We start from the raw sequence: 57458 nt of genomic DNA on the forward strand, positions 1-57458 counted from the left end.
GGATCATGGTGAGCCTCCGGAACCACGACCAGGTCGTCTTCCTCGACCGCGAGGAGGGGCTGCTCGGGAACCGGACGCTCGGGTCCGACGACGACCACGACGTCGTCTACGAACAGCACAACCCGGACTACATCCCGGCCGAGCGCGGGGGCCCGTCGGTGCTGGTCGCCGACTCGGAGAACAACCGCGTCGTGGAGTACCGCAACGAGAACGAGGCGGGGGACGGCGCGTGGGAGCGGACGTGGACGTGGAGCGACGGGGAGCTCCAGTGGCCCCGCGACGCCGACCGCCTCCCGAACGGGCACACCCTGATCACCGACTCGAACGGCAACCGGGTGATCGAGGTCGACGGGAACGGCGAGGTCGTCTGGACGCTCCCGGTCGCCTTCCCGTACGAGTCCGAGCGGCTGGGGACCGGTGACGAGAGCGCGGGCGGGCCCGCCCGCGAGGCGGACGGGAACGGGACCGCGTCCGGGGCGTCCGGAGGCGCCGGCGAGTCCGGCGGGGAGAGTGAGTCCGGCGCCGAGGCGGGCGAGTCGTCCGGCGGCGCCGACAACACCGACGACGCCGGCTTCCTCGCGGGGCTCCTCTCCGGCCCGACGGTCAACGCCGTAATGTACGTCACCCCGGTCTGGATGGGCCTGGGTGAGCTCCTCGCGCTCGTGGTACTGGTCGTGGCGGGTCTCGGCTGGCTCGTCGCGGAACTCCGCTGGTCGCCGCTCGGCGCGACCGTTCGGTCCCCCGTGGACCTGGAGTGGCGACGATGACGGGGGGATCGCCCGCGATCGGTCTCGCCGGCGACCCCCTCCCGCCGTCCCTGTCCGGGGTGGTACTCCGTGCGTAGCATCGAGGACACCGGGTCGAGGGGGCTACAGAACCTCAGCGACCGGCCGTCGCTTTCCCTCGAGGAACTGCCGTGGCTGGGGGTCGCGCTCTCCGTCGGGACGCTCGTCGGGGCCGTCTACCTCATCACCCACCCGTACCCCGCCTACGGCGCCGGGCTGTTCCTGGAGATAGCCGAGCGCATCGCGACGAACGGCTACCGCCTCCCGTCCCACGTGTCCCACTACACGGCGGACGGCGTCCCCCTCGCGTACCCGCCGCTGATGTTCTACGTCAGCGCGCTGCTGATGAACGGTGCGGGGGTCGACCCGGTCGCGCTCACGCGCTACCTCCCGGTCGTCTGCACCACGCTCTACCTGGTGCCGTACTACTTCATCTCGCGGGAGCTCCTGAGCTCGAAACTCGAGGCGACGGTCGCCACGACGCTGCTGGCGGTTACGCCGCCGGCCCTCCAGTGGCACCTCTCGGCCGGCGGGCTGGTCCGGGCGCCGGCGTTCCTGTTCTCGCTCACCGGCATCTACGTCGGTATCCGCCTGTTCAGGTCGGGGTCGGCGAGGCTGACCGTGCCGGGGGCGGTCCTGTTCGGCCTCACGGTGCTCACGCACCCGGTGTACACGGTGTTCTTTGGGCTGAGCTACCTGCTCCTCTACGCCGCGTTCGACCGGACGCTCAGGGGGCTCGTCCTCGGCGCCGTCGTCGCGGGCGGGGGGGTCGCGCTCGCCGCGCCGTGGTGGACGCAGGTGATCGCCATGCACGGGACGGACGTGTTCGCGTCGGCTGCGGGGACCCACTCTGGGCTGCTCGGCGGCGCACAGCGGTTCGCCGCCGCGTTCGTGTATACGCTGGTCTCGAGCCCGCCGATCCCGGTGTTCTTCGTCAGCGCGTACGCCGGGATGTTCTACTTCCTCGGGACGCGCCGGCTCCTGCTCCCGACGTGGCTGGTCACGTCGGCGATGGTGATCGGGAAGGAGCGCTTCCAGTTCGTCGCCGGGTCGATGATGGCCGCGGTGCTGCTGTGTGCCGTGGTTCGCGGGGTGGTACACCGGCGACTCCCGGCCGAGAGCTGGCGCTGGGGCTCGCGCGTCGTGCTCGCTGCCGTCGTCGTCAGCGGGGTCGCCATCGGCGCGCTGTACGGCGCGGGCGCGCTGTCGATGGCCCACGCCGGGAGTCCGGGCCAGCCCCAGTTCATCGACCAGTCCGACCGGACCGCGATGACGTGGGTCGACCAGCACACGAACGCGAACGCCGAGTTCGTCGTCCTCGGCGACGCGGCCGAGTGGTTCCCCGCGTTCACCGACCGGACGATCCTCGTCGGCCCGTGGGGCGTCGAGTGGACGAGTCCCGCCCGCTACGCCGCACAGCTGTCGCTGTACCAGCAGCTCTCGACCTGTGAGAGCGAGCAGTGCGTGACGACGGCGCTGGCGTCGGCGAGCCTCGAACCCGAGTACATCTACGTGCCGAAGGGCCACTACACCGTCCGGGGGAACGCCCACGACGGGACCGATCGGCTCCGCCAGTCGCTGGCCTTCTCCGACCGGTACCGGCTGGTGTACGAGAACGAGGGCGTGGCCGTCTTCCGCGTCGAGGACGACCCCGAATCGGCCGACTCCCGACTCGACGACGGGAGCGCGACCGGGGGCGACGGGGGCAGCAGCGGCGGGGAACGCTCCGCCACCGCGGTCTGAGGGATTCGCGGCTCGGGGGTCAGTTCCACGCCACGTCGAGCGACGCGAGCAGGGCGAACAGGCAGACCACCGCGCCCGAGACGACGGTCGCGGGGAGCCCGGCGAACGGTCCGAGCGCGGCGACCTCCGCCCCGAGCAGCAGCATCGAGAGGACCGCTACCCCGAAGTAGTACGCCGCCCACTGATTCTGGTCGGCCCCGACGCTGGGGGGGCCGCCGTCCCCCGTCGTGCGGGGCGGGGCGGGGTCCCGGCGGGCGAACTGCCGCGCGCCCCCCTCACCCCGGCGCGTGACGAGGCCGCGCTCGGCGTCGAAGACGAGCAGGCCCGCGCTGTCCAGCACCGGGAGGTCCTCGTCGTGGAGGGCCTCGTGGAGGTCCTCCCACGACCGGGGGTACGCGGGGGTCCCGGGGCCGGCCCGGCGGTCGGCCTCGAGTTCGTCGACGATGCGGTCGACGGTCACCGGCGTCTCCATCGTCTCGAGGAGCCTGACGACCCGGGTGCGTCGGTCCGCGATCTCCCCCTCGGCGCTGGCCAGTTCGCTCATCCGTCGGCACCACCGGCCGGCGGCGCTGTACCCGGTCCGCCCGGCGGCATCCGGCCCCGGTGCGCGACCCCGTTATCAGCCATTGGAACCGTATATGTTCAGCTGAAATATATAAGTTCGGTGGAACCGGCGAGCAGACGAACACCGCCGTCTCACGCCTGGAGTCCTCGAAATATCGCGCATCGGGGGTCGACGACGGTCGCGGTCGACGGTCGCGGCGGTGCCGCGTGGGCTTCAGCCCAGCCTGCGCTGGACGCCCGAGAACAGGGTGGCAGCGAGTCCGGGGTACTGCCGCGGCCGGGGGCGCCGCCCACGGACGAGGTATCGAGCCCCGCGGACGAGGTTCCCTTCGCCGATGAAGGCCTTCCCCAGCATGTACCGGTGGGCGCCGATGACGTCGTAGCCCTGCGCCTCGAGGTCGGACACCGTCTCGGAGAACGTCTGGAGGTAGTGCTGGTCGGCCACTTCGAGGTCCGATGCCGAGGGGTTCCCGGACTCGTGGCGCCGAACGAGCGGCGCGTTGACGTAGGCGAGTTTGCCCTGCTGGAGGACGCGGATGAGGAACTCCGAGTCCTGGAAGCGGGCGAACGACTCGTCGAAGCCGTCGATGGCCTCCACCACGTCGGAGCGGACGATGAGCGTCGACCCGGCGCTGGTGTGCAGGTCGTCCGAGAGCACCTCGCGGACGAGTTCCTCGCCGCCCTCCTTCCCCTCGGTCACCGCGCGCCGGGAGAACAGGTGGGTCGCGAGCTTTCGGATCGCCCCCGGCTCCGACTCGGAGACCATCTCGACGCCGCAGTAGGCGGCGACCCACTCGTCGGAGCGGCGTTCGAGCAGGTCGACCTGCCGTTCGAGCTTGCGGGGGAGCCACTCGTCGTCGGAGTCGAGGAACGCCATGTACTCCCCGGTCGCGTGCTCGATCCCGGTGTTCCGCGCCGCGCTCCCGCCCTTGTTCGTCTCGTGTTCGATGAACGTGACCCGCGGGTCGTCGTAGGACTCCATGACGGAGGCGGTCTCGTCGCTGGACGCGTCGTCGACGACGATCGCCTCCAGGTCCTCGTGTGTCTGTGCGAGCACGCTATCGAGCGTCCGCTGGAGCGGCTTCGCCCGGTTGTACGTCGGAATGATGACGCTGACGGTGGGCATCTTTCTAGACCGGACGCGACCGGGCCACGTTATTATCGGCCCGCTAAGGGGGCGACCCCCCGGGCGGAAGGGTCGCCGAACAGGGACGGGGATAATACTCGATTCCTGATTAGAACGCGTTATTGTAACTGGATTTTCTCTTCTTTCTGAGGGATAGTCGGACACCCTTCGGTCGCTCGGCCATCGCCGTTTCCGGGAAAGCTGCCGGTTTAACACCTTTTCAAGACGTGGACCACGTCGTCCTCGGTGAGAGTGTTGTCGTGGCCGTAGTGTATCTATCATAATATCTGATTGTATGAAAGGTCGCGATAGCGGTGCACTGGCTCGACGGTGGAACTGGACCACCAGTGACGACGGGCAGCCCCCCTCGACCCTCAACACATTAGTCGGCTGGAGGGCATCCGGTTGACATGAAGCGCGTTGCGGTCGAGGACGTGGAACCGGAGCACCCCGGGAGCGGTATCGATCGTCACGGCCTGTCGGACCCGCTGGGAACGACCGACCTCGCCGTCAACCGCTACCGGCTCGCCCCCGGCGAGGGGTTCCCCGGCGGGCTCCACGCCCACCCAGATCAGGAGGAGGTGTTCGTCGTGGTCGAGGGGGAAGCGACGTTCGAGGCGTACGTTCCGCGAGGCGACGGCAATCGACCGGTTCGGGGCCGCGAGGTCACCGTCGCAGCTGGCGAGGCGATCAGGTTCGCGCCGGGCGAGTTCCAGTCGGGCAGGAACGACGCCGACGGCGACCTCGTGGCGTTCGCGATGGGCGCACCCCGGGACGCCGGGGACGTGCGGCTCCCCCTGGAGTGCCCCGACTGTGGCCGCGCCGACGTACGCCTGGCGACGGACGAAGGGGGACCGTCCTTCGTCTGTCCGGACTGCGACGCCGAACGCGTTCCGCGAGCGTGTCCCGCCTGCGGCCACGACGAGATGCGCGTCGCGCTCGGCGAGGAGGCCCGGCCGGTCGTCGCCTGCCGGGGCTGCGACGACGAGTTCGAGGACCCCCCGGTCCGGGGCGACGGTGAGAGGGATGGGACGACGCCGACCGAGGGCTAACGACGGCTTACCCGCCAGCTGGTTCCATTATCAGTGCCATAATAAACTGCAAGCAGGGGCAGTGGTCGGTATGGACGCCTCTGTCGCCCACCAGCATGGGGAAGCGGTTCTCGACGAGCTCTCGCGCGCCGTCATCGTCGAGCGGGACGTGCTCCGCACGATCCTGACCGGCGTGATGGCGAACGGCCACGTCCTGCTCGAGGACGTTCCCGGCACCGGGAAGACGCTCACCGCCCGGAGCTTCGCGACGGTGCTCGGGCTGTCGTTCAACCGCATCCAGTTCACCCCGGACCTCCTGCCGGCCGACGTCACCGGGACGTTCGTGTTCAACGAGCGCTCCCGCGAGTTCGACTTCAGCGAGGGTCCCCTCTTCGCCAACGTCGTCCTCGCCGACGAGATCAACCGCGCCTCGCCGAAGACCCAGGCCGCCCTGCTCGAGGCGATGGAGGAGGGGCAGGTCACCGTCGACGGCGAGACGTTCCCGCTGCCGGACCCGTTCTTCGTCATCGCCACCCAGAACCCGGTCGAACGCGGGGAGGGGACCTTCCCGCTCCCGGAGGCCCAGAAGGACCGCTTCCTCGTCAAGAGCAGCATCGGCTACCCCGACGAGGCGGGCGAACTCGAACTCATCAACCGGCGCGCAGCGCGCGAGACATCCGCGCCCACCGTGTCCCAGCAACTGGGCCCGGAGGACGTCCGGGGGATCCGCCAGGCGCCCGAACACGTGCGCGTCCACGACGACGTCAAGCAGTACGTCGTGGACCTCGTCCGCGCGACGCGCGAGGACGGCCGGGTCGACGTGGGCGTCTCCCCGCGCGGGTGCCAGCGCCTCTTCGAGGTCGCCCGGGCCTGGGCCGCGGTCGGCGGCCGGGCGTACGTGACGCCGGACGACGTGGCCGACATCGCCCACCCCGTGCTCGACCACCGGCTGGTGCTGACCGCGGACGCGACGGTGAACGACGTCGACCGCTCGACGGTGATCGACGACCTCCTCGACCAGGTCCACGTGCCGACGCTCAAGCGCGAAGCCCCCCGGTGATCGGCTAGGAAGCGTAGAGGATCGCTCTCGAGGCGATTCGGCGGTCGGAATCGAACGCGATGTTCTGCTACGAACGCGTGCGTCCCGGATGGCAGAAAGTACATGCTCTCCCGAATAGCTGTTACAGCAGTGAACGTCGCCGGCATCTCGCTCTGTCTCGTCGGCCTCGCGGGGGTCCTCTGGCCGGAACCGACGCTTCGGTTCTGGTTTCTCGGGATGCTCGAGGAGGGCTCGTTGAGCGATAACGGGCGGGCGTTCTTTCGAGGGCTGGGAGTGCTCTGTGTGCTCGTCGGGTTGCTGGTGGCGACGAGTACGTAGGCGATGCCGGATGACGGCCGGCGTGACCCCCGGGCTACCCGTGGAGCGCGCCGGCCAGCAGGAGGACCGACGCGAGGAGCAGCGCCAGCGCCGGCAGCGGGAGGCCGGACGACCCGACGCCGGAGATGACGGTGCCCGCGCCGACCGCGACGCCGCCCACGAGCACGCTCCCGGCGCCGTGGGCCGCCTCGAGCCGTCGGGTCTCGACGTGCCGGCCGAGCTGCTCGCCGACGTTGACAGCGTGTTCGCCCAGGTCCCACGCGACGATGGTCGCCGCGCCGCAGATCAGGAGCGTCCGGAGCGACACCGACATGAACAGCCCGGCGGCGAGGACGCTCAGCGTGACGCCCGCCGTGCCGAGCTTGAGGAGCCCCCGCGAGCCGGAGCCGCGGAGCGGCGCCAGCCCGAGCGCGAGCGCGAGGAGGCCCGCCATCCCCGGCAGGGTGACGAGCATCTGGCCGAGGTCGGCAGTCGTCGTCGCGGCGAACGCGAGCGCGACGACCCACGCCCCGACTCCGACGACCGAGACCGCGACGCCGAGCAGGCGGCGGTCACGGTGGAACAGGACGAGCCCGCCGACGAGGACACCGAGCGTGACGAGTTGGCCGAGCAGCGCCAGCTCCGCCGTCTCGTTCGGCGCGAGCAGCCACACGGCGACGGCCGCGATCAGCACCGACGCCGTCGCGCTCAGCGCGGTCGGTCGCTTGACCGGGTCGGCGACGGTCACGCTCGACCCACCTCGGCGTTCGCGAGCGCCGCGGCGAGCGGCGACGACGGCTCCCACTCGGTGACCGGGATGTCGGACTGGCGGAGCCGTCGGATCCGGTTCTCCCGTTCGACGGCCGCCAGCCGTCGCCCGGTGGTCCCCCCCTCGGTCACCTCGGGCGAGACGACGCTGACGGAGTGGCCCTCCGCCTCGAACTCCCGGGCCACCGCCACGGCGTCGTCGTCACACAGCGGCGAGACGAAGACGATCTGGGCGTTGGAGGGGAGGCGCTCCCGGAGCCGCGTCGTCTGCGCGTCCACCGGCGGCTCCTCGTCGGCCGCGGGCGGCTGTGAGGAGAACGCGGGGTGGGTCGCGAGCATCGTCTGGGCCCGGACGCGGTGGTCCCGGCCGGCCGCCGGCGCCAGCCAGCACTCCGTCCGGCCGAGCGCGGCGATGCCGACCTGGTTGCGCTCGTCGAGGGAGGCGACGAGCAACTGTTCGGCCGCCGCGACGCCGTAGGAGACGGCGTGCGGCTCGTCGGTCCCGCCCCGGTAGGCGGACGCCCTGGCGTCCACGAGCACCACGACCGAGGCCGCCCGCTCCTCGCGGAACTCGACCGTGGTGAGTTCGCCCCGCTTCGCGTAGCGGTTCCAGTCGATGCGGCGCATCGAGTCCCCGCGCTGGTACTCCCGCGTGCTGTAGAACTCGATGCCGGTCCCGCCGTGGCTCGCCGGGATCTGTCCGAACGCGTCGACCGTCTGCGAGCGCAGCGGCGGCGACGTCGCCTCCGCGCTGCACTCGATCTCCGTCTCGTCCGTGACCGTCGTCTCGCCCTCGCGCGCGCCGCTGACGTCCCGCACCACGACGGTCGTCGGCTCGAACAGGTGTCGCCCCTCCGCGGCCTCCATCTCGTAGGAGAACGTCGCGGCCTCGCCCGCGCGGAGCGCCGTCCCGTGACGCGGCGTGCCGTCGGTGACGGCCAGCGCCGGCGGGACGCCGTCGACGATGCGGACGTCCGCCAGGGGCCGGTCGCCGACGTTCCGGACCGTGACCGTCACCTCGACGGGCTGACCCTGGCGCGGCGCGCTGTCGCTCACCCGCCGCTCCAGGTCGAGCTCGACACGCGGCGTCGGCGTCACTCGCGGGTACGCCGCGTAGACGACGCCGACCCCCGCGAGGACGAGCAGGCTCGCACGGTTCGCGATCAGCCCGAGCGCCCCGGCGGCCAGCGTGAACGCGAGGACGCCCCGCCAGCGGTTCGTCCGGGTGAACTTGGTCATCCGTCCCCCCTCGCGCCGGGCGCGCGAGCCACGATCTCCTCCGCGGTCCGTCGCGCCCGTCGCTGGGACGGGGTCTCGCCGCGGAGGCCCGCCCCGAGGAGCTCCGGGAACGACGCCGGGTTCGACCCCGACAGGAACGCCGCCGCGTCGGGGTCGTCGGTCCAGCGTCCGTCGGCGACCATGCGCTCGGCCTCCTCCCTGCTACAGCCCTCCGAGCGCATCGTCACGTCGACGGCGGACGTGCGGAGCCGCTCGCGGACGGACTCGCGCGTCGAATCCCCGACGACGGGGAGCCCGAACCGGACGCTCCCGATCCGGTCGTCGAACCCCGCCCCGGGCGTGGGCACGGCGACCGGCCGCTCGGGGTCCGGCATCCGCGCCTGTCGGAGGTTCCCCGACCGGCCGGAGACGACCATCGCGGACGCCACGACCAGCCCGCCGGCGGCGATGGCCACCAGGAACAGGTAGTCGTTGCCGAGCGCGGTCACGGCGGCGTCGACGAGGTCGGCGAGCGGCCCGTCGCCCGAACCGAGCAGGGCGAGCCCCAGCAGGACCACGCCGGCGGCCCCCAGCACGACGCGTCGTCGCTTCATCGGTTCCCCCCGTCGCGGATCTGGGCGCGGAACCGCTCGAGCGCCTCCTGGGCGCGGGCGCGCCGTTCCTCGGTCACCGGCGCGCCGCCGTAGCGGACCTCCTCGAACGGCCGGGTGATCCCCTCGACCACCTCGCGGTCGACGCCGGCGTCGACCGCCGCGCCGGCGACCTCTCCCGGCGTCGCCGCCAGCTCGTCGTCCAGGTCGAGTCGTTGCACCATCTCGTACCACGCGCGCTCGACGTCGTTCGTCGGCGACGGGACGAGCAGGGTCCCCGCGTCGCCGCCGTCACCGTTTCGGGCCAGCCCGAACCGCTCCAGCACCGCCGTGAGCAGCGCCTCGAGCCGGCGGGGATGTCTGGCCGCCGCCGCCACGGCGCCGACCACGAGGAACACCGGCAGGAGCGACACCAGCAGGTCGAGCAGCGCCAGGAGGAGCGCGAGCAGGCGGTCGAGGAGGTCGGGCTCGTCGTCCGTCGCGCCCTCGCCCCCGTTCTGCACGGATGCGGACTGGTCACCTGACTGGTCCGACGAGCCGCTCTCGGCCGAGTTGTCGTCCGACGAGCCGCCGCTCTCGCGGTCGGACGAGTCGCTGGAGGAGGACGAACTCCGTTCCTCGGACTGCGGGTCCTCGGGGTCCGACTGGATCTGCTCCTTCAGGCTGCCCACCTCGTCGGAGGGGAGCGGGAGCGAGGCCTGGTCGAAGGTGATGACGTCGTCCGGCGTCGTGTCGACGGAGGCGTCGAGCGTCGCCGCCGACGTTCCCAGCGCGAACAGGCAGCAGAGTGCGAGCGCCGCTGTCAGGACCTGTTCCCCGGTCACGCCGCTCCGTCACCTCGAACCCGTAGCCGTCTCGCTTGATCTGCCAATCTGGGAACCGCTTCGACGTGCAGGGCCTTTATTATGGCCACCGTAAGTGGCCGGCTATCAAATTGATAATAAACTAACTCCGGTGACTCTACCCGACCGTCCGATATGGGAACCGATAGATCGCGATCGAGACGACATGCCATCACGCTACTTCTCGTCGGCGTCCTCGTGGCGTCCGCCGGGTGCTCCGGGCTCGGAGCCGGTGGCGAAACGCCGACGTCGACGTCGGAGATGACCGACTCGCCGACGGCGGACGAGACGACCCCGGCGGCGACCGACTCGCCGACGGGAACGGCGACGGGGGACGGCCACGGCCACTCGCACGGCAACGAGACCGAGGGTGAGAACGGGTCGTCGACGAACGGGACCGACGGCGCGAACGGGAAGCTGACAGTCGTCGTCGCGGGCAACGAGGTCCCGCTCCAGGAGCAGTCCCAGTCCGAGGGGAGTTCGTTCTACATCGACGAGGACGACCCGCACACCTGGCACGGCTCCACCTCCGGCCAGACACTCGCCGAGGCGCTCTCCACGCTCGGGATCGACGCCGGGCCCCAGGAGCTCAGCTACGACGGCGAGACCTACACCGAGTCCACCGAGGGCACGGGGATCTACGTCCGCGTCAACGGCGAGGAGGTCGACCCGACGCAGTACGAGCTCTCCGACGGGGACGAGATCTGGGTGACGGTCGAGACGGCCGACATGGACGTCGAGACGCCCGGAGAGTACATCAAGGCCGACCAGCAGCACATCCACGGCCCCATCACGTTCGAGGTCGAGGGAGAGGAACTCGACTTCAGCGAGGACCGGTACCAGACCAACCACCAGCTGTTCCACTTCGAGGGCGGGCACGCCGAGCCCTGGCACGCCCACTCGTGGAGCATGACCCTGGAGTGGGCGATGAACTCGCTCGACGGGATCAACGTGACCGAGAACTCCGTCACGTACGACGGGACGACGTACGACGGGAGCGACTCGGACACGACCGTAACCATCGAGGTGAACGGCGAGTCGGTCGACCCCTCCGAGTACTACCTGAAGGACGGTGACAACGTGAACATCGTCGTGGAGACGGAGTAAACCGGTCACACACCTCCGCCGGCGACTACCGTCGTCTTCACGGCGAACGGAGCGCCCGACCGCGGCCGGCCGACGACGGATAGCCGTGAGCAGGTAACCGACGGCCGACCGGAGACGACCAGCTACCAACCGGAAGCGATTGATTTCGGGGCCTCGAAAGTCGCTCGTGACGGAATAGCTACCGGTTGAGTTCTAGCTACCGACGCTTCTCGTTCGAGTTCCGGCCCACACGTGTTGGTCCACGCTTTATTTCATCGCCCACGCGCGCGTGAGGATGTGAGCCGTCCGGGTACTGGCTCGGCCGTCCGAGTACCGGCTCAGCCGTCCGGGTACTCGTTGTCCCGCGTGTTGAGGTTGGCCGACCCCTTGTCCCAGATGCCGTTGTAGAGCTTGTTGCTGATCACGTCCACGTCGCTGCTCTCGTCCAGCAGTTTGAGCGCCTCGTAGCCGTCGAACGAACGCGACGTCACGCACCGGATGTAGGTCTCGTCGCCCTCGTTGACGATGGGGATGTGGCTCGTCCCGTAGTAGCCCGAGTAGACGTAGCAGTCGTCGCCGCCGATGTAGAGGCCGCGCCGGTAGTCGGAGCCGGGCTGTTTCACGACGAGTTTGCGGAACGAGCAGTCGTCGCGCATGCACCGGATGGCGTGACGCCCGGACGACCCGTCGGCGTCGCCGGTCACCGTCACGTTCCAGCAGTCAACGACGCCGCCGCCCTCCTCGATGCGGAGGGCGTGACCGCCCTCGTTGATCTCGATTTCGGTGTCGTAGATGTCGGTCGGTCCGGAGCCCCCGCGGACGACGATCGCGTGGTTCACCCCGTTGCTGACGGACACCGTGCTGTCCTGGATACGGGCCTTGTCGACGTCATCCATCACGGTGATGGCCTGCCCGTTGGGCTTCTCGATCCTGACCTCCGTTTTGTACACCCAGAGGTGCTCGCCGTCGTCCAGCCGGATCCCCCGCTGGTTCCCGTCCTCCGGTCGGCTGTCGTCGACGACGATCGTCGCCTCCCGGATGTAGCTGTAGTTACCGCCGAGCCTGATGCTCGCCGAGTTGCTGTTCTTATAGAGGCCGCCCTGCACGACGACACGTCCCTTGCTGCCGGAGACGTAGAGGCCGTTGTCCGGGAACGGGCCGACCTCGCAGTCGCGGAACCAGAGCTTCCCCTCGTGGCTATCCGGGACGAGGATGCCCGTCGGTCCGGTCTCGATCGAACCGATGGTGTTCTCGGAGTGCGCCCCGCCGTCGGGTGCGCGGAACCCCTCGACGTACGAGATGCCGTTCGGGTCGAGGACGCTGAACACCGCCGGGCCGTACGAGCCGATGTCGTGCTGGCCGACGATGTCGATGTCGCGGACCACCATATCCTGCTCCACGTACGCCTCGATCGCGCGGAACCCGCTCTGGTCGCGGGTGAAATCGAACGTCAGCCCCTCGAACCGGAGTTCGTTGCCCGGATCGTAGGTGACGCCCAGCCGGAAGAGGCGCGTCGGCCCCTCGAAGGAGCCCTCGGTGGCGCTCCGGCCGTCCATCTCCTCGACGGTGCCGGGGACGATCGTCGCGTCGTCGCCGACGATACCGAAGTGCTCGTAGCCCGTGAACCGGAACTGCTCGGTCATCAGGTACTCCCCCTCCGGAAGCTCGATCAGCGTGTCGTCGTCCGCGTGCTCCTCGAGGAGCGGGACGATGTTCTCGTCGCCGTTCGGGTCGGCACCCTCCTCGACGAGGTCGACAACCTCGTCGTACCCGCTGGACGCGGTCGCGGTTCCGACAGCAGAGAGAGAAGCCGCTCCACCGATGACGCCTCCCAGATATGCCCGTCGACTCAACCCCTGTCCCTCGTTCAAACCGTGTCGCTCCGACATTGCGTCCGGTACACAGGATTTGCTTGCAATAAGACTTTATAGTGGAATAAATGTATTCGGTACTGAATTGGTAAACGTTCAGTTACTACGACACTTCAGGTAAAACAGGGAAGCGAGCCCGCGACGGGCGGTGTAGCGGCCCTCAGACGATCTCGAGGTTGCTCGTCGTGAGGTCGATCGTACCCTTGTCGGAGATCCCGTTGTAGATGGTCGAGTCGGTGACCGAGACGCCCGAGTAGTCGGAGTAGAGCTTCAGACCGGTGTAGCCGTCGTACGAGCGGAGCGTCATGTCGTCGATGCGGGTGCCGTCGGCGGCGCTCACGATGGGGTGGTGGGTCGACTCGATGACGCCGCCGTCGATGTTGCAGTCGTCGCCGAGGACGTCGATGCCGCGGCGGTAGTGGCTCCCGTCCATCTTAATGGTGCTGTCGAGGATGTCGACGCCCTTGCGGGTGATCCGGATGGCCTCACGGCCGTTTCGGCCCGAACCGCTCCCGGTGATGTGCGTCCGGAGGAGCTTGACCGGCTCGTCGGACGAGTCGTTGTCGCCCCGGATGGTGATGGCGTTCCCGGTCCCGTCGAACTCGATGTCCGAGTCGAAGATCTCCACCTTCCCGGCCTCCTCGCTGACGCTGACGGCGCAGTTCACCTCGCCCTCGCCGACGGTGATGTTGCAGTCCTGGATGCGGGCGCGGTCGACGTCGTTCTGGACGACGACGGCGTGGCCGCACGGGTCCGAGAGGACGATGTCCGTGTTGTACAGCCAGAGGCCCTCGCCGCAGTCCAGGCGGACGCCCGGCTGGTTGTACTCGCCGCTGGTGTCGTCGACGACGACCGTCGCGTTCTGGATGTAACTGTAGCTGGCCTTCAGTCGGATGTTCGACGCGCAGCTGTTCTTGTAGATGCCGCCATCCACGACGACGCGGCCGTCGAGGCTCGACGCGTAGAGGCCGTTGTCCGGGAAGCCGCCGAGTTCGCAGTCGCGGAACCAGAGCTTCCCCTTGTGGCTCTGGGGAACGAGGATGCCCGTCGGGCCCTTCCAGATCGTGCCGATGGTGTTCTCGGAGTGCTCCCCGCCGTCGGGCGCGCGGAACCCCTCGATCGACGAGATGCCGTCGGGGTCGGTGACGCTGAACAGCGCCGGGCCGAAGGAGCCGATGTCGTGCTGGCCGACGATGTCGATGTCGCGGACGAGCATGTCCTTCTCGACGTACGCCTCGATGACGCGGAACCCGCTGTACTTGGCCGTGAAGTCGAAGTCGAAGCCCTCGAAGAGCAGCTTGTCGCCCGGCGAGTAGCTGACGCCCAGCCGGAAGAGCCGCGTCGGCCCCTCGAAGGTGCCCGCCACGGAGGTCCGGCCGTCCATCTCCTCGACGGTGCCGGGGACGATCGTCGCGTCGTTCCCGACGATGCCGAGGTTGTAGTAGCCCGTGTGCCGGAACTGCGTGGTCATCAGGTACTCGCCCGGCGGGAACATGAGGAGCGTGTCGTCGTCCGCGTACTCGTGGAGGAGCGGGCAGATGCACTCGTTCCCACTCGTGTCGGCGCCCGCCTCGCTCATGTCGACGACCGTGTCGAACCGGCTGAAGTACTCCTCGTACCGGTCGGCCGTCGACGTCGCGCTCGCCTGGCCCGCCATTCCCGCGAGCGTGGCGCCCACGCCGAGCGTGGAGAGACCGCGCATGTAGGTCCGTCGTCCGAAACCGCTCGTCTCTTCCGCGTCGCCCGTGTTGTTGGTCGAAGTCGAACTTCGCCCGCTGGTCTGTTTCACGACATATCGTACCGGACCGATCTGGAATTACCTTAGCATGGAACTATGCGGTCTTTAAGTGGAAGGCAACTTGGGCTATCAATTTTGAGAAATTGAGGTGCAATGGTCTTACAGCTGTCACGAGTGGGTGAACGACCCGAGGTTCGAGCGCGGTTGATTGGAGCTATTCGCCCGAATTCTGGCACTTCAGTGGCTTCAGAAGCACGTTTGGATTATTCGCACACATGCCGCTCGTCGCGCCCGAAACGGCGAGTTCTTATCTTCGGGCAGACCATTTCACCCCGAAGCAACGCTGTGGGACGATGCGCAATCGTCGATGGAGGCGAAAATACTACACTGACCGTGCGTGAAAATATCACATCCATGAGTATCGATTCCACGCTGCTACACTCCATCTGATAGATCGGTTCCCTCCGAAGCAGTCGCTCCGCGGTCGACTGACAGGGAAAATCCGGATCCGTCGCGTTAACTGCCTTCTCGACGGTCGAGCGACCCGAACCGCTCCTCGATGAGCTGGGCCGTCGCGCGTCGGAGCCGGTCCGACACGGCGGACGTCGAGATGCCGAGTTCCTCCGCGAGTTCGGTCTGGCTGAACTCCCGCGGAACGTCGAAGTAGCCGGACTCGTACGCCGTCTTGAGGGTCTCGCGCTGCGATTCGCTCAGGTCGTCGGCGACGGTGCCCGGGTACTCGGTCTCGGAGAGGCTGTTGACGGTGAAGGAGATGTCGTTCGCCTCGCAGAACGCCCGGAGCGTGACCAGCGACTCCCGGTCCGGGAACTGGAAGTCCGCGTGCCACTCGCCGTTCCGCCCCTCGACTGCGACCGTTCGAGAGCCGAGTTCGAGGCTCGTCGGCGCGATCAGGACGGCCGACTCCGCGAGGGCGACCCGGTAGGTCAGCCGGTCGGGGAACGACTGGACGGCCTGGAACCCCTCGACGGTCGAATCCCCCGCGAAGGCCGCCTCGACCTCGTCGACCGAGGCGTCGACGATCGAGAGGACGAGGGATCGCTCGCCGTCCCGAGCGACCGTGTGGTGGTTCGGCTGTACCGACGCCCCGGAGATGGCGGCGAGCGACTCCGACAGCGCGAGCGGTCCCCCCGAGAGTCGGACGCTGGCGACGATGACGGCGGGGGGCGCGTCTGTCGTCGTGTCGTCGCCGTCGTCCCCCTCCCGCGAGACGTCGGCGTGACGTCCGAACTCGTGCCCCCTCGCCCCCTCCTCGTCGAAGGGGGCTACGCCCGTCGTGTCCATGGGGGTTGGTTCCGGGAGCGGCGGTATGAGAGTTGCACCAATACAGATAGTGTTCCGCCTCCCGCTATACTACTCACGTTGTGCCCCCTTCCGCTCGCCGAGCAGCATCGTCAGCAGCTTTCGCTCCGCGACCCGGAGGTGGTTGTTGAACGTCGGCTGGGTGATGCCGAGGAGGTCCGCGATCTCCTCCCCCGTGTTCCCCCGCGGCCACTCGAAGTACTCGTTCAGGTACGCCGTCCGGAGCACCTCGAGCTGGCGGTCGGTGAGCCGCTCCTCGAGTTCGGCGCTGAACGTCTGTCGGGTGCGAAGCGGGCGGTCCTGCGACCGGCGCGCCACCAGTTCCGCGCCCGGGTACTCCGTCCGGAGGCGCTCGAGGAACCCCCGGACGTCCGCCGGCTGGGGGAGTTCGAGCCCGAGGGTGGTCTCGCTCCCCGTCGCCGTCAGGGTCCGGATGGCGGCCCCGGCGCCCGTGATGTGGGAGACGAGCGTCGGCTCCGACACGGTGACGATGAACAGCCCTCCGTCGTCGACGTCCGCGACGCGCGACACGCTGTCGACGGCGGCCGACCCTCCGAGGAACGTCAGCACGGACTCGGCGGGCGCGTCGACCACCGAGAGGTAGATCGTCGACGACGCGTCCGCGTGTGGAACGACCCCCTCGAACGTCACCCGCCCGTCGACGTGCCGGGCGGTCCGGCTCAGGACGTCGTTCGAGCCGGGGATGCGCACGTCGAGTTCGACGACGCTGTCCGAGAGCAGCGCCCGCCTGCGTTCCAGCGCGTCGAGCCCGTACGCCGTGACGTCGGCGACCCCCTCGAACACCCGCGTCGACAGGTCGTCGAACGCGCCGGGATCGCTCGAACACACCGTCAGCACCCCGTACAGCGCGTCGTCGTGGACCAGCGGGACGCTGAGGACGGACCGGTACCCGCGGTCGAGCAGTTCCCGGCGCCATCCGTGGGGTTCCACGCCCGACGCGTCCTGGACCACCACCGGCTCCCCCGACGTGGCCGCCCGGACCGCCGGTTCGGTACCGTCGTCGTCGAGCGCGAGGGGGACCGCCTCGACGTACCCGCCGTCCCGGCCGGCCCACTCGCGCGGTTCCAGCCGCTCCCCCGCCCCGTCGACGCTTCCGATCCAGGCGAACCCCACCCGCTCGGTCCCGACGAGGCTCTCGCACACCGCCCGCTGGAGTTCCTCGCGCGTGCCCGAGCGCGTCAGCGCGCGCTCGACCCCGAGGAGCGTCTCGACGGCCCAGTCGATCCGGTCGACCCGGTCGAGCCGCCCCTCGAGTTCGCGGACGTCCGCCTCGAGGGTGACCCGGTCGAGCGCGGCCTCGGCCGTCCCCGCGAGCAGCTCCGTCAGCTGACGCGTCCGCTCGTCGACCGCGCCCTCTCCCGTCGACGCGACGCCGAGCACGCCGTGCCCGTCGAGTGGGACGAACAGCCAGCTCCGGCGCGTCCCCCGCCGATCCGCGTCCGGGCACTCGCCGTTCGGATCGGCCCACGCCACGGGCTCCGCCTCGGCGAACGCCTCCCAGACGGGCGACCCGTCGTCCGGACCGACCGCGGAGACCGCGTTCGACCGCCCGGCGAACGAGCCGGGCGCCGTGGCGGGGCGGAGGACGGTCTCCTCCCCGCCGAAGCGGTAGACCACCGCCTCGTCGAACTCGAGCGCGTCGGTCGCCGCCCGCTCGACCTGTTCGCACACCTCGACGTCCGTCCCGGTCCGGAGCAGCCGCCCCGCCGCGTCCCGGAGGGCCGCCAGCGTGCGCTCGTCGTGCGTGCGCTCCGAGACGTCCCGGACGACGCCGATCGACCCCGCGAACGCGTCGGCGTCGGGGGACACCGCCGCGAACCGGGCCTCGACCGGGAGCCGGGTGCCGTCCGCGCACGCGAGCTCCAGGTCCGTCCGGACGACGCGCCGGTCCCCCGCGAGCAGCTCCTGACGGAGCGTGCCGACGGCGGCGAGCGATCCCTCGTCGACGACCTGGGAGACGTGCATCCCGACGAGTTCCTCGCGGGAGTAGCCCGTCATCGCGACGTACTCGTCGTTGACCATCGCGAACCGCATGTCGGCGTCCAGGGCGCAGAGGCCGTCCTCCATGGTGTCCACGACGAGCTCGTACAGCCTCCGCTGTCCCGCCTGGACCGTCCGGTCCGTGATGTCCGTGAAGAAGACGGCCAGCCCGGACTCCGACGGGTACGCGGACACCTCGAACCAGGACTCGGCCGGCGGGTAGTACGTCTCGAATGTGGCCGGGCCGCCCGTGTCCAGCGCCGTCCGGTACTCGTCGTGGAACCACGACTCGAGCGCGTCGGGGAACGCCTCGAACAGCGATTCGCCGAGGACGTCGCGCTGTTCCCGCCCGAGTAGTTCGACGGCGCGATCGTTCACGTCCGTGAAGCACCACTCCGCGTCGAGCTCGAAGTACCCGACCGGGGCCCGTTCGAGCGTCCGCCGGTGGGCCGACGCGAGTCGCTCGCGGTCGAGGGCCGCCGAGAGCGTCGCGGCGACGCCCCGGACGACGTCGACGTCGTCCCCGGAGAGCGGTCCCTCGCCGGCCGTGTACGCCTCCAGTACGCCCCACGGTTCGTCCCCCCTGCTGACGGGGACGGACAGGCCGTTGTCGACCGCGTGCTCCGGCTGGACGGTCGGTTCGCCGAGCCACTCGCCGTGCTCCGCGTCGGTCGCGACGATCGGCCCCCCCGACGCGAGCGCGCGACCGCCGAGGGTGCCCGGGTTCGCGGCCACCGGCCCCGTCCCGTCGAGCCCCTCCGACCAGCCGACGGCGCTCCGGACGGTGAACGCGTCGTCGTTGGCCAGTTCCAGCACCGCGACGTAGTCGGCGTCGAGCGCGTCGGCGACGACGCGGATCGCCTCCTCGCACAGGTCCCCCACGTCGGTCGCCTCCAGGGCGTACTCGCCGAACGACGCGAGCGCCTCGGTCCCCGTTCGCGTCCCCGTCCCCGCCGACGTGCCGCCGTCCCCGCAGGCGATCGCGTTCCGCATCCGGCGGGAGAGGAGCGAGTCGTCCACCGTCCCGAGCGCGACCACGTCGGTCGCCCCGGCCGAGAGCGCGGCTTCCACAACCGTCTCCTCCTCGGCTGGGACGACGAGCACGAACGGGAGGTCGGGGAACCGCTCGCGAACCGCCCGGAGGAACTCGATCCCGTCCCCCTCGGGCAGCGACTGGGACGCGACGACGCAGTCGATGTCCCCCTCCGCGGCGAGCCGGCCCAGGGCGTCGGTCGGGTCCGACTCCGCCACGAGGGTCGCGCCGACGAGCGCGCGCTCGACGGCCGAGGGCGCCGGCTCGTCGCCGTCGGCCCCGCCCACGACGAGGACGCGACTGCGGATCCGGCGGGTGTCGTCGTGACGCTCGACGGTCCCGGGGGAGGTCATGTCCTCCCCGAGTCGTGCGCGTGGGAACTCATTGTCAGATGGGGAGGAACTATCGACGTTTACTTATACAGCGAATAAGCGCGTTTCGCGCCGCTCTGCGGCGCGTCGACCGTACCGCTCGCGGCTTACCTGAGTCATAATAAAACCCGCACGGGGCCGAAGAACGACGTAGCGGCACCCGCCGCACACGACAACACATGACCCGAAGGAAACGCCTCGCGCTGGCCGGTATCGCACTCGTACTCCTGTTCCTCGTCGCTCGGCGTCGGTCGGGGACCGAACCCGCCGACGACGGCGAGGAGGAGGAAGGAGAGACCGAAGTGGACGTGACGGTTTAGCGTATGTACGAGGGGAAGACGGTCGGCGTCGTCATTCCGGCGTACAACGAGGAGTCGTTCATCGGGGAGGTCATCGACACCCTCCCGGAGTTCGTCGACCGCGCGTACGTCATCGACGACGCGTCGACCGACGGCACGTTGGCGGAGATCGAGGAGCACGCGGCCGAGGCGAACGAGTCGGTCCCCGAGGACCCGCCGATGACCGACGGCGGGGTGGAGCTCGACCCGCGGGTCGTCCCCATCCAGCACGAGGAGAACCGGGGCGTCGGCGGCGCGATCAAGACGGGGTACCTCCACGCGCTCGACGACGGCGTCGACGTGACGGCCGTCATGGGCGGCGACGGCCAGACCGAGCCCGACATCGTCGAACGCATCATCACGCCGGTCGTCGAGGGGAAGGCCGACTACGCGAAGGGCAACCGCCTCCTCGACCGCGACCGCGACGACATGCCCGCGTTCCGCCAGGTGGGCAACTTCATGCTCACCTTCATCACGAAGATCGCCAGCGGCTACTGGAAGCTGATGGACCCGCAGAACGGGTCGACCGCCATCTCCCACGAGGCGCTGGAGCGGGTCGGCATCGAGGACATGTACGAGGGGTACGGCTACTGCAACGACCTCCTCATCCGGCTGAACACCCGGAACATGACCGTCGCCGACGTCTCGCGGCGCGCGGTGTACAAGGACGAGGAGAGCCACATCGACTACCGGACGTACATCCCGAAGGTGTCGACGATGCTCCTGCGGGGGTTCCTCCGGCGGCTCCGGACGAAGTACCTCGTGAACGACTTCCACCCGCTCCCGCTGTTCTACTACCTCGGGGCGCTCGGGGCGGGCAGCGGCCTCCTCGCGCTCGTCGCGAACGCGGTACGGCGCGGGCGGAACGACGGGATCGCGGGGGGCGTCGCCCTCTTCATGGTCGGCTGCGTCATGCTGCTGCTGGCGATGGTGTTCGACCTGGAGGAGAACCGGGACCTCGAAGTGCTGCTGTACGACCGGTAACACCGCCCCACGATTCTGTCCGGCCGCACATTCCCCCGGCCGTCTCGACGAGTCCAGTTCGACGTGAGCCGCTGCGCTCCCGGCACGACGGTTGTGGCGCGACGTATCCACTGAGAACGCGGGTCGACGAGGTGGGAGCGGTCAATGGTCGACGACTCGCCGCCGACCCCGGACGGCGCTACTGCTGCTGCGAGACGGTGCTACTGCTGTTGCTGTGAGACGGCCGCCGGTTCGAACTCCTCGCCGAAGTCGCAGAACTCGTCGATGTTGTACTTCTTCTCGACGAACTGCTCCTCCATGAACCGGCGCGTTCGGCCGAGCGTCTCGTCCTCGAGCGCCGACAGCCGCTCGACGAAGCTCGCGTCCTCCTCGCCCCAGAGACCCGGGTGGGTCAGCACCTGCATCCGGTCGGGCGTGCCGTCGGCGAGGGGCGGTTCGTTCCGCCAGCGCTGGTTCGAGTCGCCCCGGTAGGCGATCTCCGTGAAGAAGCGCTCCTCGTAGGTGCTGTCGAAGCTCCGGAACGAGCGCCGGAACACCCACTCGGGCGGCCGGTGGAACGAGACGGCGCTCACCGGGTCCTCCGCGATCTCCACCAGGACGCGCTGCTCCGAGCGCACCCGCTCCACGAGTTCCGGCGACGAGGGCTCCCCGTTCCAGTACTGGTGGGTGCTGAAGTGGAGGCCCACGTCGTGGCCGAGCGACTCGATCCGCGCGATGATCTCTCGGTTCGGCTTGTGCTGGACGTTGTAGAACGGCGAGGTGAGCAGGAAGAAGTACGTCGACTCGATGCCGCGCTCGGCCTCCATCCGGGCGGTCCGGAGCGACTTCCGGGGCGAGAGGTCCACGTCGTGGCGGAGGATGACGTCGCCGGACTCGATCTCGTCGCTGTAGCCGCGGAACCGGTAGCCGTGGGACAGCAGGCGGTCGAGGAAGTCGCCGTACCAGTCGAACGTGAACGTCATCCGGTCGTCCGCGACGGAGACCAGCCCGTCGTCGACGGTCGTGCCCGCGCCGTCCGTTTCGACGGCGTCGGCGTCCCCGCCGGTCGTTCCCGCGTCGGGGTCGCTCATTGCGAGTCCCCCAGCGGTCGGGCCGGCGAGCCCGCGACCGTCGTCCCCGCGGGCACGTCCTCGAGTACCGCGGCGTTCATGCCGAGTTCGGCGTCGGCGCCGACGGTGACGTCTGTGGCGACCGACACCTGCGGGTGGACGGTCGTGCGTGCGCCGATCGAGGAGCCCCCGGCGAAGCCGGAGCCGAAGGCGACGGTGACGTCCTCGCCGATCTCGACCTGGTGGGCGAGGTGGACGTTGCCGCTCAGTTTCGCGCCGCGGCGGACCACCGTCTCGTCGAACACCGCCCGGTCGATCGAGCAGTTCGCGCCCACGGCGACGTCGTCCTCGAGGACGACCTCGCCGTCGTGGATCTGTCGGCCGAGGCTGTCGTCGTCCATCCGCGCGAACCCGAACCCGGTCTCACCGAGGACGGTCCCCGGGCCGACCGAACAGTCGTCGCCGATGGTGACGCAGTCGGCGACGTAGGCGTTCGCGCCGATCCGGCAGCGCTCGCCGACCGTCGCGCCCGGTTCGACGACCGCCGACGGGTGGACCGTCGTCTCGGCCACCTCGTCGACGAAGAACTCGTTCACGGCTCTGACGAAGGCCGGCTTCGGCCGGTCGGCGTGGACGAGCGTCCGACCCTCGATCGCCGGGATCGACCGTCCGCAGACGACGACGCCCGCGTCGGACGCCCGGACCTCGTCTGGGTCGTCGTACGTGCAGAACGCGAGGTCGTCCGGTCCCGCGCCGTCGAGCGCGTCGACGCCCGTGACCGTCGTCCGCGGCCCGGTCAACTCGGCGTCGAGGAACGACGCGAGTTCGCCGGCGTCGAGCCCGGTCGTCCGGCCGTCCCCCGGCTGGTCCCCGTCTGCCGACCGTGCGGCGTGTGAGTGACCCGTCATGGTATCCCCATCGTCAGAGGAACCGTGCCGTCGGGCCATTCTTATTCGGCTGTTAAGCCGCGGTCGCCGGTTCAGACGTCGGGCGAGCGGGACCGGAGCACGCCGAGCAGCGACCGAATGCCGGGCGCCCCGTCGAGCACCCACAGCCCCACGACCGCGAGCAGCATCCCGAGGTAGAGCAGGAGGAAGGGCAGGTACTCCGGCTGGGTGACCTCGTGGAGGTAGCGGCCGACGTACAGGGTGAACCGACCCGCGAAGCCGACGTCGCTCTCGTACCCCTCGAAGGTGACGAACGGCCAGAGGACGCGTTCGAACCCGAGCCCCTGTCCCTTGAGCGCCGGGCTGAGAACGTCGGCCGCGAGGTGGGAGACGTACCCGGCGGCGAACGCGACGCCGACGTCGGGCCGGTCATGGCGAAGGGCGACCGCCGCCACGACGGCCGCGGCCGGCACGGCGAACAGGACGGAGTGGCCGATGGCGTAGCCCTGCGGGAACAGTCCGAGCCCCCACGAGAGCGGCTTGTCGACGAGGTCGGGGAACTGCGTCGCCAGCGCGAGGACCAGCGCCTCGGCGCCGCGCGGCGAGCGCCGCCAGGCGACGTGGGTCCACGCCGAGTAGAGCAGGTAGCCGAACGCGAGGTGCTCCCACGGCCACATGGGTTAGTTGCCCCCGAGACCGATCCCGCCGTCGTCGGTCTCGGTCCCGGTGCCCGTACCCGTCTCGGTGCCGGTTCCAGTGCCGGTGTCAGTTCCGGTGCCGGTTCCGGTTTCGGTCTGAGTGCCCGTCGGAGTAGTCATCCCGGAATCGGTACTCGTTCCGGTGCTCGTCCCCGTGGAGGTGCTCGTACCTGCCGGGGTACTCGTACCTGTCGGGGTGCCCGTTCCGGTACCGCCATCCTCAGCACCGCCGTCGTCGCTGCTACCGCCACCGTCGCCATCAGCGTTAGCGCCGTCATCGCTGCCACCGGTGTCGCCCCCGCTCCCGCCACCGCCGACCGAGATCATCAGCTGCACATCCCGGTAGGCGTTCTCCCGCGTGGGGTCCTCCGGCGGTTCACCCTGGTACAGGAGGTACTGCACCCGGAGGCGCCCGCCGCTGAACGTCGGCTGGAGGTCGTGCTCGACCCGCGCGGTCTCTCCCGCGCCGACCGTGGGCGTGAACCTGGTGAGTTCGGTCTCCTCGGCGACGGTCGTCCCGTTCGGCGTCTGGTCTATCCGCTGGAGCTCCGCCACGATGGTGTAGGACTGCTCGGCCCCCTCACGGTTCGTCACGGTCACGAACAGCGGCTGGCTCTCCCCGGAGGAGAACTGGGTCGGGTAGTTCTCCGCGACAAACTCGCCGTCGTCCGTCTCGGTGGTGAGGTACAGTTCGGTGAACCCCTGTTCCTCCGTCGGGTAGACGTACGCGACGCCGACGCTGCTCACGAGCGCGAGGACGCTCGCCACCAGGAGGACGTTCATGAGCAGCCCCCGCCACGTCGTCGCCTCGAACGTCGACGACTGCGAGAGGCTCCGGTCGTGCTTCCTGAACGGGCGCACCGCCATCCCGAGCAGGTGCGTCAGCGGCGGGACGCCCATCCGCCGCTCCTCGGGGAGCCGAGCGCGGCGGAAGAACGCCAGCAGCGTCAACACCACGGTGAGCGGTGCGAGCACCAGGAGCGTCGGAACCACGGCGATGGTGCCGGCGGCGAAGTTCAGCGCGAGCACGATGGCGGGGACGATGGCGATGCTCGCGGCGACCGAGAGGCCGAGGCGCGCGGACGGCGACAGCCCGTCGTCGACGACGCCGGGGGGCGCGACCGACCGCTTCTCCGGGGACCACTCGTCGCTCTGCTTCGCGCGCTCGGGGTAGATCGCGGCGACCAGCGCGTAGCCCGGAAGGAGGATCAGTATCGGGGCCACGGCGGCCGTCCTGAGCGGCGAGCTGTCGACGTCGAGGAGGACGACCCCGGTGGCGATCACCGTGAGGAGCAGAACGACGAGGAGGTCGGTCGTCCACCTGTTTGTCCGCGCGTTCATCGAGTGCGCCTTGCCCGGCGGCGGGTAAAAAACCCCACGTCCCTTGTCGCCCGAAACTGCCAAAATCAAGCATTAGAGCGCTTCTAAGCCCATGTCAGCTGTTCGCAGGGAATCGGGCGGGACCGTCCGGAGGCCGCTTATCTGGCCTATAATAAACCCGCTGAGTGCTCGATGACCGGGTAGCACGTGTTGCCGTGCGGGTCAGCGAGGACCCACGCGCCCACGGGAGTACCCATGACTTACCAACCACATCCGACGCCTTCGGAGCACCAACTCGACCGGGCCACCGACGCACCGACGGGACCGACCGCGGTCCCGGCGGTGGAAGCATGAGCGGCGAGGTCCCCCTCGCGGGGGAGGTCCCCATCGCCGACCCCGAGCTCGGGGACGCCGAGATCGACCGCGTCGTCGACGTGCTCGAATCCGGGCAGCTCGCGGACGGCCCCGAGGTGCGCGCGTTCGAGGACGAGTTCGCCGACCGCTGCGACAGCGAGCACGCCGTCGCCACGTCGAACGGGACGACCGCGCTCCACGCGGCGCTCGAGGCGGTCGACATCGGCGAGGGCGACCGCGTCCTCACGACGCCGTTCTCGTTCGTCGCGACGGCGAACGCGGTCAGGCTCGCGGGCGCGGAACCGGTGTTCGCGGACGTCGACCCCGGGACGTACAACCTCGACCCGAACAGCGTCGAGGAGCGCCTGCGCGAGGAGGCGGTGGACGCCATCCTGGCGGTCCACCTCTACGGGCTGCCCGCGCCGATGGCCGAACTCGCCGACATCGCTGAGGCACACGACGTCCCGCTGATCGAGGACGCGGCGCAGGCGCACGGCGCCGAGTTCGAGGGGACGCCGGTCGGCTCCATCGGCACCGTCGGCACGTTCTCGTTCTACCCGACGAAGAACATGACCACGGGCGAGGGCGGGATGATCACGACCGACGACGAAGAGGTCGCCGACGCGGCCGCCAGCTTCGTCAACCACGGGCGGGAGACCGCCGGCTACGAGCACGTCGAGCTCGGCCACAACTTCCGCATGACGAGCATGGCCGCCGCCATCGGCCGCGAGCAGCTGGCGCGGCTGGACGAGTTCATCGAGCGCCGGCGCGAGAACGCCGAGATCCTCACGGACGCGCTCGCGGACAGTCCCTGCGTCACGCCGACGGAACCGGAGTACGCCAGGCACGTCTACCACCAGTACACCGTCCGCTGCGGGAACCGGGACGAGCTGAAGGACGCGCTGGCCGAGCGGAACGTCGGAAGCGCCGTCTACTACCCGACGTGCATCACCGAGCAGCCGGCCTACGGGGGCGAGTTCGGCTCGGCCCCGGTGGCCGAACAGCTCGCCGACGAGGTGCTCTCGCTGCCGGTCCACCCGAACGTCTCGCCGGAGGCGGCCGCGTACATCGGCGACCTGATCGCCGACGAACTGGAGGTGGCCCATGTCTGAGACGCCGCTCCGGGCCGGGGTCATCGGCGTGGGGAGCATGGGGCAGAACCACGCGCGCGTGTACGACGAGATCCGCCCGACGACGCTCGCGGGCGTCTTCGACGTGGACGACGAGCAGGCCGCGTCGATCGCACGGGAGCACGAGACGACGGCGATGGGGCTCGAGGAGCTCCTGGAGACGGTCGACGTCGCCACGGTCGCGGTGCCGACGGAGTACCACTACGACATGGCCCGCCAGTGCATCGAGCACGGCGTCGACGTGCTCGTCGAGAAGCCGTTCGTCGCCGAGCCGGCGGAGGGCGAGGAGCTCATCGAGCTCGCGGAGCGGGCCGGCGTCACCGTACAGGTCGGCCACATCGAGCGGTTCAACCCGGCTGTCATCACGCTCCGCGAGTTCGTCGACGACCTCGACGTCATCTCGGTCAGCGCGGAGCGGCTCGGCCCGCCCCTCGAGCGCGAGATCGACGACTCCGTGGTGATGGACCTGATGATCCACGACATCGACATCGTCCTCGACCTGATCGACGGCGAGCTCACCACGGTCAACGCCGTCGGGACGGATGAGGGGCGCTACGCCTCCGCGAACCTGTCGTTCGACTCGGGCGTCGTCGGCCATCTCACCGCCAGCCGCGTGACCCAGGAGAAGGTCCGCGGGCTCACCATCTCGGCCCGCGACTGTCGGGTGAAGGTCGACTACATCGACCAGACGGTCGAGGTCCACCGGGCCTCCACGCCGGAGTACCTCCGCGAGGGGGGGAACGTCCACTACCGCCACGAGAACCTCGTCGAGCGGGTGACCGTCGACCGCCGCGAACCGCTCAAGGAGGAGCTCCGGGCGTTCGCCGACGCCGCGGCGAACGGGACCGAGCCTGTGGTGACCGCCGAGGACGGCCTCCAGGTGCTCGAGACCACCACGGCCATCGAGCAGGACGCGACCCGGTCGCGCCTCGAACGCGCGGGCGTGCCGGTGAACGCCGGCTCCGACTGACGCCGGCCGCTCCCGGCGCGATCTCGGGGACTCCCGTCGGTTCCGACCCGCGGTCGATCCGATTACTGACGACGAACGGTACCTTTTCACGAGTCGAAAGACCGGGAATCCGCCGACGTGAGGCTTATCACTGCTCTAATCGGGCGCTTACCTGGCCGATAATGAAGGGGGTGGGTCGCGGAGGGACGAGCAAGCCCCGCAGCCCCCGCAGGGGGGAGCCGCGGGGACCCCACTTCACAATGAGCGCATCGAAGAACACACCCCACGCGCGAGACTCGCCGACCGGGCACGGTTCGACGGTCCGGACGAACGGACGCGGTCCGACGGCGGAGCAGTCATGACCGGCTTCGTCACCGGAGCCGACAGTCAGATCGACGACGACGCCACCGTCGGCTACCCGGACGAGGCGGACGGGGAGAACACCGTGATCGGTGCGAACGCGACCATCCGCGCCGGCACAATCATCTACGACGGCGTGGACATCGGCGACGACTTCACGACGGGCCACAACGCGGTCGTCCGCGAGGAGACCCGGATGGGCGACGACGTGCTCGTCGGCTCGGACACGATCGTCGACGGCCGGTGTACCATCGGCTCGCAGGTGAGCATGCAGACCGGCGTCTACGTCCCGCCGAAGACGAGGATCCACGACGGCGTCTTCCTCGGGCCGAACGCCGTGCTGACGAACGACCCCTACCCGCTGCGACAGGACGTCGAACTCGACGGGCCGACGATCCGCGAGGGGGCCTCGATCGGCGCGAACGCGACCGTGCTCCCCGGCGTCACCGTCGGCGAGAACGCGTTCGTCGCCGCCGGCGCCGTCGTCACGGAGGACGTGCCCGCCGACACCCTCGCCGTCGGCGTTCCGGCCGAACACAAGCCGCTTCCGGACGAACTGGAAGGGGGGAACCTCGACCGATGACCGCCGAAGGGACGTTCCAGTTCTACGGGTCGAGCGACTCGCCGGAGTCCGTGAACGCGGCGCTCACCGGCGGGGAGGTCCCCGTCGCCGTCTACGGGCTCGGGAAGATGGGCCTCCCGCTGGCCACGGTGTACGCCGAGGTCACCGGGAACGTGACCGGGGTCGACGTCGACCCGGACGTGGTCGAGCGCGTGAACCGCGGCGAGAGCCACGTCGCCGGCGAACCGGGACTCGACGACGCCGTCGGCGACCTGGTGGACGCGGGCTCGTTGTCCGCCACCGCCGACGGCGAGGCGGCCGCCGAGGACGCGCGGCTCCACGTCATCATCGTGCCGACCCTCATCGACGAGGGGAACGAGCCGGACCTCTCGGTCGTGACGGAGGTAGCCGAGACGATCTCCGCCGGCCTGGAGCCCGGCGACATGGTGATCGCCGAGTCGACGCTCCCGCCCCGGAGCTGCCGGGACGTGCTCCTCCCGCTGCTGGAGGAGGAGAGCGGCGTATCGCGCGAGGAGTTCGGGCTGGCGTTCTGCCCGGAACGGACCTCCAGCGGGCGCGCGCTCGAGGACATCCGCGGCGCCTACCCGAAGATCGTCGGCGGCATCGACGACGAGAGCGGCCGGCTGGCCGAGCTGATCTACGGCAACGTCAACTCCAACGACGTCATCCGGGTCGCCGACGCGACGACCGCGGAGGCTGTGAAGGTGTTCGAGGGGGTGTACCGCGACGTGAACATCGGGCTCGCGAACGAGCTCGGACGTCACGCGGGCGAACTCGACATCGACGTGACGGAGGCCATCGAGGCGGCCAACACCCAGCCGTTCTGCGAGATCCACCGGCCCGGCGCCGGCGTCGGCGGGCACTGCATCCCGTACTACCCGCACTTCCTCATCCAGCAGTTCGACGCCGACTCGCGGCTGATGGAGACCGCGCGCGGCGTGAACGAGGAGATGCCGGCGTACACGGCCGACGCCGCGCTCGACGGCCTGCTCGGCGAGGGAGTCGACCCCGCCGACGCGTCGGTGCTCGTGCTCGGGCTGACCTACCGGCCCGGCGTGGACGAGCTCCGTGCGACGCCCGCACTCCCGATCGTCGAGGAGCTCTCCTCGGCCGGGACGGACGTGGACGCCGTCGACCCCGTGACCGACGACGACGAGCCGTTCGAGCGCGCCGGCGCGACGATCCGCGACCTCGACGAGGTCGAGGACGCGACGTACGACGCCGTCGTGCTGGTCACCGACCAGCCCGCGTTCGAGTCGCTCGACGTCCCCGCGCTCGGTCCGGAGGACCGCGACCTGGTCGTCGTCGACGGCCGCCAGGCGCTGACGGAACTGCGCGGCGCCGACGGGGTCGCCTACCGGGGGGTGGGCGTCAATGTCTGAGAGCCTCACGTCCGAGACCACCCGCGCGGCGGTCGAATCGGCGACCGTCTGCGTCGTGGGGCTCGGCTACGTCGGCGTCCCCCTCAGCCTCGGCTTCGACGAGGAGGGGCTGGACGTCGTCGGCTTCGACATCGACCGCGACAAGGTGGAGAAGCTCGCGTCGGGCGACGACGTCACCGGCGACCACGGCGACGAGGTCGTCGCCGCGAGCGAGATCGAGTTCACGGCCAACCCGGCCCACATCTCGCAGGCCGACTACGTCATCCTCACCGTGCCGACGCCGGTGGACGACACCAAGAACCCGAACCTCGACTTTATCGAGGCCGCGAGCCGGACGGTCGGCGAGTACATGTCCGAGGGCGCGACGGTCGTGCTCGAGTCGACCGTCTACCCGGGCGTGACCCGCGAGGTGCTCGGGCCGGTCATCGAGGAGGCCTCCGGGCTCGAGATGGGCTCGGGGTTCAACCTCGGCTACTCCCCCGAGCGGCTCTCGCCGGGCGTGGAGGGTCGGGGGCTGCGCGACGTCGTGAAGATCGTCAGCGGCGACACCGACGAGACGCTCGCGGAGCTGGCGGCGCTGTACGGGCTCGTCGTCGACGCCGGCGTCTACCGTGCCCCCTCGATCGAGACGGCCGAGGCCGCGAAGGTGATCGAGAACGTCCAGCGCGACGTCAACATCGCGCTGGTCAACGAGCTCGCGATCGTCTGTGATCACCTCGGCCTCGAGACCGAGGAGGTGCTCGACGCGGCCGGGTCGAAGTGGAACTTCCACGACTACCGCCCCGGGCTGGTCGGCGGACACTGCATCCCCGTCGACCCGCTGTACCTCGCGCACGGCTCCCAGCGAGCCGGCTACTCGCCGGACCTCATCCTGACGGGCCGCGAGGTCAACGAGTACATGCCCAAGCACGCCGCCGAACTGGCGCTGCGCGCGCTCAACGACAGCGGACGGGTGATGAAGGACAGCAGGCTGCTGATCCTCGGGCTCGCCTACAAGGCGAACGTCGGCGACATCCGGACCTCCGAGGTCAGCGGCGTCATCCGGGAACTGGAGACCTACGGCGTCGAGGTCGCCGGCTACGACCCGCACGCCGACGACGAGGCGATGGCCGAGTCGTTCGGGATCGATATCCAGGGGGAGCGACGCTTCGAGGGGTTCGACGGCGTCCTCGTCGCGACGGCACACGACGAGTTCGGCGACCTCGACCTCGGGGCCGTCGCCGACGAGCTGAACGACGACCCGGTGCTCGTGGACGTCGCCGGGCAGTTCGACGGGGAGAGCGCCGCCGAACACGGGTTCCGCTACGAGTGTCTGTGAGACGTATGTACGGGGAAACCGCGGCCACCGAACCGGGCGTCCGCACGCCGCCGAGGGGGGTCCGCTGATGGACGTCCTGATCAGCGTCCAGCACCCCGCGCACGTCCACTTCTACAAGCACGCCGTCGAGGAGCTCCGCGAGCGCGGGCACGACACCCACGTCTTCGCCGTCGACAAGGACGTCACGGTGGACCTGCTCGACGCCTACGACGTGGACCACACCGTCCTCGCCGGACGCGCGCCCGGCGGGTCGGTGCCGCGCGCGCAACTGACCTACGAGTACCGGCTCTGGCGGGCCGCCCGCGGGATCGGGCCGGACGTCGTGACGGGGATCGGCGGCGTCGCCGCCTCCCACGTCGCGGCGCTCGTCGGCGCCCGGAGCGTCGTCTTCACCGACACGGAGCACGCGACCCTCTCGAACCGGCTGGCGTTCCCGTTCGCGGACCTCATCTGCACGCCGACCTGCTACCGCGATCAGGTGGGGCCGAAGCAGTACGCCTACCCCGGCTACCACGAGCTCGCGTACCTGCACCCGGACCGGTTCACGCCCGACCCCGACGCGCTGGACGACGTGGACGTGGACCCCGACGACACGTTCGTCGTCTTCCGACTGGTGCGCTGGGACGCGATGCACAACGTGGGCGGCGAGGGGTTCGAGGACCTCGAGGACGTCGTCGAGCGGCTGGAGTCGACCGGCGCGGACGTCCTCATCACCTCCGAGAAGTCGCTCCCGCCCGCGCTCGAGGAGTACCGCGCGACGGTCGCGACCCACCGGATGCACGACCTGCTCGCCCACGCCGACCTCTTCGTCGGGGAGAGCGGGACGATGACGGCCGAGAGCGCCGTCCTCGGGACGCCGTCGATCTACGTCCACGAGAACGACACCGGGCTGACCGACGACCTGGCGGAGTACGGGCTGGTGTACCCGTTCCACGGGCCCGACCGCCACGAGGCCGGCCTCGAGAAGGCGATCGCCATCCTCGAGGGGAGCGAGGGGGCCGACTGGGATGCCCGGCGAGAGCGCCTCCTCGACGACCGTCGGGACACGACGGACGTGATCGTCGAGCGGCTGCTCCACGAGGGGGCGAGGTGAGCCGGATGCGCGTCCTCCAGCTCGTCACCACGGAGTCGGCGTTCTTCCAGAAGCAGGTCGAGGCGCTCGAACGGCAGGGCGTCTCGTGTACCACCGTCTCGCTCGAGAAGCGCGGGAGCGACGGCCGCTCGGTCCGCGCCTACGGCGACCTCTACAGGCGGCTGCTCTCGGAGGTCTCGGGCGAGTTCGACCTCGTCCACGCCAACTACGGGCTCGTCGGGCCGCTCGCCGTGGCCCAGCCGTGCCGCCCCCTGGTCCTCACCCTCTGGGGGTCGGAGATCATGGGCGAGGCCGGCTGGCTCGACGCGGTGAGCGCGTGGACCGCCCGCCGGAGCGACGCGGTCGTCGCCCCGTCCGCGTCCGTCTCGCGACAGCTCGACTGCGAGCACCACGTCGTCCCCTTCGGCGTGGACACCGACCTGTTCCGACCGATCCCGCGGGCCGACGCCCGCGAGCGGCTGGGCTGGGACCAGGACGCCGACATCGCGCTCTTCCCGTACGACCCCGCCCGGTCGATCAAGAACTACCCCCTCGCGGAGTCGGTCGTGGACCGGGCCGAGGGCGACGTCACCCTGAAGACCGTGTTCGACGTCCCCTACGAACGGATTCCGCTGTACATGAACGCGAGCGACGCCCTGCTCGTGACCTCGCGCCGCGAGAGCGGACCGATGGTCGTGAAGGAGGCGACGGCGTGCGACGTCCCCGTCGTGTCGACGGACGTCGGCTTCGTCGCCGACGTGCTCGAGGGCGTCGAGGGCTCGTCGGTCTGCTCGTCGCACGGGCAGCTCGTCGAGGGGCTCGAGGCGGCGCTGGCCGCCGATGGTCGCGCGGACGGGCGCGACCGGTTCGACGCGATGGGGCTCGACCGGATGGGCGAACGCCTCGTCGACGTGTACCACGAGGCGCTCGGTCGACGTGGGGAGGCGGCTCCGATCGAGGGGGTGGCCGATGTACGAGCGTAACAGTGGACTGTCGGGCTGGCTCGCCGACCGCCGCCTCGACGTGGGCGCGGCAGTGCTCGGGCTGCTGCTCGCGGTGCTCATGTTCCCGCTGCGGTTCCTCATCTCGCAGATCTACATCAAGACGCTGCCCATCGTGCTGGGGCTCGCCTGCATCCTCTACCTCGTCGCGGTGCGTCAGAACCGCCAGACGTCCGGGCTCCCACACCTCGGCGCCTGGTTCGCCCGTCTCGGGCCGACCGTCGTGCTGTTCGGGCTCGCCGCGATGGTGCTCGTGGCGGCGGTCACGGGCGAGCGGAGCCGGAGTTTCTACGACCTGGGCGGGATCGTCGGCACCCTCCTGATCGGACAGGTGATCCTGCTACGCGACCGGGACCTCCACCCCAGCGTCCTGCTCGCGCAGGTCGTCGCGTTCGGGCTGGTCCTCCGGTTCGCCGCGCTCTACACGGCACCGGGGTTCATCGGCGTCGACGTCTGGTCGCACACGACCTACATCGAGTCGATCCGCCAGGCGGGGTCGCTCGCACCCGTCTCGGAGAGCAAGTACTACGCGTCGCCGCTCTACCACCTGCTGGTGACGGCGGCGGCGGGGTTCTACGACGTCTCGATCCGCAACGCGCTGTACCTCACGCTCGGCATCGCGATGCCGCTGACCACGCTGCTGGTGTACGGGACCGCGCGCCTCCTCGTGCCGGTCCGGTGGGCCACGTTCGCGGCGGTGTGTTACGTGATGGCCGACCACGCGATCCGGTGGGGGATCCACATCATCCCGACGAGCATGGGGCTCGTGTTCTTCCTCGGCATGCTGTTCGCGCTCACGCGCGTCCTGCAGGCCGAACACGAGACCCGCGACTTCGTGCTCCTCGTGATCTTCAGCATGGCGGTCATCCTGACCCACCAGATCTCCTCGTTCATCATGCTCGTGCTCGTGGGGGCGGGGCTCGTCGGGCAGCTGCTGCTCCACTTCGACTTCATCCGCACCCCGCGGGTCCAGAACCCCTTCGCGTCGTCGATGGCCACCCCGGTCAACCTCGTCGGGCTGCTGGCGTTCGACGTCGGGTTCATCACGTTCATGTGGTCGCTCACCCCGTACAAGGGCGACACCTTCCTCGAGACCGTACTGAGCTACCTCTACGTCACGCTCGTCGAGTCCGCAGGGTTCCTCAGCGGCGTCAGCAGCAGCTCCGGCGGCGGGGCCGCCGGCGCCGCCGGCGGCGGCCCGGGCTCGCCCTTCATCGCCACCCTCGTGACGTACGTCGACAAACTCGGCTTCCTGGTGCTGCTGTGTGCCACTGTCATCGGCTGCCTGGCCGTCCTGCGCCGCCGCAGGGCGAGCCACGCGACGTTCACGCTCCTGGTGGCTGTGACGGTCATGCTCTTCTTCGTCCTGGGGCTCCCCCTCTTCGGCATCGAGAACTTCGTCCCCGGACGGTGGATCGCCTTCATCTACGCGCCGATGGTGATCCTGGCCGCCATCGGCCTGGGGTACCTCTCCCGGAACGTCTCGCCCGCGGTCGTCGTCGCGTTCCTCCTGATCTTCGCGCTGGTCTTCCCGAGCGTCATGCTGATGTCGACCGACGGGTCGATGGACAGCCCGGTGTTCACCAGCCAGCACGAGCGGCTCTCCTACACCGAGACCGAACTGGCCGCGATGGAGACCATCGGGACCATGGCCGACGAGGAACGGCACATCGCGGGGGGACACGTCTTCACCGACCACCCCTACCAGACGGTGTTCACACGGACGGGAGCCGCCCACGCCGAGCCGATACGCCTGGAGAACGGGCGTGCGGTGCAGTCCGGCGCGGTCGTCTACCGGGAGTACCAGTCCGACGGCGGGTCGTTCTTCCGGATCGGGGAGGGCGCGGGGATCCGTAACCCGTCCCAGGACCAGATCTGTCCGAGGACGACCTCCCACATCTATTCGAACGGTGACGTGCGTATGTGTATGACACCCACGTCACAGGGGTAACGTGATCGCGACGGTGCAAACGATGCAAACTGCTGCAATCACGGTACAGCGGCGGGGTTGTCAATTCATTCTACATGTTTCGGATGGTTCCTATTACTGCGCTAAAGAGTGTACAAAGGACGGCAATGGTCGGGATTAGTTTCTCATTTTATTACCCTCACGGCAATCTGAGGGAGCGAAGAAAGATGACCATCGCTGCAAGCTCGTCTACCAAGCACGACGTGAACGCCGTGGAGTCGGAGAGCGACAGTCAGAGTCGGCTGACGGAGGACCAGGTGTTCCACGTGCTCCAGAACCAGCGGCGCCGGTGGGTACTGAAGTACCTCGAGGGCCGGGACGGTCAGGTTCGCATGCGCGACATCGCCGAACAGGTGGCCGCGTGGGAGCACGACACGACCGTACAGGCGCTCACATCGAAGGAACGCCAGCGAGTCTACATCCCGCTGTATCAGAACCACCTTCCGAAGCTCGACGAGGAGGGGATCATCGACTACAACCAGAGCCGGGGCATCGTGGAGCGCACGAGGCTGGCCGACCAGCTCAACCCGTACCTGGACCCGTTCGAGGACGACGACGCCGACGGCGAGGAGGCGGAGACGTTCCCCTGGGAGCTCTCCTACCTCGGCGCCGCCGGGGTCGGCGGCGCGCTCGTCGCGGGGGAGACCATGGGAATGCCCGTGGTGTCGATGGCGCCGGACGCCCTCGTCGGCGTCCTCGTCCTCCTCCTGTTCACCGTCACCACGATCGCCCACGTCGCGAGCGAGCGTGTCCTCGACCAGTAACCCCCTCGACGCACGACGACGGACGCCGCCGACGCCGACAGCTGACCCTCTCACCCCCTGAAGACGGCTCTCCGCCGCCGCGAACGACACAGTTCGTCGCCCGCAGGGCCGCCGCTCGCGAGTCCGATCGAACCGGACAGTGACGACGAGCGTCGGGAGAAGTACCTTCACCGACGTCCGAACCCCTCGACCGACGTTCGGTCCGTCGACTGGCGTCCGGAACGCCTGTTCGCGCCCGAGGATCCGACCGGCGAACGACGCGAGGACGTCCCCGCGGCCGCCGAACGTCCCCGATGAATCGCTCCGGAACCCCGTCCGACGCCCATCGTCGTCGGACCGGGACCGACACGCCCTCGGTACACTCGCTCGTGCGCGCTCGTTCTGCGAGAATCGCTGTACGCGTCGAACCCCGCGGCCGCGCGCGTTCGGCGTCTGCGGGGAAGCGTTACGTCCCGGACCGGTCCCGGGCCGAACCGACGTCGCGGCTCAGTTCCCGACCGCGCTCTCGAGCTGTGAGAGCGTCGACTCGAAGTCGACCGTGGGGGCCGTGATCTCCTCGTTCGCGAACACGCGCGGGACGGTCGCGATCCCCAGGTCGCTCGCGGCCCCGGTCGTCGACTGGACCGGCCCGGCGTACGCGTTCGACCTGATGGACTGCTGGACCTGCTGGGTGCCGTTCACGCCGCTCTTCTCGGCGAACCTGACGAGGAGGGACGGCTGCGCCCACTCGCGTCGCTCCTGCGGCTGGTTCGCGAAGACGTGCGCGAAGTACGACCAGTACGACTCGGGGTCGACGTCCCAGACCGAGAGCCCCGCCCGCGCGGCGCGGGGGGCGTCCGGCCCGAGGAACGGCTCCCCCGACTGGTAGGACAGCGCCCGGAACTCGAGCGCCAGGTCCCCCGGCCGGACGAAGCGGTCGACGACCTCCGGGAGCTGGTTCAGGACGAAGTCCTGCGTGTACGGGCACTTCCAGTTGCCGTACACCGTCGCGGTGGCCGACGCGTCCGAGGCGCCCATCCGGGCGTACTGCGTCCGCTCCTCGGGCAGCGGCACGTCGGCCAGCGAGATGTCCGGGGACTCGATGGTGACGGACTCCGTGGACCACGAGTCGTCGTCCGGGGTCCCGGACGCGTCCGTCGACTCGGAACCCGGCGTGCTCCCCGTGTCGGTCTCGGGGACCGGCGTCCCCGTCCCTCCGCCCGCCCCAGGGGTACCTTCGCCACTCGAGAACTGCTCCGCCACGGTCGCACAGCCAGCCAGCGACAGTGTCGCCGCCGTACCGGCAACCTGCAACAGCCGTCTGCGAGTTCGATCACTCGGCATGATTGTACTGGTGTTCCCTTCGACCGTTATTACCGGGTTGATAAACGGCTTCGTGGCCGGTTCGAGTCCGAACGGAGCCGCGTTCGAATCCGACTTAATCGAGCTTAGTCGAGTTTAGTTCCCGCACGCGGGAACGTTCCCGACTGTTGTTCACGTGGGATATCGCGCCTCGAGGAGGGCGATTCCGCTTATCCCGTCTATAGTAATGCACCGAGGGGAGGTAGGAAGGAGCGAGTTCACCGAGAGTCCGGCTTTCGAAACCGGAGACCGATCAACCATGACAAGAGATTCCACCCGCAACGGGTTCGAGAGCGAGGTCGAGCAGACGGAAGCCGACGACGTCGGAACCGAGGGGACGACGAGCCGCGAGCGTCTCCCCGGCCGAACGGGGCCACGTGCACGGCGAGCACACCTCGACACGGAGGGCGCGTAGATGTGCGGAATCATCGCCCGGATCGGCCCCGACGAGGCCATCCCGCGGGTGCTCACCGGACTCGAGAACCTGGAGTACCGCGGCTACGACTCCGCGGGCGTCGCCCTCCAGAACGGCTCGGGCGTCTCGGTGGTCAAGTGCTCCGGGAAGGTCAATGACCTGAAGGAGCGCGTCGACGGGACCCACCTCGACGGGAACATCGGGATCGGGCACACGAGATGGAGCACCCACGGTGCCCCGACGGACGAGAACGCCCACCCGCACACGAACGAGGACGGCGACATCGCGGTCGTCCACAACGGCATCATCGAGAACCACCAGTCCCTGCGCGACAAGCTCGAGGAGACCGGGGTCCGGTTCCGGAGCGACACGGACACCGAAGTGATCCCCCACCTCCTCGACCACTACTACGACGCGGACACCGACCCGCACACCGCGTTCGTCGAGGCGATCCAGCAGCTCGAGGGGAGCTTCGCCGTCGCCGCGATCTTCGACGACGAGGACGCCGTGTTCGCCGCTCGGCGCGGCTCGCCCCTCGTGATGGGGCTCGGCGAGGACCAGTACTTCCTCGCGAGCGACGTGCCCGCCTTCCTGGAGTACACGGACGAGGTCGTCTACTTCGAGGACGGCGACGTCGCCACGGTCCGCCCGGACGGGGTGGACATCACCACGCTCGAGGGCGAGCCGGTCGACCGCGAGATCGACACGGTCGACTGGAACCCGGAGGAGACCGGCAAGGGCGGCTACGAGCACTACATGCTGAAGGAGATCGACTCCCAGCCGACGTCGCTCAGGAACACCATCAAGGGGCGCATCTCGCCCTCGGGCGACGACGTCGACGTCGACGCCTTCGACCCGGAGACCCTCTCGGAGTTCAGCGAGGTGCAGTTCGTCGCGTGCGGAACGTCGTATCACGCGGCGCTGTACGGCACCACGCTCCTGAACGAGGCCGGGGTGCGCGCCCGCACCTACCGCGCGAGCGAGTACCAGATGGCGTCCGACCCGGTCACCGAGGAGACGCTCGTCGTCTCCGTGACCCAGAGCGGGGAGACCGCCGACACGCTCGGCGCGATGCGCCGGGCGTCCCGCGAGGGCGCGACGGTCCTGACGGTGACGAACGTGATGGGCTCCTCGGCCGCGCGCGCGGCAGACGAGACGGTGTACATCCACGCCGGCCCCGAGATCGGCGTGGCCGCGACAAAGACGTTCTCGTCCCAGACCGTCACGCTGGCGCTGCTCGCACAGCGACTCGCGGCCCACATGAGCGGCGAGCGCGAGCACCGCGACCTCGAACCCGCGCTCGACGCGCTCACGTCCCTGCCGGACGACCTCGGGCGGATGCTCGAGGGGGACGACGCGGAGCGGATCGCGAACCGGTTCCTCGGCAGCGACGCGTACTTCTTCATCGGGCGGGGGCTCGGCTACCCCGTGGCGAAGGAGTCGGCGCTCAAGTTCAAGGAGATCACCTACGAACACGCCGAGGGGTTCGCGTCGGGCGAGCTGAAACACGGCCCGCTCGCCCTAGTGACGCCCCAGACGCCGGTGTTCGCGGTGTTCACCGGCGAGCACGACGAGAAGACCCTGAAGAACGCGAAGGAGGCCCAGACCCGCGGCGCGCCGATCGTGGCCGTCGCGAAGGAGGGTCACCCCGCCATCGAGGCGACCGACGCGCACCTCCCGATCCCGGACACCGACCCGATGTGGTCCGGACTGCTCGCGAACGTCCAGTTGCAGCTCGTGTCGTACCACGCGGCGAACGAACTCGGGCGATCGATCGACAAACCCCGAAACCTGGCGAAGAGCGTCACAGTCGAATGACGCGCACAGGGGACTGGCTGCCAACACTATGAAGAAGGAACTGTTCGGCGTGTTCGGGGACCGCTCGGAGTTCGGCAAGTTCAGGTCCGAGACGGAGTTCGACCGCGTCGTCGAGGGGGGGACTGCGACCGTGGGCATCCGCGACGTCGGGCTCGGGATCCCCGGTCGGTCGACGGTCTACTCCGGCGACGGGGGCGTCTGCGTCCTCTGGGGCGAGGTGTACACCCCCAAGAGCACGGGGATGGACCCCGCCAGGTGGCTCCTCGGCCGGTACGACGAGGTCGGGATGGGCGCGCTGTCGGAGCTGAACGGCTCCTACCTCGCGTTCATCGACGACGGGGACGAGGCGTTCGTCGCCACCGACCCCGCGCGGACGTGGGAGTGTTACTTCACGGACGCCCCGGGGAGTCGCGTGTTCGGAACCGACCCGGGGGCGGTCTCGGACGGCATCCAGTCGCCCGAGACGGCCGAGAAGCCGCTGCTGGAGTTCCTGCACCTGGGCGTCGTGCTCGGCGACAGGACGACGATCCGGCAACTCCGGCGCGTGCCCTTCGACGGGTGTCTCTACGCCGACTCCACGGCCGAGCTCAGCCGGTTCGTGTACGAGCCGACGGAGTTCGACTACGTGCAGGAGCTCGCGGACCGGCTCGAACGCGCGCTCGCGCGGCGGGCCAAACACCCCGGACGGAAGGGGCTCCTCCTGAGCGGCGGCTACGACTCGCGGACCATCCTGGCGGGACTGCCGAACATCGACACGTGTTACACCGTCGGGTCCGCCTCGAGCGCCGAGACGAAGGTGGCGAAGAACATCTCCGAGCAGTACGGCGTTCCCCACCACCTGCTGAGCGTCGACGAGCGGTACCTCAACCGCGAGGGCGACGCCATCGAGTACGGCCACGGCATCAAGGAGTCCATCCACATCCACCACGCGGCGTACGACACGGAAATCGACGTGGACACCATCTACCACGGGCTACTCTGGGACACCTTCTTCCGGGGGCACTTCCTGCCGACCGACCGGGTCAACGTGGCGGGGTACGAGCTCCCGTGGAACCGGCTCGACCCGGAGCCGAGCGTCGCCGAGACGCTCGTCGAGGACAAGTTCGGGTTCATCCCGAGCGATCGGGACCTCGTCCCCGACAGCGAGTACAGCGGCGACGGCGAGACGCTGGTGAAGGAGGCCGTCGACGAGCAGCTCGTCGGGCAGTCCGACCGGTACGACTCGATCTACAACGCCATCGACCTGGTCGGGATCCAGAACCAGCCGACGATGCCGTTCCGGTACCACCTCGCCGACAACTACCTCGAGTCGTTCATCGTCGCGGACAGCGAGCTCATCGACTGGCACCTCAAGACGCCGCCGGAGCACCGGAACACCGGTACGCTCCTGAAGGCCATCCGGCGCATCGACGACGACATCCTGAAGCACCGCCCGCCGGACCGACCGTACGACTCGGTCCAGCTGAACTCGGTCCAGAACTTCATCCGGAAGAAGCTCCCGTTCGTCTCGGGGTTCAACGGGTCCTGGCCCGACCGCACGCGCCACTACGACCGGAACCAGTACGACCAGCGGCTCTTCGCGGAATGCCCGGAGATCCACGACCTCCCGCCACGACTGAAGCTCCGCATCAACGACATCACGGCGTGGCTCGACGAGACGTCCGACGACGAATCGGCGATCTCGGCCCACGTCCTCTGCCCACCCGCCTGATCCCGGCACCACGTCCCCGACCACCGCGTTCGTCCCGGACTGTTCTCCCAGTTCCGACGTTCCCGTCGTCCTGACCGCACCGTTCGTCCCGGACCGTTCTCCCGGTTCCGATGCTCCCGCCGTCCTCACCCCGACTGTTTCCCGGCCGCCCCGAACTGTTCTCCGCCGAACGAGGAGTCACGCGCACCGACCCCGAACGACGGGACGTCACGACTCGTGCGGAGACCCGAGTCCCGATCCAGCCCGTCTCGAGGACGACGAGGGGACCCGCGATGGCCGGGACCTCGAACTCGCCGACAGGGTTTCGGGTCGCGGCCGCACGGGGGACGGGAGGTCCAGGTAGGTGGCGAACGGAGCGGTAGCGCCAGGGACGTGTGACGGCGACCGATCGGCCGCCCGGGGTGTCGCGAGCGAAGGAACTGTCGGGACGAACCCGCTTCGAGGAGAAGTGGTCGACGGGGATGGAATCGGCCCGGTGGATTTCCGCCGTCCATGTGGTCGAGGTGTTCCGACCGGGACGCGGCTCCGACGCTCGTCAGTACGACAGGACGTTCGTGAGGTCGGCGAACACCGACCGTCCCACCACCAGCATCGACGTCGACGTCGAGGTGGACGAGGTGTCCGTGGACGAGGTGGTCGTCGTCGAGGAATCCGTCGAGGAGTCTGTCGAGGACGTGTCGGTCGACGACGCCCCCGCCGTCGTCGCCGTCTGCGTCGGTTCGGCCGTCTGCGTGGCGGTCGCCGTCGGCGTCGACGTCTGCGTATTCGACGGCGTCGGCGTTCGAGTTTCCGACGCCGTCGGGGTCTGGGTCTCCGACGGCGTCGGTGTGGCTGTCGACGTTGGCGTGTCCGTCTGCGTGTCCGTCGGGGTCTCCGTCGGCTGCGGAGTCGACGTCGGCGCCTCCGTCGGCGTCTCGGTCGCCGTGCCTGTCGGCGTGTCGGTCTCCGTCCCCGGCGGCGACTCCGTCGGGGTCGCCGTCCCCGGCGGTTCGTCCGTCGGCGTCGGGGACGGGTCGTCGTCCGGCGGGTCATCGTCGTCCGGTGGGTCGTTGTCCGGCGGATCGTCGTCGTCCGGCGGATCGTCCCCTGGCGGTTCGTCCGTCGGCGAGTCCGTTCCCGTCGGGTCATCGCCCGGAGTCGAGTCGGGAGTCGACGACGGCGCGTCCGTCGCGGTCCCGGCGGGCGACTGCGTCGTCGGCGACCCGACGGGCTCCGGCACCGGCGTCCCGGTGCCGGTCTCGTTGTCCGAACCGGGGATGGGAACGCCGAGGTCGCCGATGCCGAGGCCCGGACCGGTGGCGGCGACGGCGATCCCGACGAGGAAGAGCAGCCCCCCGAAGACGAGGAGTCCCGCCTGGATGGAGTCGACGACGCTCGACCGGTACTTGACCCGCGCGAGGGAGTTCCTGGTGCGGGTCGCCCACTGGTCGATCGGGCTCGGGAACGACTGCAACACGTTCAGTATCTCGCCGATGCCGAGCGCGCCGGTCAGCAGCGCGAACGCCAGGAAGATCAGGAGACCGGCCGGCGGGACGACGGCGAGCGCCAGGTAGTCGTTCCCGATGAACGTCGACAGGTAGTAGATCGGCCAGACCGAGAGCAGGATGGTCATCAGCGTCCGGAGCAGCCGCGCGTCCGACAGCGGGTCGTAGCCGATGCGGCGCGCGCTCCAGATGTGCAGCAGGCACATCGACCCGTAGCTGACGCTCGTCGCCACCGCGGCGCCGTGCATTCCGTACCGCTGGATGAGCACGTAGTTGAGCACGAGGTTCATCACGGCGGCCACGCCGGTCGCCAGGATGAGCACCTTCAGGTCGCCCTTCCCCTGCCCGATTGCCAGCAGCGGCCGGGCGAGCGCGAAGCCGAGCGCGCCCGGCAGGAGCAGGAGGAGCGGTGTCAGGCTCGCGATGTACTCGTCGGGATAGAGGACGGGGATCACCGTGGGCGCGAGCACCGCGATCCCGATGGACATCAGCGCGGTGAGCAGCAGGGTGTACCGCGTGACCCGCGCGGCGATGGTACTGATGCGCTCCCGGTTGTTGTTCGCCCAGAGGTTGGAGGTGGAGTGCATCAACACCATCTGCAGCGAGAGCGGGACGAACCAGAGGAACTCCGCGAGCGTCAGCGCGACCTTGTAGTACTTGGTCTGCTCCTGCCCGGCGAGCGGGCGGAGCATCATGATGTCGACGTGGTACAGCGACATCATCAGCAGCACGAGCAGGATGCTGAACCCGTTGAACGTCAACATCTCGCGCCGGGGGAAGTCGAACGACGGGATCTTGAACACCGACCTGAGCGGCACGTTCCGGCTGATGAAGTAGAAGCCGCAGAGCGCGACGAGGCTGCTCGCGACGGCGTGTCCGGCGAGCACGCCGACGACGCCGTGACCGAGATACGCCAGCGTCACCGCGGTCGCGAGGAAGGTGACCTTGCCGAGGATCCGAAGCGGTTCGGAGTAGTGTTCCAGCCCGAACCCCATCAGCGTCCGGCGGGCGTACTCCCGGAACTGGGACGCCACGACGAGCACCGCGAGCGCGTAGAAGTACGTCTCGAACTCCGGGCTGTCCACGAACGGGGTGAGGAGCCCCAGCCACGAGACCGCCGCGAGGAGCCCGGCCCCCAGGGCGGCGAGGAGCGCCGCGATCCGGAAGTAGAACCCGACGACGTGCGCGTCCCACTCCGGTTCGTCGCGCTGCTCTGCGAGGAACTTCCGCACGCCGTCCGTGACGCCGGAGCTGACGAAGATCATGAAGATGGCGAACACCGACATGAGGAACGCGTAGTCCCCGTACTCGTCGCCGAGCAGGCGGGTCAGGAGCGGCGAGGACGCCAGCCCCAGCAGGAGCAGCACGAACTTCGTGCCGACGAACGAGAGGAAACCACTCGTGATGCTTCGGTCCACCTCTACGTCACCTCGTTCCTGTGAGCGGGTTCATGGGAGTGATGGGTTCGAAACCGTCCGTTCCCCTCGACTTCGGAGGGCCAACCCGGGAGTCAACACTCACAGGTCACGTGAGTCCGGAGGGCGATTCGTCCCGCCGAACGGGAGCGTTCCGTCGGTTCGAGGCTCGCGTCGTCACCGCCTCGGCCGCCGCGTCGGCAGCGCCGTGGCCGACCGACCGAGGGCGCGTCGCGCTCGCCCCGACGAGCGGCGCGGGTGACAGTGGTCATTGAGTGTAGGTAGTCGGCGCGGGGGGTTTATTATTGAGATAGTAAGAGTCCGGCGTTCGCTTAGGCCCCCGATTACCCCGGGACAACTGTCCGATCCGCGACTGGTGCAGGTCGGGAAATCCCTCGGTGCGACGGGGAGACCACCTCGAACCGGTCAGTCAGTCGACCGGTTCCCGGCGATGGCCGTTCCGTCGTCCGAACCGGCCGTTCCCCCGTCGCGCGCCTCGGCGAGGAGCTCCTCCGCGCGCTCGAACAGCTCCTCCGCGCGCCGATCGGTTCGCGCCTCGGCCGTGACGCGGACGAGCGGCTGGGTGCCGCTCGCGCGCACGAGGAACCAGCCGTCGTCCAGGTCCACCCGGACGCCGTCGCTGACGTCGACGGCATCGTACTCGGCCATCGCGCGCCGGTGCACGCGGTCGACGGTGTCCTCCTTGTCGTCCGTCGGGTAGCTCTCCCGCCGGGTTGTGTAGCCGCCGACCCCCTCGACCTGCTCGTCGAGCGGGCCGTGATCCCTGACCAGTTCCGCCAGGCGGCACGCGGCCAGCGGGCCGTCCGGACACAGCGTCTCCTCCGACCAGATCCAGGCGCCCGACGGCTCGCCGCCGAACGCGACGTCCTCGTCGGCCACGCGCTCGGCCACGAAGACGTCGCCGACCTTCGTCCGGACCACCGAGGCGTCGACCTCCCCGAGGGCGTCGTCGACGGCGAGGCTCGTGTTGAGGGGGGCGGCGACGCGCTCGCCGGGTTCGACCGCGTCCCGCCCGAACAGCGCGAGCAACTGATCGCCCGGTACGAACTCGCCCGACGCCGTCACCGCCATCATCCGATCCGCGTCCCCGTCGTGGGCGACGCCGAAGTCCGCGTCCGTGTTCGCCACGACCTCGCAGAGCCCGGCGCACGTCTCGGCGGTCGGCTCGCTGGGCCGACCCGGGAACCGGCCGTCCGGCTCCGCGTTGAGGGTGGTCACCGAACAGCCGAGTTCGACCAGCGCCGTCGCGGTGATTCGCCCGGCGCCGTTCCCGACGTCGACGACGGCCTCCAACCCGTCCAGCGAGCCGGTCGTCTCGCGGAGCGCGGCGACGTGGCGGTCCGCGCCCTCCGCCCACTCGGTCGCGGACCCGACCTCGTCCGCGGACACGAGCGAGTACGACCCGTCCTCGATGCGACGGGCGATGGCGTCGCGCTGCTTCCCGTCGAAGGCCTGCCCCGACGGGTTCCACAGTTTCAGCCCGTTGTCCTTGGGCGGGTTGTGCGAGGCCGTGACCACGACGCCGGCGTCCGCGTCCAGCCACCCGACGCTCCGGGCGACCGTCGGCGTCGACGCCGTGCCGAGGTGGATCACGTCGGCGCCGCACTCCCGGAGGCCGGCCGAGAGCGCGTCCATGAGCATCTCACCGCTCTCGCGAGTGTCCCGTCCGATCACGACTCGACCGTGACCCGTCGATGCGAGCGCCCGGCCGACCGACAGCGCGACGTCGGCCGTGACGTCCTCGCCGACCTCTCCGCGAATACCACTCGTTCCGAACATGGTTGCCAAACCGGGACGAGCGGCCTTACTATACTTCTCATAAACGATTTCGCCGGCCGGGAGGGTCCGATGTCGGCCCCGTGTCCCCCTTCTACGGGCCTCTCGGTCCCCGTGCTCCCCGTACAATAGAGCGCGCGAGCCCGCCCGAATCGGCCGCGTACGTCGCGCCGGGGCTTACCTGCTCTATAATAAAACGGTCGTGGAGGGTACGGGGAAGCGAGATGACGGACCGAAACCCGACCCGCAGGCGAGTCGTCCAGGCGACCGGCGCTGCCGCGCTGTTCGGCCTCGCCGGTTGTTCCGGTAACGACGGCGACCCGACCGAGACCGAGACCGAGACGTCCGAACTCCAGTCGACGGGGACGGACACCCCGACGTCGACCGGCACCGGCGGGGGGGACTCCTCCGAGCTGACCGGGCCGAAGAACGGCGACGAGCTTCCCAAGGACTCGAACCCCGAGGACGGCTACCCGCCGGAGTTCGAGAACGTCCCGGAGGAGCGGAACATCGACCCGTCGAGCTTCAACACGCTCCAGCGCGGCGGCATGGAGATCAAACTGGTCCCCACCGACGTGGCCTACTACTGGTACGTCCGGGGGGAGGCCCGGTTCGCCGACACCCGGAGCGAGAGCGAGTTCGAGGTCTCGCACATCTTCGGCTCCGTCCTGAGCCCGGCCGGCGACGGCGTCGACCTGCCGGACGACCCCGTGCTCGAGTGGCCCCAGGAGGACCGCATCATCACCTACTGCGACTGCCCGCACCACCTCGCGTCGCTCCGCGCGGCCTCGCTGAAGAACCGCGGCTACAAGGAGGTGTACGCGCTCGATAAGGGGTTCGGCGACTGGCGCGAGCGTAACTTCCCGCTCGCCGGGACGGACCCCGGCCGCATGCCGACGGTTCGCGTCATCAACGGCAAGACCCCCCAGCAGCACGAGGGCGAGTTCGCGTGGGCGTACCACGAGGGCTCCGACCAGCGGGAGGCGGTCCCCATCCAGGCCGACGGCAGCTACGAACTCCGGACCAAGTTCGTCGACGTGGACGGCCAGTCGACGGTCCGGGTCGAGACGCCGGCCTACACCGTGACCGGGACGTTCTCGGAGCTGACGAGCGGCACGATCACGGCGGACGGCACCGTGTCCTCGTCCGGCGGCGGCACGAGCACGACGACCGGGAACTCCACCATGGGGAACTCGACCGCCACCGGGAACGGGACGGCGACCGGGACGGACGACAGCTTCGACCTCCGGAACCTCTTCCGCTGAGCCCCCCACCAATGACGACGACCCGACGGACCGACGGCGGCGCCGACCTGCGACAGCTCGTCGAGGAGTGCGAGGCGATCAGCCGGTGCGAGGAGTGCGGCACGCACGTCGTGAACCTCGCCAGCCACCGGTGCCCGTCCGCGGACACGCGCCGGACGAACCGCGAGACGCGGCAGGAGCGAGCCGAAGGCGACGAGCGCGACGACGACGACCTGGTGGGGATCTTCCCCCGCTCCAGCGGCAACTCGTACGCGTACCACGAACTCAGCGACGGCGACGTGCAGTGCGGCTGCGGGAACTACGCGAAGGCCGACCGACTGGAGATCGTCAGCCGAGTGGAGGCGAAGGACCGCGGCCGCTGTCCGTGCGGGAACTGCGAGCGGGTGGAGCGGCTCCGGGCCGACGGCGGGGACTGACCGCCACGGCCGGCGTTTAACACCGCTCTAAACCCGTCGCTCGCCCCGATCAGGTCGTGCTTCGACTTCCCTCGAGCGCGGCGTGGCTCGACCGACGTCCCCCTCCGCCTACAGCAGGCTCCGCACCGCCCCGAGCAGCGACCGGCTCGCCGTCCCGGACGGTGCGTCGGCGAGCGACAGGTCCGGCTCGGCCGTCAGGTCGACGCGCTCGGCCGACCGGTCGATCCCGTACACGTTGTCGGCCACCCGCATCTTCCGGTAGGCGCGTTTCGGCGCGTGGAGCTGTCGGACCGCGGACTTGCTCGTCTCGTTGTCGACCTCCGAACGCTCGTTGAAGAACCAGTTGCCGACGATCTCGGCGCCCTCGGTCGGGCGTCCGCGGATCTTCACCGCCGAGCGGTGTCGCCCGTCGTGGTACGAGCGGCGGAGTTTGACGACGTTGTTGTACACCTCCAGGCGGTTCCCGGCGATGGGCAGGTCGTAGCCGTCGACGTGCTTGCCGTGCATGTCGATCGCGTGGCTCGTGTGGTACCCCCCGAACACGCAGAAGCGGACGGCGTAGCCGCAGTTCTCCCGGCCCGACCCGGCGATGCTGTGTCGGTTGTTGTCGAAGTAGCTGAGCTCCACGAGCGGACGTCCCTCCCGGACCGCGACGCCGTAACCGAGCGACTCGGCGGGGTTGTCCACCGCGTCGACGTGGTGGATGTGGGTGCTCATGTCGCCGCGGCCATCGCGGCGGATACCGATACCCGCGTGCGTCCACCCCGACAGCAGGAGGTTGTCCAGTTCGACCCCGTCGCCGCGGACGTACACGGCCGCGGAGGCGCCGACCTCGTAGATCGGCTTGTCGACGCCCGGGAAGCGGTCGGCGGGGTCGAAGTACTCGAACTCGTCGCCGAAGAGCCGGAGGCCGGTGAGCCTGACGTCGTCGTGCGCCTGGAACAGCGGTTGCGGCTTCTCGCTCGACCAGAGCGTCCCCGTCGCCCGGTCGGGCACGCCGTAGCCGGACGCGAGCGTGACGTCGGCCAGGTCGAGCCCCTCGGCGTCGCCCACGTCGATGGTCCCGTCGACCCAGATGACCGCGCCAGGGGCGTGGTCCGAGAGCGCGTCGAGGAGATCCGACCGGCTGTCGACGACGTGGTCCGCGTCCGACCGCGTCACCCGCCGACTCGGCTCGAAGACGTCGCGCTGTGGGAACGCCTCGGGGCCGAGGCGTTCGACCGCGCCGATGGCGTCCGAGAACCCGTCGAGGCACTCGGCTTTGGAGGGACGGCCGGTTCCCATGTCTTCACGGTAGGCTCGCATAGGATAAACACTTTCCCACGGCAAAAGGTCACCAGCACGGTCGATCCGGCGCGGTCGACGGACCGGCCCGAGCTGTCACGGTGTTGGTGTTTTTTACCCCCTCCCCCCGTCGGAGGTGACGATGAGTCGTCAAGAGAACGTCCCCGCGGGGGAGCTCCCGGTCACCCGCCGACAGATGATCGGGCTCCTCAGCGGCACCCTCGCGGTCGTCGCCTCCGGGCAACTGTTCGACGCGTCGGGGGTCGACACTGACCTCCCCACCTCCACGGCGAGCGGCCCGTTCGGCGACGGGTTCCCGGGCTCGATCGAACGGCGGTATCGCGGCACGGCGACGACGGAACTCCCCCCTACCCCGCTCGCCCCAGGCTCCGAGCGCCCTCCCGTTCGCCACGACGTGCTCGTGACCGTCGGACCCCAGTCCGCGCCCGGCGGCGCCGAACCGGCGACGCGGAACCCGTTCCACCTCTCGATCGCGACCGCCGACCGGGACGGCCCGGTTCCGACGGGACCGGGCGCCGTCGCCTCCACGGCGGTCGTCCTCGACCCGGAATCCGGACGCAGGACGGTCATCGACCACTGGGAGATCCAGGCGGGAGCCGACGGGGTGTTCTCGGGCGTCCTCCGGACCGAGGACCGAACGACGAACGCCCTGACCAGCCGCCGGGAACTCGTCCCCGGACGGAGCGAGACGACGCTGCTGGTCACGGAGGCCCTGGCCGGCGGGACGACGCTCCGGGGGACTGTCACCGAGGACGAGATGGAGATCCGGATGGTGGGGAACACGGTCAACCGGTTCGCCGACGACGCGCTGGACCGCACCCGCCCGTTCGTCACCGTCGTTCGGGCGAGCCGCGAGCAGTGATGCTACACACGTTGTGCCCCTCTCAGCGTGGCGGCCGGCAACACAATGGGCGTTGTATCGACGGCAGACATCCCAGAGACGGATTTAGATCCCTCGTTACGCCCTGTCCGCCGTTGAAATTTGTTCGTCCTGAAAGTCCCACGGGAAATAAAGACAGCGTCGTTACAGGTGTAGACGTGTAAGAGCGATGCCGACATCCCGTGAGGGCACTATTATCGTTGCCCCTCGTGCCGCGCTTGCATAGGGAGACGTGACCGCCGGAACAAGCGACGTTCCATTCCACTACCCTCAAATCACCATCATTTATACTGGTTTGATAGTAATCGCGGGGAAACGGTCCGGTTGAGGCGTCGGTGCCGGTAGCGCAGTTCGACTCGACCGAGCCGTTCGGACACGCCTACGAACGGAATCGCTCTCCTGGGTGCACCTGTTTCGTGACCCACCACCGAGCAAGCGGTTCCGCGAGCGGCCGGTTCCCTCGGTGGAGGAACGGACGGAGGTCGAACCCGCCAGTACAGAACCGATCCCCGTTGACCTTCCGGACGGACGGCGAACCGACCGCGACCGGTGAAGGGATGGAAACCCCACGCGGAACATCGCGTGAAGGACCGGATCCATGGACGGGGCCTGTCCGTCGGGCTCCAGTCAGTTCGTATATATTAAAACGTTCACATCAAACCCGATATAGGTTCGGTAGGCGGTCGGCGCGATGGTGCGTCGAGGGGAGCAGAGGAACCCCCTCCCGCGCGCGAACCCGTTCGCGCCACGAAGTCACGCTGGGATGCCGTCCTAACCCCCGTCAGAACTCCCCGTTCACGACGGCCGCCACGCGGGTCCGATCGAACAGCCACTCGTCCTCGGGGATCTCCGGGTAGTGCTCGCCGTCCTCGTAGTCCGGCCACTCGCCGAACAGGTCCGGGTAGAGCTGTTTGGCGCCCATCTCGATCTGGAACAGGTTCATGATCGGTCCCTGGTACCGCATCCCCGCCGGGTAGACGCGGCCGTCCTGCACCGCCGTCAACTGGCTGCCGGCCGAGTGGCTCTCGAGTTCGGCGATCGTATCGGCGATGCTGTAGTTCGGCGTCATCCCCCACAGGTGGAGGATGACGTCCGGGTCCGTCTCCAGCATCGCCTCGTAGTCGACCTCGCCCCAGAGGCCCCCCCAGTCGCGCTCGGCGAAGGCGTCGTTCGCCCCGAGCGGCCTGGTGTCGGCCAGCCACGTGCCCGGCTTGTTCAGGTGGTAGGTCCAGAACGACTCGCCGTCCCCCGCGAGCGTGACGCGCACGGCCGTCGGACGCTCCTCCTTCGGCGGGAGGTCGGCCTGAATGGTGGAGACGAGGTCCGCGTGGACCGCCGCGAGCGCCTCGTACCGCGCCCCCTCCTGGAACACCTCGGCGACGTTGCCGAACAGCTCCCAGAGGTCGTAGTACTCGTAGTCGTCGTAGCCCTCCGGCGCCGGGGCGTTCGTCCCGCTGAAGAAGTTGCCGAACCAGGGGGCGAGCTGCGACCCGATCTCCTCGACGTCCGACCGGTTCCAGCCGGTCTGGGTCGACGCCCACGCGGGGTCCGCGAGGTGGACGTCGCTGTCGAGTTCGAACAGGAGCTCCTTCGGGAGCCCGTCGCTCAGGGGGTCGGCCAGGTCCTCCCAGTCGAAGGAGACGCCGTCGAGGTGGTGGTAGTAGTGGTTCATCGTCGTCCCGGACATCTCCGGGACGTACACCGCGTTCACCTTGTGCCCGTGGCCGAGCGCGACCGCCATGTCGGCGTACCCCGGGAACACCGTGAACACGCGCTCGGGGACGGCGTCGAACTCGACCCCGCCCATCGGCGACATGCTCGCCGTGTACGGCCCGCCGGCGGTCGGGGACGAACCCGTCGCCGCGTCGGTCCCCTCGGTCCCCCCGCCGTCCGCCGAGTTCGCGGGGGTCGGCGTCGAGTCGTCGCCGGCACAGCCCGCGAGGGCCGCTCCCCCCGCGAGCGCCGCCATCCCCCGGACGTACTCCCGCCGCGTCGATGCGTCGCGTCCCGTCGTCTCGTCGAACATGGTTTTAGGCTAACCTAAAACAACAAGACCGTTTCGGTTACTCACCGACGTCGGCCGGCAGCGACGCGGCGTACTCCCGGACCCGTTCGTCGTCGACGACGTCGAGCAGCAGGTCGTCGGGCAGGTGTTCGGCGAGGCGTCGTTTCCCGGCTTCGGCGCGAACGTCCAGCTCCTCGCGGTCCACGTAGGCCGCGGACCGTTCCTCGAGGAGTCGCTCGCAGACGCGCTCGAACCGGTCGTCGCCCGGCCCGAGGTCGGCGGGCGCCTCGCGGGCCGCCCAGTCGCGCAGGTGGTCCCGGAGCGCCGCCTCGTCGTCGACGTCGCTCGCGCGGCGCACCCAGTCCCAGTGCCCGGAGACGGGGTCCCAGAGGCCGTCCGTCTCCCGGCGGTCGCGGAGGAGTTCGCACGCCACGCTCGCGCCGTCGCCGGCGGCGGCGATCGCCTGGTTGGTGCCGTCCGCCATCGGGCCGGCGACGTACAGCCCCTCGATCGGCGTCCGACCGTCCGCGTCGGCGTACCCCCCGTCGAAGCGCTCGTGGGTCTCGCCGCCGTGCTCGTGCGCCTCGAACATCGCGCCCTCGTCGTCCAGGGGGCGGAGGTACTCGGCGTCGTACGTCGTCGCCGCGACCACGGCGTCGGCCACCGCCGTCCGGCCGTCCTGCGTCCCGATCAGGAAGCCGTCCGCCGTCCCCGCGTCCGCCGGCTCCCCGTCCACCGTCTCCGCGTCCGCCGGCTCCCCGTCCACCGTCTCCGCGTCCGCCGTCCCCGCGTCCGCCACCCGTTCGACCCGTTCCACGAGGTCGGGGATGAGTTCGGCGCCGGCCTCCTCGACGTGGTCGTGCATCAGCCCGTAGAACGTCTCGACGTCGATTCCGACAGGGAAGCCGAGGAAGTTCTCCAGATGCCCACACCGCGCCAGCGACGAGTTCCCCCGGTCGAAGACGACGACCTCCAGGCCGGCGCGCGCGGTGAACACCGCCGCCGAACTCCCCGCCGGGCCGCCCCCGACGACGGCGACGTCGTACCGCTCCGCGTCCTCGACTGCGTCGGCAGCACCTCCGGTCGAACCGTCCGCTTCCCCGGTCACGGTGACCACGCACCCGCCCGAGTCCGGCCCGGTCGGGCCGACGAGGTCGCGGTCGTTCCGTCGGTCATGGGTATTAGGCCAGCCTAAACAGTGTTAACACTTGTTGTTTCGTCGAGGTTCGCCGCCGCAGGGCCGACGGCGCGCTACGTGCGGCCGCCCAGGAACCGACGGACCCCCACCTCGCCGAGCGCGAGGAGGAGGACGGCGACGATACCGAGCGGGGCGAAAAAGAGCGCCCACAGCGCCAGCGGGTCGCTCTCGCCCCGGACCCGGAGGAACGCGAACAGCGGGACCGTCGTCAATGCGAACAGCCCCGCGAGCGGCGTGTACAGTCGCCAGCGGGCGGAGAGGTAGGCCGGGAGCGCCCCCTGCGCGGCGAGGGCGAGCGCGGCGACGGCGAGCAGGCCGACGAACGCGAGGGGGTCCTCGAACAGCGACGGCTCGAACGCGTCGGCGACCAGGCGCGCGCCGGCCCAGGCGCCGAGCCCGAGCAGCGTCGAGACGGCGCCGACGACGAGTGCGAGTCGGCGAGCGGTCGGGAGGCGGGTCCGGAGGGCGGGCGGGAGCGCGGTGACGAACGCGGCGCCGGCGCAGGCGACGGCGAACGTGACCGCCTCGCTCCCGAGGACGGGGTCGGGGGTGCCGGGCATCTGTCGGTCGAGCTACCGGTACCGGGGACGGCGTATAGCAGTTGTCACTGCTCACGCGTTCGCACGGGCGACCGTTCGATCGGCCCGTTTTATGCGCGCCGGCGCCACCGTCCCGCCGGGTAAGACCGGTTGACTGTCGGACTCGCCCACGCGGCCCCGAGCGGGAGGGGAGCGCCCGCGGTCACGCGGGCACGTTTTCGCGGCGCCTCGACTACCGAGGCGCTCGCCCGCCCTATCCGAAGGCGGTGATGACCCCGACGCCGACGACGACAGCCGTCGCCGCGCCGGCGAGTTTCCACGTCACGCGCTCGAGGTGTTTCGGCATGAACAGCGCCGAGAGCACGACGACGAACAGCGTGTTCGTGATGATGATCGGCGTGACGATGCTCACCGGGGCGATCTCGAGGGCGACGTAGTAGCCCACGAGGAACAGCGTGTTCGACAGCCCCGCGAGCACGAACCACCGCATGTCGTTCGACCGGAGCACCTCCCGACCCGGGAGGTCGTTTCGCAACCGGAGGTACAGCGTGAGCCCCAGGATGGCGGCGACCGTCTTGACGACGAGGCCGACCGGGGCGGGCGTCCCCTCGGCGAACCCGAACTTGGCGAAGATCGGCTCCAGCCCGTATGCGAACGCCGCGGCGAAAGGGATCAGCAGGCCGATCGACAGCTCCCGGCGCGAGAGCCCGTCGGGGTTCTCGTGGTTCGTCTCCCACGCGATGACGACGATGCCCGCGACGACCAGCGCGATGCCGACCGCGTGGATCGGCGACAGGGTCTCGTCGAGGAAGATCACGCCGAACACCGTCGAGACGAGCGCCCAGGCGGCGACGATGGGGGCCGTGCGGCTCGCCCCGATCTTCTCGATGCTCGTGTAGCTCAGGATCCGGCCGAGCAGCGTGCCGACCATGCCCGCGGCGGCGAACGAGAGCCACGAGACGGGGGTCAGCCCGTAGTCCGGGTAGTAGAGGATCGCGACCGAGGGCAGGAGGACGAGGACGTTCACCGCGATGACGACGACGACCGCGTCGGAGGCCCGGCCCCCGTCGGTGCCCTTGCGGACGAAGAGGTTCTGGCCGGCGATACCGAGCGCCGCCACCAGCGTCACGAGCACGGCGACGAGCGTCGTCAGGTCTACCATCGATTCGTAGTGGGTTCCGACTACTAGGGGCCCCGATATGAGGCATTCGGTCGCGGTGATTCGGCGGGTGGTTCGGGCGGCGTGGCGTTACTGCAAACCCGGTCGCGGACACCTCGAAAGCCACCCCCTCCCCAGCCGGCCGATTCCCGACGCACCGGTCAGGAACTCACTCCCCGTGCGGAACCGAGAGCACGACGGCCTCCCCCGACACCACCCGATCGCCGTCGGCGTCCGCGACCGTCTCCACTCGGACTCGGTCGCCGCCGACGTGTTCGACGACCTCGACCTCCGCCCGAACCGTCGCACCCGGACGCACCGGGTTCTCGAACGAGAGGTTCTGCGAGAGGTAGATGACGTCGCCCGGGAGTCTGGCGAGCGCGGCGCTCACGACCCCCGCGGAGTACATCCCGTGGGCGATGCGGCCGCCGAAGGCCGTCTCACCGGCGTACTCCTCGTCGAGGTGGATCGGGTTGCGGTCGCCGGTGAGTTCGGCGTAGGCGTCGATGTCGTCGGTCGTGACCGCTCGTTCGGCGCTCGCGGCGTCGCCGACGGTTGCGACGGGCATACGAGGGGCTACGGGTCGCCGGCGAAAAACGACCGGGGTGACGGCCGGTGTCGCTACCGGTCGCGGTTCGACTCCTGCGCCTGGGTGAGCGCCCGGAACAGGGTCGAGAGCGCGGGGCCGATCTCGGCCCGGAGGGGAGGGAGGTCGGGGGAGTCGTCCGAACTGATGGAGTGGCCCGTCTCCCTGACGTGGTCGATTGCGCGTTCGGACGAGTCCGACTCCGGCCGGGGGTCCGGGTCGACGACCGCCCACTCGCAGTCGAGGCAGTATTTCATGGGTCGGGGGGACTGCTCTGTCTGTTCTCGCCAGGGACTCTCGACGGGTCGACGTCAGCGCCGGCCGCGAGCTTGCGGCCCGGTCGTTCAGATTGCCCCTGGTTTGTCGAGCGATACGTTCCGTGACTCTTCACACTCGGCGTCAGGTGGTCCGTGTGGTTAAATACGTTGGGGAGGTATTGCAAGGTCGGTTCGTGAGGTCCGTCCCTGCGCTCCGTCGTCCGCGCGAGCGGACCACGTCGGATTCCCGACTAGCGTCCGGACAGTCTCGGCGTGAAGGGAACTGTAAGCGGTACCATCATCGAACGGGAGTAGCGAACTTCCTCGGCTGAACCGCCGTGGTAGACGCCACGACGGACGCGGAGCGGTACGACCGTTCGCTCGTCCGCGCGACCGGGGGTCGCGGCGTCGCCCTCTCCCACGGCCGCTGGGAGTTCGACGGGACGACCGAGTCGCTGGGGATGCGAACGGTCGTTGAGTACGAGGACAGCCCGAACTCGCCGGTGTTCCCACCGAACTCCTCGACGGAGGCGGGACGGCTGATCGCTCCCTGCTCTCGAAAGCCGACGGCGGCGCGCACGTCCGCACGGTCATCAGCGGGCGAGTCGACGGGGAGTACGGATCGTCGAGGAGATCCGCGGCCCGGAGCGAGCCCGTGCGGGAGCCACCTCGTCAGTCGTACGTCCGGTACGCGGCGGAGCTGACGTCGATACGAACCAGGGTGTTCTCCGACCACGAGTCCTCGTCGACGCCGTACTTCCGGTTGAGCCGCCGGTTGGCCTCCCGGGACCGCTCCTCGTCGTCGACGACCGTCGCCGTCCCGCGGAGCGTGACCATCCACTGGGGCATCCCGCCCTCGTCCTGCTGGATGGAGAGCGCCACCCGTGGGTTCTCGCGGACGTTGGCCAGTTTTCGTCCGGTGGTCATGATCTCCACGACGCCGTCCTCGTACCGGTACCAGAGCGGCGCGACGTGGGGTTTGCCGTCGTGACAGGTCCCCAGGTGCGCGACCAGCGGCTCACCGGTGATCAGTTCCTCGGCCTTCGCGGGGAGCGTCTCCGTCACGGGTCGGACAAGGGGCCGGCTCCCAATAGTGGCTTGCCCCCCTCCGCCGGGCCGCGCGTGACGTTTAGTTTGCCCAGTTCGTCTAGTTCGCCCAGACCGACTAGCAAACTGGGTTTTGATGGATTTTCCGGGTGCGTTTCCGGGCCAAAACGCCGCTTAACAGCGGCGCAGTCTTGCGAAAAGCACTCGAAAAGTGGTGTGTCCGTTCGACCGCTCACGCCTCGTCGAACTCCCCGGGTTCGTCGTCGACCTGGACCGCCCGCGTCGCCGTGGCCTTGAAACTCGCGACCACCTCCGCGCCCGGTTCGAGTCCGAGGCGCTCGACGCTGTCGCACGTCACCAGCGCGACGAGCGGGTCGGCGGCGCCGACGTCGACCGAGACGTGCGCGACGGCGACGCCCGAATCGACCGCCTCGACCCGGCCGTCGAACCTGTTTCGGGCGCTCGTCGCTCCGCCCGGCGGTGCGTCGGCCGGGTCGTGGAGCGTGACCGCGCTGGCGCGGACGCTCACCTCCACGTCGTGACTACGCGAGTCCACCTCGAACCCGTCGGCGGATCCGGCGTCCGGGACCACGAGGGCGCGGAGCGTCCCGGCGCCGGTCTTGACCGTCCCGAGTTCGCCGGTCACCTCCACGACTCGGCCGGGGAGCACCGTCTCGACGACGCTCGCGGTCTCCGCGAGGTTGGCTCGAAGCCTGTCGTATCGGGCGAGGAGCTCCCGCGCGTCGTCCGTCAGCCTGCTCCCCCCGCCGTCGCTCCCGCCGCGACGACGGTCCACCAGCTCGCCGAACGCGGCCTCGAGGTCCTGCAGGCGGGTGAGCGCCCGCGCACGGGAACGACCGAGTTCCCTCGCGGCCCCGCTGACCGAACCGCGGCTGGCGATCGCCCGGAGCAGCGCCGCGTCCGCACGGCCGAACGCCGCGCCGTCCCGTTCGATGACCGCGCTGGCGTCCGCCGCGGCGTCGGCGCCCTCGGTCATGTCGTTGCTCCACGTCGGCGGCGAGCCGGTATAACCGTTGGCGGATTCGACGGGGAGTTCAGTTCGGACAGTTCGATCGGGCGACCCGGCACAGCGCCCCCGGCCGGCCGTCGTAGCCGAACCCCCCAGCACGCCCAATCTAGCCAAACCGGCCAACTCAGCAAAACCAGTTCAGAGAGGAAAACCAGGCGAACTACGGA

General features: G+C 69.6%; 50 protein-coding genes (1 of these 50 running past the window's edge). 24 read left to right on the top strand and 26 right to left on the bottom strand.

What is annotated here, in order from left to right; genetic code table 11:
* Positions 1-767 carry the 3' portion of an arylsulfotransferase family protein gene (locus HUG10_RS19140; protein ID WP_179171296.1) on the top strand. 685 nt of this gene lie to the left of the window's left edge, so 767 of the gene's 1452 nt are visible here — the last part of the coding sequence; the start codon falls outside the window, past its left edge; its stop codon occupies positions 765-767.
* A 69-nt stretch (positions 768-836) separates the two neighbouring features.
* Positions 837-2528, top strand: coding sequence for an ArnT family glycosyltransferase (locus tag HUG10_RS19145; protein ID WP_179171297.1), 1692 nt, complete (start codon positions 837-839; stop codon positions 2526-2528).
* A gap of 19 nt (positions 2529-2547) precedes the next feature.
* On the opposite strand, the gene HUG10_RS19150 is transcribed toward HUG10_RS19145, so the two are convergent.
* Complete coding sequence (locus HUG10_RS19150) at positions 2548-3072, bottom strand: DUF7344 domain-containing protein (RefSeq protein ID WP_179171298.1); 525 nt, start codon at positions 3070-3072, stop codon at positions 2548-2550.
* Between the two features lie 234 nt (positions 3073-3306).
* Positions 3307-4218, bottom strand: a complete 912-nt coding sequence (locus HUG10_RS19155) for a glycosyltransferase family 2 protein (RefSeq protein ID WP_179171299.1) — start codon at positions 4216-4218, stop codon at positions 3307-3309.
* Between the two features lie 410 nt (positions 4219-4628).
* Between HUG10_RS19155 and HUG10_RS19160 the strand changes: the two genes are divergently transcribed.
* The 3 genes from HUG10_RS19160 (at position 4629) to HUG10_RS19170 (ending at position 6627) form a co-directional block, all read left to right on the top strand.
* A complete protein-coding gene (locus HUG10_RS19160) occupies positions 4629-5270 on the top strand; it encodes a cupin domain-containing protein (RefSeq protein ID WP_179171300.1) in 642 nt (213 codons plus the stop codon).
* Between the two features lie 70 nt (positions 5271-5340).
* Positions 5341-6309 carry an AAA family ATPase gene (locus HUG10_RS19165; protein ID WP_179171301.1) on the top strand — a complete coding sequence of 323 codons (969 nt, stop codon included), beginning with the start codon at positions 5341-5343 and terminating at the stop codon, positions 6307-6309.
* 129 nt (positions 6310-6438) lie between these two features.
* Positions 6439-6627: a hypothetical protein gene (locus HUG10_RS19170; protein ID WP_179171302.1), complete on the top strand. Its 189-nt coding sequence runs from the start codon at positions 6439-6441 to the stop codon at positions 6625-6627.
* 34 nt (positions 6628-6661) lie between these two features.
* Here HUG10_RS19170 and HUG10_RS19175 read toward each other — a convergent pair whose 3' ends face one another.
* From HUG10_RS19175 to HUG10_RS19190, 4 genes are read right to left on the bottom strand one after another with little or no spacing between them, the layout of a single operon-like run.
* Positions 6662-7354, bottom strand: coding sequence for a DUF7519 family protein (locus tag HUG10_RS19175; RefSeq protein WP_179171303.1), 693 nt, complete (start codon positions 7352-7354; stop codon positions 6662-6664).
* Entirely contained in the window at positions 7351-8613 is a 1263-nt protein-coding gene (locus HUG10_RS19180; protein ID WP_179171304.1) for a DUF58 domain-containing protein, read from the bottom strand. The genes HUG10_RS19175 and HUG10_RS19180 overlap by 4 nt, the downstream gene beginning before the upstream one ends.
* Positions 8610-9206, bottom strand: coding sequence for a DUF7269 family protein (locus HUG10_RS19185; RefSeq protein ID WP_179171305.1), 597 nt, complete (start codon positions 9204-9206; stop codon positions 8610-8612). Before HUG10_RS19185 ends, HUG10_RS19180 begins: the two co-directional genes overlap by 4 nt.
* The gene (locus HUG10_RS19190; protein ID WP_179171306.1) at positions 9203-10027 is read right to left on the bottom strand and encodes a DUF4129 domain-containing protein; all 825 of its coding nucleotides are present in this window, start codon (positions 10025-10027) and stop codon (positions 9203-9205) included. The genes HUG10_RS19185 and HUG10_RS19190 overlap by 4 nt, the downstream gene beginning before the upstream one ends.
* A 279-nt stretch (positions 10028-10306) precedes the next feature.
* On the opposite strand from HUG10_RS19190, the gene HUG10_RS19195 reads away from it, so the two are divergent.
* The gene (locus tag HUG10_RS19195) at positions 10307-11152 is read left to right on the top strand and encodes a hypothetical protein (protein ID WP_179171307.1); all 846 of its coding nucleotides are present in this window, start codon (positions 10307-10309) and stop codon (positions 11150-11152) included.
* Between the two features lie 317 nt (positions 11153-11469).
* Here HUG10_RS19195 and HUG10_RS19200 read toward each other — a convergent pair whose 3' ends face one another.
* From HUG10_RS19200 to HUG10_RS19215, 4 genes are all read right to left on the bottom strand, one after another.
* Complete coding sequence (locus tag HUG10_RS19200; RefSeq protein ID WP_179171308.1) at positions 11470-13020, bottom strand: hypothetical protein; 1551 nt, start codon at positions 13018-13020, stop codon at positions 11470-11472.
* A 142-nt stretch (positions 13021-13162) separates the two neighbouring features.
* Positions 13163-14704 carry a right-handed parallel beta-helix repeat-containing protein gene (locus tag HUG10_RS19205; RefSeq protein WP_179171309.1) on the bottom strand — a complete coding sequence of 514 codons (1542 nt, stop codon included), beginning with the start codon at positions 14702-14704 and terminating at the stop codon, positions 13163-13165.
* Positions 14705-15256: 552 nt separating this feature from the next.
* Positions 15257-16042, bottom strand: coding sequence for a helix-turn-helix domain-containing protein (locus HUG10_RS19210; RefSeq protein ID WP_179171310.1), 786 nt, complete (start codon positions 16040-16042; stop codon positions 15257-15259).
* Positions 16043-16111: 69 nt separating this feature from the next.
* Positions 16112-19447, bottom strand: coding sequence for a GAF domain-containing protein (locus HUG10_RS19215; RefSeq protein WP_179171311.1), 3336 nt, complete (start codon positions 19445-19447; stop codon positions 16112-16114).
* A gap of 197 nt (positions 19448-19644) precedes the next feature.
* Here HUG10_RS19215 and HUG10_RS19220 point away from each other — a divergent pair, with 197 nt between their 5' ends.
* Positions 19645-19785: a hypothetical protein gene (locus HUG10_RS19220; RefSeq protein WP_179171312.1), complete on the top strand. Its 141-nt coding sequence runs from the start codon at positions 19645-19647 to the stop codon at positions 19783-19785.
* A gap of 3 nt (positions 19786-19788) precedes the next feature.
* Positions 19789-20787: a glycosyltransferase family 2 protein gene (locus tag HUG10_RS19225; RefSeq protein WP_179171313.1), complete on the top strand. Its 999-nt coding sequence runs from the start codon at positions 19789-19791 to the stop codon at positions 20785-20787.
* A 200-nt stretch (positions 20788-20987) separates the two neighbouring features.
* Here the strand turns inward: HUG10_RS19225 and HUG10_RS19230 are convergent, their stop codons facing one another.
* From HUG10_RS19230 to HUG10_RS19245, 4 genes are all read right to left on the bottom strand, one after another.
* Positions 20988-21857 carry a polysaccharide deacetylase family protein gene (locus HUG10_RS19230; RefSeq protein ID WP_246310332.1) on the bottom strand — a complete coding sequence of 290 codons (870 nt, stop codon included), beginning with the start codon at positions 21855-21857 and terminating at the stop codon, positions 20988-20990.
* Entirely contained in the window at positions 21854-22744 is an 891-nt protein-coding gene (locus HUG10_RS19235) for a DapH/DapD/GlmU-related protein (RefSeq protein WP_179171314.1), read from the bottom strand. The genes HUG10_RS19230 and HUG10_RS19235 overlap by 4 nt, the downstream gene beginning before the upstream one ends.
* A gap of 71 nt (positions 22745-22815) precedes the next feature.
* Positions 22816-23400 carry a metal-dependent hydrolase gene (locus HUG10_RS19240; RefSeq protein ID WP_179171315.1) on the bottom strand — a complete coding sequence of 195 codons (585 nt, stop codon included), beginning with the start codon at positions 23398-23400 and terminating at the stop codon, positions 22816-22818.
* Between the two features lie 3 nt (positions 23401-23403).
* Positions 23404-24762 (bottom strand): DUF1616 domain-containing protein, encoded by a 1359-nt coding sequence (locus HUG10_RS19245; RefSeq protein ID WP_179171316.1) that lies wholly within the window; start codon positions 24760-24762, stop codon positions 23404-23406.
* A gap of 329 nt (positions 24763-25091) precedes the next feature.
* Here HUG10_RS19245 and HUG10_RS19250 point away from each other — a divergent pair, with 329 nt between their 5' ends.
* The 9 genes from HUG10_RS19250 (at position 25092) to HUG10_RS19290 (ending at position 35623) form a co-directional block, all read left to right on the top strand.
* Positions 25092-26207, top strand: a complete 1116-nt coding sequence (locus HUG10_RS19250; RefSeq protein WP_179171317.1) for a DegT/DnrJ/EryC1/StrS family aminotransferase — start codon at positions 25092-25094, stop codon at positions 26205-26207.
* Entirely contained in the window at positions 26200-27195 is a 996-nt protein-coding gene (locus HUG10_RS19255) for a Gfo/Idh/MocA family protein (RefSeq protein ID WP_179171318.1), read from the top strand. The genes HUG10_RS19250 and HUG10_RS19255 overlap by 8 nt, the downstream gene beginning before the upstream one ends.
* Before the next feature lie 337 nt (positions 27196-27532).
* Positions 27533-28117: an acyltransferase gene (locus tag HUG10_RS19260; RefSeq protein WP_179171319.1), complete on the top strand. Its 585-nt coding sequence runs from the start codon at positions 27533-27535 to the stop codon at positions 28115-28117.
* Complete coding sequence (locus HUG10_RS19265; protein ID WP_179171320.1) at positions 28114-29499, top strand: nucleotide sugar dehydrogenase; 1386 nt, start codon at positions 28114-28116, stop codon at positions 29497-29499. The genes HUG10_RS19260 and HUG10_RS19265 overlap by 4 nt, the downstream gene beginning before the upstream one ends.
* Positions 29492-30817 (top strand): nucleotide sugar dehydrogenase, encoded by a 1326-nt coding sequence (locus HUG10_RS19270; protein ID WP_179171321.1) that lies wholly within the window; start codon positions 29492-29494, stop codon positions 30815-30817. The genes HUG10_RS19265 and HUG10_RS19270 overlap by 8 nt, the downstream gene beginning before the upstream one ends.
* Positions 30818-30884: 67 nt before the next feature.
* Positions 30885-31910, top strand: coding sequence for a DUF354 domain-containing protein (locus HUG10_RS19275; protein WP_179171322.1), 1026 nt, complete (start codon positions 30885-30887; stop codon positions 31908-31910).
* A 5-nt stretch (positions 31911-31915) separates the two neighbouring features.
* Positions 31916-32872 (top strand): glycosyltransferase, encoded by a 957-nt coding sequence (locus tag HUG10_RS19280; protein WP_179171323.1) that lies wholly within the window; start codon positions 31916-31918, stop codon positions 32870-32872.
* Positions 32859-34841, top strand: coding sequence for a hypothetical protein (locus HUG10_RS19285; protein ID WP_179171324.1), 1983 nt, complete (start codon positions 32859-32861; stop codon positions 34839-34841). The genes HUG10_RS19280 and HUG10_RS19285 overlap by 14 nt, the downstream gene beginning before the upstream one ends.
* A 185-nt stretch (positions 34842-35026) precedes the next feature.
* Positions 35027-35623 carry a DUF7344 domain-containing protein gene (locus HUG10_RS19290; protein WP_179171325.1) on the top strand — a complete coding sequence of 199 codons (597 nt, stop codon included), beginning with the start codon at positions 35027-35029 and terminating at the stop codon, positions 35621-35623.
* A gap of 486 nt (positions 35624-36109) precedes the next feature.
* Here the strand turns inward: HUG10_RS19290 and HUG10_RS19295 are convergent, their stop codons facing one another.
* Complete coding sequence (locus HUG10_RS19295) at positions 36110-36916, bottom strand: DsbA family protein (RefSeq protein ID WP_179171326.1); 807 nt, start codon at positions 36914-36916, stop codon at positions 36110-36112.
* A 307-nt stretch (positions 36917-37223) separates the two neighbouring features.
* On the opposite strand from HUG10_RS19295, the gene HUG10_RS19300 reads away from it, so the two are divergent.
* The 3 genes from HUG10_RS19300 to HUG10_RS19310 are packed head-to-tail and all read left to right on the top strand — an operon-like array spanning position 37224 to position 40908.
* A complete protein-coding gene (locus tag HUG10_RS19300) occupies positions 37224-37379 on the top strand; it encodes a hypothetical protein (protein ID WP_179171327.1) in 156 nt (51 codons plus the stop codon).
* Complete coding sequence (glmS, locus tag HUG10_RS19305) at positions 37380-39197, top strand: glutamine--fructose-6-phosphate transaminase (isomerizing) (RefSeq protein ID WP_179171328.1); 1818 nt, start codon at positions 37380-37382, stop codon at positions 39195-39197. It abuts the gene before it with no gap.
* A 28-nt stretch (positions 39198-39225) separates the two neighbouring features.
* Positions 39226-40908, top strand: a complete 1683-nt coding sequence (locus HUG10_RS19310; RefSeq protein WP_179171329.1) for an asparagine synthase-related protein — start codon at positions 39226-39228, stop codon at positions 40906-40908.
* A 535-nt stretch (positions 40909-41443) separates the two neighbouring features.
* Here HUG10_RS19310 and HUG10_RS19315 read toward each other — a convergent pair.
* Both HUG10_RS19315 and glmM read right to left on the bottom strand, forming a co-directional pair.
* Positions 41444-43810, bottom strand: a complete 2367-nt coding sequence (locus HUG10_RS19315) for a lipopolysaccharide biosynthesis protein (RefSeq protein WP_179171330.1) — start codon at positions 43808-43810, stop codon at positions 41444-41446.
* A 423-nt stretch (positions 43811-44233) separates the two neighbouring features.
* Positions 44234-45607: a phosphoglucosamine mutase gene (gene glmM, locus HUG10_RS19320; protein WP_179171381.1), complete on the bottom strand. Its 1374-nt coding sequence runs from the start codon at positions 45605-45607 to the stop codon at positions 44234-44236.
* A gap of 221 nt (positions 45608-45828) precedes the next feature.
* On the opposite strand from glmM, the gene HUG10_RS19325 reads away from it, so the two are divergent.
* Both HUG10_RS19325 and HUG10_RS19330 read left to right on the top strand, forming a co-directional pair.
* On the top strand, positions 45829-46869 hold the full coding sequence (locus HUG10_RS19325; RefSeq protein WP_179171331.1) for a rhodanese-like domain-containing protein: 1041 nt from the start codon (positions 45829-45831) through the stop codon (positions 46867-46869).
* Positions 46870-46880: 11 nt separating this feature from the next.
* Positions 46881-47285 (top strand): hypothetical protein, encoded by a 405-nt coding sequence (locus tag HUG10_RS19330; RefSeq protein WP_179171332.1) that lies wholly within the window; start codon positions 46881-46883, stop codon positions 47283-47285.
* Between the two features lie 108 nt (positions 47286-47393).
* Here HUG10_RS19330 and HUG10_RS19335 read toward each other — a convergent pair whose 3' ends face one another.
* Positions 47394-48569 (bottom strand): hypothetical protein, encoded by a 1176-nt coding sequence (locus HUG10_RS19335; protein WP_179171333.1) that lies wholly within the window; start codon positions 48567-48569, stop codon positions 47394-47396.
* Positions 48570-48711: 142 nt separating this feature from the next.
* On the opposite strand from HUG10_RS19335, the gene HUG10_RS19340 reads away from it, so the two are divergent.
* Positions 48712-49452 carry a hypothetical protein gene (locus HUG10_RS19340; RefSeq protein WP_179171334.1) on the top strand — a complete coding sequence of 247 codons (741 nt, stop codon included), beginning with the start codon at positions 48712-48714 and terminating at the stop codon, positions 49450-49452.
* 799 nt (positions 49453-50251) lie between these two features.
* Here the strand turns inward: HUG10_RS19340 and HUG10_RS19345 are convergent.
* The 6 genes from HUG10_RS19345 to HUG10_RS19370 all read right to left on the bottom strand — a co-directional run bounded on the left by HUG10_RS19345 (position 50252) and on the right by HUG10_RS19370 (position 55214).
* Complete coding sequence (locus HUG10_RS19345; protein WP_179171335.1) at positions 50252-51496, bottom strand: ABC transporter substrate-binding protein; 1245 nt, start codon at positions 51494-51496, stop codon at positions 50252-50254.
* A gap of 37 nt (positions 51497-51533) precedes the next feature.
* On the bottom strand, positions 51534-52583 hold the full coding sequence (locus HUG10_RS19350) for an FAD-dependent oxidoreductase (protein WP_179171336.1): 1050 nt from the start codon (positions 52581-52583) through the stop codon (positions 51534-51536).
* A 143-nt stretch (positions 52584-52726) separates the two neighbouring features.
* Positions 52727-53233: a hypothetical protein gene (locus HUG10_RS19355; protein WP_179171337.1), complete on the bottom strand. Its 507-nt coding sequence runs from the start codon at positions 53231-53233 to the stop codon at positions 52727-52729.
* 232 nt (positions 53234-53465) lie between these two features.
* Positions 53466-54374 (bottom strand): DMT family transporter, encoded by a 909-nt coding sequence (locus HUG10_RS19360; protein ID WP_179171338.1) that lies wholly within the window; start codon positions 54372-54374, stop codon positions 53466-53468.
* 166 nt (positions 54375-54540) lie between these two features.
* On the bottom strand, positions 54541-54939 hold the full coding sequence (locus HUG10_RS19365; protein ID WP_179171339.1) for a MaoC family dehydratase: 399 nt from the start codon (positions 54937-54939) through the stop codon (positions 54541-54543).
* A 53-nt stretch (positions 54940-54992) separates the two neighbouring features.
* Positions 54993-55214 (bottom strand): hypothetical protein, encoded by a 222-nt coding sequence (locus tag HUG10_RS19370; protein ID WP_179171144.1) that lies wholly within the window; start codon positions 55212-55214, stop codon positions 54993-54995.
* A gap of 338 nt (positions 55215-55552) precedes the next feature.
* Here HUG10_RS19370 and HUG10_RS19375 point away from each other — a divergent pair, with 338 nt between their 5' ends.
* Positions 55553-55918, top strand: coding sequence for a hypothetical protein (locus HUG10_RS19375; protein WP_179171340.1), 366 nt, complete (start codon positions 55553-55555; stop codon positions 55916-55918).
* Here the strand turns inward: HUG10_RS19375 and HUG10_RS19380 are convergent.
* Positions 55887-56279 (bottom strand): pyridoxamine 5'-phosphate oxidase family protein, encoded by a 393-nt coding sequence (locus HUG10_RS19380; protein WP_179171341.1) that lies wholly within the window; start codon positions 56277-56279, stop codon positions 55887-55889. The genes HUG10_RS19375 and HUG10_RS19380 overlap by 32 nt on opposite strands.
* A 214-nt stretch (positions 56280-56493) precedes the next feature.
* Positions 56494-57258, bottom strand: coding sequence for a TOBE domain-containing protein (locus tag HUG10_RS19385; protein WP_179171342.1), 765 nt, complete (start codon positions 57256-57258; stop codon positions 56494-56496).
* Positions 57259-57458: the final 200 nt, after the last annotated feature.

The sequence above is a fragment of the Halorarum halophilum genome, from assembly GCF_013401515.1.
Classification (GTDB): Archaea; Halobacteriota; Halobacteria; order Halobacteriales; family Haloferacaceae; genus Halorarum; species Halorarum halophilum.

Excerpts from the sequence above, each read along its gene's own strand:
- HUG10_RS19150 (WP_179171298.1), bottom strand. The coding sequence starts at position 3,072 with ATGAGCGAACTGGCCAGCGCCGAGGGGGAGATCGCGGACCGACGCACC.
- HUG10_RS19155 (WP_179171299.1), bottom strand. The coding sequence starts at position 4,218 with ATGCCCACCGTCAGCGTCATCATTCCGACGTACAACCGGGCGAAGCCG.
- HUG10_RS19160 (WP_179171300.1), top strand. The coding sequence starts at position 4,629 with ATGAAGCGCGTTGCGGTCGAGGACGTGGAACCGGAGCACCCCGGGAGC.
- HUG10_RS19165 (WP_179171301.1), top strand. The coding sequence starts at position 5,341 with ATGGACGCCTCTGTCGCCCACCAGCATGGGGAAGCGGTTCTCGACGAG.
- HUG10_RS19180 (WP_179171304.1), bottom strand. The coding sequence starts at position 8,613 with ATGACCAAGTTCACCCGGACGAACCGCTGGCGGGGCGTCCTCGCGTTC.
- HUG10_RS19185 (WP_179171305.1), bottom strand. The coding sequence starts at position 9,206 with ATGAAGCGACGACGCGTCGTGCTGGGGGCCGCCGGCGTGGTCCTGCTG.
- HUG10_RS19195 (WP_179171307.1), top strand. The coding sequence starts at position 10,307 with ATGACCGACTCGCCGACGGCGGACGAGACGACCCCGGCGGCGACCGAC.
- HUG10_RS19200 (WP_179171308.1), bottom strand. The coding sequence starts at position 13,020 with ATGTCGGAGCGACACGGTTTGAACGAGGGACAGGGGTTGAGTCGACGG.
- HUG10_RS19205 (WP_179171309.1), bottom strand. The coding sequence starts at position 14,704 with ATGCGCGGTCTCTCCACGCTCGGCGTGGGCGCCACGCTCGCGGGAATG.
- HUG10_RS19210 (WP_179171310.1), bottom strand. The coding sequence starts at position 16,042 with ATGGACACGACGGGCGTAGCCCCCTTCGACGAGGAGGGGGCGAGGGGG.
- HUG10_RS19215 (WP_179171311.1), bottom strand. The coding sequence starts at position 19,447 with ATGACCTCCCCCGGGACCGTCGAGCGTCACGACGACACCCGCCGGATC.
- HUG10_RS19220 (WP_179171312.1), top strand. The coding sequence starts at position 19,645 with ATGACCCGAAGGAAACGCCTCGCGCTGGCCGGTATCGCACTCGTACTC.
- HUG10_RS19225 (WP_179171313.1), top strand. The coding sequence starts at position 19,789 with ATGTACGAGGGGAAGACGGTCGGCGTCGTCATTCCGGCGTACAACGAG.
- HUG10_RS19230 (WP_246310332.1), bottom strand. The coding sequence starts at position 21,857 with ATGAGCGACCCCGACGCGGGAACGACCGGCGGGGACGCCGACGCCGTC.
- HUG10_RS19235 (WP_179171314.1), bottom strand. The coding sequence starts at position 22,744 with ATGACGGGTCACTCACACGCCGCACGGTCGGCAGACGGGGACCAGCCG.
- HUG10_RS19240 (WP_179171315.1), bottom strand. The coding sequence starts at position 23,400 with ATGTGGCCGTGGGAGCACCTCGCGTTCGGCTACCTGCTCTACTCGGCG.
- HUG10_RS19245 (WP_179171316.1), bottom strand. The coding sequence starts at position 24,762 with ATGAACGCGCGGACAAACAGGTGGACGACCGACCTCCTCGTCGTTCTG.
- HUG10_RS19250 (WP_179171317.1), top strand. The coding sequence starts at position 25,092 with ATGAGCGGCGAGGTCCCCCTCGCGGGGGAGGTCCCCATCGCCGACCCC.
- HUG10_RS19255 (WP_179171318.1), top strand. The coding sequence starts at position 26,200 with ATGTCTGAGACGCCGCTCCGGGCCGGGGTCATCGGCGTGGGGAGCATG.
- HUG10_RS19260 (WP_179171319.1), top strand. The coding sequence starts at position 27,533 with ATGACCGGCTTCGTCACCGGAGCCGACAGTCAGATCGACGACGACGCC.
- HUG10_RS19265 (WP_179171320.1), top strand. The coding sequence starts at position 28,114 with ATGACCGCCGAAGGGACGTTCCAGTTCTACGGGTCGAGCGACTCGCCG.
- HUG10_RS19270 (WP_179171321.1), top strand. The coding sequence starts at position 29,492 with ATGTCTGAGAGCCTCACGTCCGAGACCACCCGCGCGGCGGTCGAATCG.
- HUG10_RS19275 (WP_179171322.1), top strand. The coding sequence starts at position 30,885 with ATGGACGTCCTGATCAGCGTCCAGCACCCCGCGCACGTCCACTTCTAC.
- HUG10_RS19280 (WP_179171323.1), top strand. The coding sequence starts at position 31,916 with ATGCGCGTCCTCCAGCTCGTCACCACGGAGTCGGCGTTCTTCCAGAAG.
- HUG10_RS19285 (WP_179171324.1), top strand. The coding sequence starts at position 32,859 with ATGTACGAGCGTAACAGTGGACTGTCGGGCTGGCTCGCCGACCGCCGC.
- HUG10_RS19290 (WP_179171325.1), top strand. The coding sequence starts at position 35,027 with ATGACCATCGCTGCAAGCTCGTCTACCAAGCACGACGTGAACGCCGTG.
- HUG10_RS19300 (WP_179171327.1), top strand. The coding sequence starts at position 37,224 with ATGACAAGAGATTCCACCCGCAACGGGTTCGAGAGCGAGGTCGAGCAG.
- glmS (WP_179171328.1), top strand. The coding sequence starts at position 37,380 with ATGTGCGGAATCATCGCCCGGATCGGCCCCGACGAGGCCATCCCGCGG.
- HUG10_RS19310 (WP_179171329.1), top strand. The coding sequence starts at position 39,226 with ATGAAGAAGGAACTGTTCGGCGTGTTCGGGGACCGCTCGGAGTTCGGC.
- glmM (WP_179171381.1), bottom strand. The coding sequence starts at position 45,607 with ATGTTCGGAACGAGTGGTATTCGCGGAGAGGTCGGCGAGGACGTCACG.
- HUG10_RS19325 (WP_179171331.1), top strand. The coding sequence starts at position 45,829 with ATGACGGACCGAAACCCGACCCGCAGGCGAGTCGTCCAGGCGACCGGC.
- HUG10_RS19330 (WP_179171332.1), top strand. The coding sequence starts at position 46,881 with ATGACGACGACCCGACGGACCGACGGCGGCGCCGACCTGCGACAGCTC.
- HUG10_RS19335 (WP_179171333.1), bottom strand. The coding sequence starts at position 48,569 with ATGGGAACCGGCCGTCCCTCCAAAGCCGAGTGCCTCGACGGGTTCTCG.
- HUG10_RS19340 (WP_179171334.1), top strand. The coding sequence starts at position 48,712 with ATGAGTCGTCAAGAGAACGTCCCCGCGGGGGAGCTCCCGGTCACCCGC.
- HUG10_RS19345 (WP_179171335.1), bottom strand. The coding sequence starts at position 51,496 with ATGTTCGACGAGACGACGGGACGCGACGCATCGACGCGGCGGGAGTAC.
- HUG10_RS19355 (WP_179171337.1), bottom strand. The coding sequence starts at position 53,233 with ATGCCCGGCACCCCCGACCCCGTCCTCGGGAGCGAGGCGGTCACGTTC.
- HUG10_RS19360 (WP_179171338.1), bottom strand. The coding sequence starts at position 54,374 with ATGGTAGACCTGACGACGCTCGTCGCCGTGCTCGTGACGCTGGTGGCG.
- HUG10_RS19365 (WP_179171339.1), bottom strand. The coding sequence starts at position 54,939 with ATGCCCGTCGCAACCGTCGGCGACGCCGCGAGCGCCGAACGAGCGGTC.
- HUG10_RS19370 (WP_179171144.1), bottom strand. The coding sequence starts at position 55,214 with ATGAAATACTGCCTCGACTGCGAGTGGGCGGTCGTCGACCCGGACCCC.
- HUG10_RS19385 (WP_179171342.1), bottom strand. The coding sequence starts at position 57,258 with ATGACCGAGGGCGCCGACGCCGCGGCGGACGCCAGCGCGGTCATCGAA.